General features: G+C 38.6%; 50 protein-coding genes, 1 other RNA gene, 6 pseudogenes and 1 other annotated feature (2 of these 58 only partly in view). Of the genes and pseudogenes, 16 read left to right on the top strand and 41 right to left on the bottom strand.

What is annotated here, in order from left to right:
* The 3 genes from hisC to rsmC form a co-directional block, all read right to left on the bottom strand.
* A protein-coding gene (gene hisC, locus GM698_RS03280) for a histidinol-phosphate transaminase (protein ID WP_209289653.1) crosses the window boundary here: on the bottom strand, positions 1 to 338 show its beginning. It extends 718 nt beyond the left edge of the window; only the first 338 of its 1,056 coding nucleotides appear in the window; the start codon lies at positions 336 to 338; its stop codon lies off the left edge, out of view.
* Positions 339 to 355: 17 nt separating this feature from the next.
* On the bottom strand, positions 356 to 1,348 hold the full coding sequence (gene rhuM, locus GM698_RS03285; RefSeq protein WP_209289654.1) for a virulence protein RhuM/Fic/DOC family protein: 993 nt from the start codon (positions 1,346 to 1,348) through the stop codon (positions 356 to 358).
* Between the two features lie 22 nt (positions 1,349 to 1,370).
* Positions 1,371 to 1,488: a sequence feature (His leader region), on the bottom strand.
* 138 nt (positions 1,489 to 1,626) lie between these two features.
* Positions 1,627 to 2,616, bottom strand: a complete 990-nt coding sequence (rsmC, locus tag GM698_RS03290) for a 16S rRNA (guanine(1207)-N(2))-methyltransferase RsmC (RefSeq protein WP_159629068.1) — start codon at positions 2,614 to 2,616, stop codon at positions 1,627 to 1,629.
* A gap of 140 nt (positions 2,617 to 2,756) precedes the next feature.
* On the opposite strand from rsmC, the gene GM698_RS03295 reads away from it, so the two are divergent.
* Entirely contained in the window at positions 2,757 to 3,179 is a 423-nt protein-coding gene (locus tag GM698_RS03295; RefSeq protein ID WP_176812219.1) for a DNA polymerase III subunit psi, read from the top strand.
* The gene (rimI, locus tag GM698_RS03300) at positions 3,172 to 3,609 is read left to right on the top strand and encodes a ribosomal protein S18-alanine N-acetyltransferase (protein WP_159629066.1); all 438 of its coding nucleotides are present in this window, start codon (positions 3,172 to 3,174) and stop codon (positions 3,607 to 3,609) included. The genes GM698_RS03295 and rimI overlap by 8 nt, the downstream gene beginning before the upstream one ends.
* Positions 3,610 to 3,655: 46 nt before the next feature.
* Here the strand turns inward: rimI and typA are convergent, their stop codons facing one another.
* Together typA and GM698_RS03310 are read right to left on the bottom strand one after the other, a co-directional pair.
* Positions 3,656 to 5,503 carry a translational GTPase TypA gene (gene typA, locus GM698_RS03305; protein WP_209289655.1) on the bottom strand — a complete coding sequence of 616 codons (1,848 nt, stop codon included), beginning with the start codon at positions 5,501 to 5,503 and terminating at the stop codon, positions 3,656 to 3,658.
* A 185-nt stretch (positions 5,504 to 5,688) separates the two neighbouring features.
* Positions 5,689 to 6,366 (bottom strand): YggS family pyridoxal phosphate-dependent enzyme, encoded by a 678-nt coding sequence (locus GM698_RS03310; protein WP_209289656.1) that lies wholly within the window; start codon positions 6,364 to 6,366, stop codon positions 5,689 to 5,691.
* A 69-nt stretch (positions 6,367 to 6,435) separates the two neighbouring features.
* Between GM698_RS03310 and GM698_RS03315 the strand changes: the two genes are divergently transcribed.
* Positions 6,436 to 6,975, top strand: a complete 540-nt coding sequence (locus GM698_RS03315; protein ID WP_209289657.1) for an HAD family hydrolase — start codon at positions 6,436 to 6,438, stop codon at positions 6,973 to 6,975.
* A 20-nt stretch (positions 6,976 to 6,995) separates the two neighbouring features.
* On the opposite strand, the gene GM698_RS03320 is transcribed toward GM698_RS03315, so the two are convergent.
* The 3 genes from GM698_RS03320 to rpoH form a co-directional block, all read right to left on the bottom strand.
* Positions 6,996 to 7,304, bottom strand: coding sequence for a DUF3144 domain-containing protein (locus GM698_RS03320; protein ID WP_176807526.1), 309 nt, complete (start codon positions 7,302 to 7,304; stop codon positions 6,996 to 6,998).
* Between the two features lie 84 nt (positions 7,305 to 7,388).
* The gene (locus GM698_RS03325; RefSeq protein ID WP_176809594.1) at positions 7,389 to 7,742 is read right to left on the bottom strand and encodes a CrcB family protein; all 354 of its coding nucleotides are present in this window, start codon (positions 7,740 to 7,742) and stop codon (positions 7,389 to 7,391) included.
* Positions 7,743 to 7,770: 28 nt separating this feature from the next.
* Positions 7,771 to 8,727: an RNA polymerase sigma factor RpoH gene (gene rpoH / locus GM698_RS03330; RefSeq protein ID WP_176809593.1), complete on the bottom strand. Its 957-nt coding sequence runs from the start codon at positions 8,725 to 8,727 to the stop codon at positions 7,771 to 7,773.
* 236 nt (positions 8,728 to 8,963) lie between these two features.
* Between rpoH and ssrA the strand changes: the two genes are divergently transcribed.
* From ssrA to GM698_RS03385, 11 genes and pseudogenes are all read left to right on the top strand, one after another.
* Positions 8,964 to 9,330: a transfer-messenger RNA gene (gene ssrA, locus GM698_RS03335) on the top strand.
* A 256-nt stretch (positions 9,331 to 9,586) separates the two neighbouring features.
* Positions 9,587 to 10,813, top strand: a pseudogene (locus tag GM698_RS03340) (integrase arm-type DNA-binding domain-containing protein).
* A 307-nt stretch (positions 10,814 to 11,120) separates the two neighbouring features.
* A complete protein-coding gene (locus GM698_RS03345; protein ID WP_176812214.1) occupies positions 11,121 to 11,444 on the top strand; it encodes an addiction module antidote protein in 324 nt (107 codons plus the stop codon).
* Positions 11,445 to 11,452: 8 nt separating this feature from the next.
* Positions 11,453 to 11,758, top strand: coding sequence for a DNA-binding transcriptional regulator (locus tag GM698_RS03350; protein ID WP_176812213.1), 306 nt, complete (start codon positions 11,453 to 11,455; stop codon positions 11,756 to 11,758).
* Positions 11,759 to 11,920: 162 nt separating this feature from the next.
* Positions 11,921 to 12,508 (top strand): Panacea domain-containing protein, encoded by a 588-nt coding sequence (locus tag GM698_RS03355; RefSeq protein ID WP_176812212.1) that lies wholly within the window; start codon positions 11,921 to 11,923, stop codon positions 12,506 to 12,508.
* Positions 12,501 to 12,956, top strand: a complete 456-nt coding sequence (locus GM698_RS03360) for a terminase (RefSeq protein WP_176812211.1) — start codon at positions 12,501 to 12,503, stop codon at positions 12,954 to 12,956. Before GM698_RS03355 ends, GM698_RS03360 begins: the two co-directional genes overlap by 8 nt.
* 314 nt (positions 12,957 to 13,270) lie before the next feature.
* Positions 13,271 to 13,957 carry a hypothetical protein gene (locus GM698_RS03365; RefSeq protein WP_176812210.1) on the top strand — a complete coding sequence of 229 codons (687 nt, stop codon included), beginning with the start codon at positions 13,271 to 13,273 and terminating at the stop codon, positions 13,955 to 13,957.
* 150 nt (positions 13,958 to 14,107) lie between these two features.
* Positions 14,108 to 15,379 carry a site-specific integrase gene (locus tag GM698_RS03370; protein ID WP_176812209.1) on the top strand — a complete coding sequence of 424 codons (1,272 nt, stop codon included), beginning with the start codon at positions 14,108 to 14,110 and terminating at the stop codon, positions 15,377 to 15,379.
* The gene (locus GM698_RS03375; RefSeq protein ID WP_209289658.1) at positions 15,372 to 16,892 is read left to right on the top strand and encodes a site-specific integrase; all 1,521 of its coding nucleotides are present in this window, start codon (positions 15,372 to 15,374) and stop codon (positions 16,890 to 16,892) included. The genes GM698_RS03370 and GM698_RS03375 overlap by 8 nt, the downstream gene beginning before the upstream one ends.
* 1 nt (position 16,893) lies before the next feature.
* Entirely contained in the window at positions 16,894 to 18,933 is a 2,040-nt protein-coding gene (locus tag GM698_RS03380; RefSeq protein WP_176812207.1) for an integrase, read from the top strand.
* Position 18,934: 1 nt separating this feature from the next.
* Complete coding sequence (locus GM698_RS03385) at positions 18,935 to 19,339, top strand: hypothetical protein (RefSeq protein WP_040080879.1); 405 nt, start codon at positions 18,935 to 18,937, stop codon at positions 19,337 to 19,339.
* A gap of 59 nt (positions 19,340 to 19,398) precedes the next feature.
* Here GM698_RS03385 and GM698_RS03390 read toward each other — a convergent pair whose 3' ends face one another.
* The 3 genes from GM698_RS03390 to GM698_RS03400 all read right to left on the bottom strand — a co-directional run bounded on the left by GM698_RS03390 (position 19,399) and on the right by GM698_RS03400 (position 21,236).
* Entirely contained in the window at positions 19,399 to 19,842 is a 444-nt protein-coding gene (locus GM698_RS03390; RefSeq protein WP_176669973.1) for a hypothetical protein, read from the bottom strand.
* A gap of 32 nt (positions 19,843 to 19,874) precedes the next feature.
* Positions 19,875 to 20,504 (bottom strand): hypothetical protein, encoded by a 630-nt coding sequence (locus GM698_RS03395; RefSeq protein WP_176812206.1) that lies wholly within the window; start codon positions 20,502 to 20,504, stop codon positions 19,875 to 19,877.
* An 87-nt stretch (positions 20,505 to 20,591) separates the two neighbouring features.
* Positions 20,592 to 21,236, bottom strand: a complete 645-nt coding sequence (locus tag GM698_RS03400) for a hypothetical protein (RefSeq protein WP_176812205.1) — start codon at positions 21,234 to 21,236, stop codon at positions 20,592 to 20,594.
* 154 nt (positions 21,237 to 21,390) lie between these two features.
* On the opposite strand from GM698_RS03400, the gene GM698_RS03405 reads away from it, so the two are divergent.
* On the top strand, positions 21,391 to 21,807 hold the full coding sequence (locus GM698_RS03405) for a helix-turn-helix domain-containing protein (RefSeq protein WP_111313030.1): 417 nt from the start codon (positions 21,391 to 21,393) through the stop codon (positions 21,805 to 21,807).
* A gap of 43 nt (positions 21,808 to 21,850) precedes the next feature.
* Positions 21,851 to 22,933: pseudogene (locus tag GM698_RS03410) on the top strand (IS481 family transposase).
* Positions 22,934 to 22,992: 59 nt separating this feature from the next.
* On the opposite strand, the gene qatD reads toward GM698_RS03410, so the two are convergent.
* The 30 genes and pseudogenes from qatD to GM698_RS03555 form a co-directional block, all read right to left on the bottom strand.
* Entirely contained in the window at positions 22,993 to 23,724 is a 732-nt protein-coding gene (qatD, locus tag GM698_RS03415; protein WP_176812204.1) for a Qat anti-phage system TatD family nuclease QatD, read from the bottom strand.
* Positions 23,721 to 25,037: a Qat anti-phage system QueC-like protein QatC gene (gene qatC / locus GM698_RS03420; protein ID WP_176808832.1), complete on the bottom strand. Its 1,317-nt coding sequence runs from the start codon at positions 25,035 to 25,037 to the stop codon at positions 23,721 to 23,723. The genes qatD and qatC overlap by 4 nt, the downstream gene beginning before the upstream one ends.
* The gene (locus GM698_RS03425) at positions 25,037 to 25,777 is read right to left on the bottom strand and encodes a hypothetical protein (RefSeq protein ID WP_040080882.1); all 741 of its coding nucleotides are present in this window, start codon (positions 25,775 to 25,777) and stop codon (positions 25,037 to 25,039) included. Before GM698_RS03425 ends, qatC begins: the two co-directional genes overlap by 1 nt.
* Positions 25,778 to 25,780: 3 nt before the next feature.
* Positions 25,781 to 27,547 carry a P-loop NTPase fold protein gene (locus GM698_RS03430; RefSeq protein ID WP_176812203.1) on the bottom strand — a complete coding sequence of 589 codons (1,767 nt, stop codon included), beginning with the start codon at positions 27,545 to 27,547 and terminating at the stop codon, positions 25,781 to 25,783.
* Positions 27,548 to 27,755: 208 nt separating this feature from the next.
* Positions 27,756 to 27,962 (bottom strand): hypothetical protein, encoded by a 207-nt coding sequence (locus tag GM698_RS03435; RefSeq protein WP_176808834.1) that lies wholly within the window; start codon positions 27,960 to 27,962, stop codon positions 27,756 to 27,758.
* Positions 27,963 to 28,290: 328 nt separating this feature from the next.
* Complete coding sequence (locus tag GM698_RS03440; RefSeq protein ID WP_176808835.1) at positions 28,291 to 28,530, bottom strand: hypothetical protein; 240 nt, start codon at positions 28,528 to 28,530, stop codon at positions 28,291 to 28,293.
* A 203-nt stretch (positions 28,531 to 28,733) separates the two neighbouring features.
* Positions 28,734 to 29,321, bottom strand: a complete 588-nt coding sequence (locus GM698_RS03445; protein ID WP_176808836.1) for a hypothetical protein — start codon at positions 29,319 to 29,321, stop codon at positions 28,734 to 28,736.
* A gap of 160 nt (positions 29,322 to 29,481) precedes the next feature.
* Positions 29,482 to 29,736: a hypothetical protein gene (locus tag GM698_RS03450; protein WP_209289659.1), complete on the bottom strand. Its 255-nt coding sequence runs from the start codon at positions 29,734 to 29,736 to the stop codon at positions 29,482 to 29,484.
* Entirely contained in the window at positions 29,729 to 33,361 is a 3,633-nt protein-coding gene (locus GM698_RS03455; protein WP_245189284.1) for a hemagglutinin repeat-containing protein, read from the bottom strand. Before GM698_RS03455 ends, GM698_RS03450 begins: the two co-directional genes overlap by 8 nt.
* A 269-nt stretch (positions 33,362 to 33,630) precedes the next feature.
* A complete protein-coding gene (locus GM698_RS03460; RefSeq protein ID WP_176808838.1) occupies positions 33,631 to 34,062 on the bottom strand; it encodes an Imm42 family immunity protein in 432 nt (143 codons plus the stop codon).
* Positions 34,063 to 34,070: 8 nt separating this feature from the next.
* The gene (locus tag GM698_RS03465; protein WP_209289660.1) at positions 34,071 to 37,226 is read right to left on the bottom strand and encodes a hemagglutinin repeat-containing protein; all 3,156 of its coding nucleotides are present in this window, start codon (positions 37,224 to 37,226) and stop codon (positions 34,071 to 34,073) included.
* A gap of 158 nt (positions 37,227 to 37,384) precedes the next feature.
* Positions 37,385 to 37,723, bottom strand: coding sequence for an ankyrin repeat domain-containing protein (locus tag GM698_RS03470; protein ID WP_371739919.1), 339 nt, complete (start codon positions 37,721 to 37,723; stop codon positions 37,385 to 37,387).
* 61 nt (positions 37,724 to 37,784) lie between these two features.
* Complete coding sequence (locus GM698_RS10660; protein WP_256437774.1) at positions 37,785 to 37,913, bottom strand: hypothetical protein; 129 nt, start codon at positions 37,911 to 37,913, stop codon at positions 37,785 to 37,787.
* 1 nt (position 37,914) lies between these two features.
* Positions 37,915 to 38,127, bottom strand: a pseudogene (locus GM698_RS10770) (GH-E family nuclease); the annotation flags it as partial.
* A 31-nt stretch (positions 38,128 to 38,158) separates the two neighbouring features.
* Positions 38,159 to 38,683, bottom strand: a complete 525-nt coding sequence (locus tag GM698_RS03480; protein ID WP_209289661.1) for an ankyrin repeat domain-containing protein — start codon at positions 38,681 to 38,683, stop codon at positions 38,159 to 38,161.
* Positions 38,684 to 38,875: pseudogene (locus GM698_RS10775) on the bottom strand (GH-E family nuclease); the annotation flags it as partial.
* 15 nt (positions 38,876 to 38,890) lie between these two features.
* On the bottom strand, positions 38,891 to 39,475 hold the full coding sequence (locus GM698_RS03490; protein WP_209289662.1) for an ankyrin repeat domain-containing protein: 585 nt from the start codon (positions 39,473 to 39,475) through the stop codon (positions 38,891 to 38,893).
* A gap of 1 nt (position 39,476) precedes the next feature.
* Positions 39,477 to 45,206, bottom strand: a pseudogene (locus GM698_RS03495) (hemagglutinin repeat-containing protein); the annotation flags it as partial.
* Between the two features lie 17 nt (positions 45,207 to 45,223).
* Entirely contained in the window at positions 45,224 to 45,562 is a 339-nt protein-coding gene (locus GM698_RS10780) for a DUF5376 family protein (protein ID WP_209289664.1), read from the bottom strand.
* A 40-nt stretch (positions 45,563 to 45,602) separates the two neighbouring features.
* Positions 45,603 to 45,929 (bottom strand): annotated as a pseudogene (locus tag GM698_RS03505) (EndoU domain-containing protein); the annotation flags it as partial.
* Between the two features lie 304 nt (positions 45,930 to 46,233).
* Complete coding sequence (locus tag GM698_RS03510; RefSeq protein WP_176812195.1) at positions 46,234 to 46,587, bottom strand: hypothetical protein; 354 nt, start codon at positions 46,585 to 46,587, stop codon at positions 46,234 to 46,236.
* A gap of 7 nt (positions 46,588 to 46,594) precedes the next feature.
* A complete protein-coding gene (locus tag GM698_RS03515; RefSeq protein ID WP_245189286.1) occupies positions 46,595 to 48,997 on the bottom strand; it encodes a hemagglutinin repeat-containing protein in 2,403 nt (800 codons plus the stop codon).
* Positions 48,909 to 49,292, bottom strand: a complete 384-nt coding sequence (locus tag GM698_RS03520) for a hypothetical protein (protein WP_209289779.1) — start codon at positions 49,290 to 49,292, stop codon at positions 48,909 to 48,911. The genes GM698_RS03515 and GM698_RS03520 overlap by 89 nt, the downstream gene beginning before the upstream one ends.
* 14 nt (positions 49,293 to 49,306) lie before the next feature.
* On the bottom strand, positions 49,307 to 49,501 hold the full coding sequence (locus tag GM698_RS03525; protein ID WP_155807057.1) for a hypothetical protein: 195 nt from the start codon (positions 49,499 to 49,501) through the stop codon (positions 49,307 to 49,309).
* Between the two features lie 72 nt (positions 49,502 to 49,573).
* Positions 49,574 to 49,930, bottom strand: coding sequence for a hypothetical protein (locus tag GM698_RS03530; RefSeq protein WP_209289667.1), 357 nt, complete (start codon positions 49,928 to 49,930; stop codon positions 49,574 to 49,576).
* A gap of 12 nt (positions 49,931 to 49,942) precedes the next feature.
* Positions 49,943 to 50,953, bottom strand: coding sequence for a hypothetical protein (locus GM698_RS10565; protein WP_245189287.1), 1,011 nt, complete (start codon positions 50,951 to 50,953; stop codon positions 49,943 to 49,945).
* A gap of 210 nt (positions 50,954 to 51,163) precedes the next feature.
* Positions 51,164 to 54,589, bottom strand: a complete 3,426-nt coding sequence (locus tag GM698_RS03540; protein ID WP_209289668.1) for a hemagglutinin repeat-containing protein — start codon at positions 54,587 to 54,589, stop codon at positions 51,164 to 51,166.
* An 84-nt stretch (positions 54,590 to 54,673) separates the two neighbouring features.
* On the bottom strand, positions 54,674 to 55,072 hold the full coding sequence (locus GM698_RS03545; protein WP_209289669.1) for a hypothetical protein: 399 nt from the start codon (positions 55,070 to 55,072) through the stop codon (positions 54,674 to 54,676).
* On the bottom strand, positions 55,072 to 55,749 hold the full coding sequence (locus GM698_RS03550) for a hypothetical protein (RefSeq protein WP_209289670.1): 678 nt from the start codon (positions 55,747 to 55,749) through the stop codon (positions 55,072 to 55,074). Before GM698_RS03550 ends, GM698_RS03545 begins: the two co-directional genes overlap by 1 nt.
* Positions 55,750 to 56,037: 288 nt before the next feature.
* On the bottom strand, positions 56,038 to 57,671 hold the 3' end of the coding sequence (locus GM698_RS03555) for a hemagglutinin repeat-containing protein (RefSeq protein WP_245189288.1). The gene runs 8,218 nt beyond the window's last position; the window shows 1,634 of its 9,852 coding nt (coding positions 8,219-9,852); its start codon lies beyond the right edge, outside the window — the gene reads right to left on this strand; its stop codon occupies positions 56,038 to 56,040.

Genomic DNA, 57,671 nt, shown 5'->3' on the forward strand with positions numbered 1-57,671 from the left:
GCACTCACGGCGTACATTCCGTAAGTTGGCGGGCAGTAAAGAATTTGATCACTTGGCTCACAAAAGGCACGAATCAGTAGCTCAATGCTCTCATCGCCGCCACGAGAAACCAGCACATTTTCAGGAGCAACGCCTGCATAACGGGCATAGCCCTCAATTACTGCCTGCGGCTGCGGCTCGGGGTAGCGGTTAAACGTGCGGTCGGTTAAATCAAAGTTTGGCGACACTGCATATTCATTGGCATTCAGCCACACATCGCCACTGCCACCCAATCGGCGGGCGGATTGGTACGGGGTCAGGGCTTGAATGTTTTTTCGGGAAAGTTGTGAGATTGTCATATTATGTTCCTGTCTTGTTATGCTTTTAATAAAATAAAATGCTCAATTAATTTAATCATCAACTCTTTTTGTTCGGGCAGACTTTCCGCCACCAGCAACGCCAATGCAACTAACGTATTGTCATTAATCAGTTGCTCTACAGGCTTGGCGAGCAAATGCTGATTGAGGCGTAAATACCATAAAAACAAGAACGAGCCTGTGCGTTTATTGCCATCCGTGAGTGGGTGGTTTTTAATCACAAAATAGAGCAAATTCGCCGCACGGCTGGCAACATTCGGGTAAAACAGTTCATCGCCAAAGCCTTGCTCAATCGTCGCTACCGCAGAAGCCAAGCCCTCATTTCTCGGGTTGCCAAAGAGTTCTGTCGCCTCCCCTTTTTCCATAAGTGTCTGTTTTAATTGAGCTATTGCCGACCACACTTGTTCCATTTCAAGGGAAATCATCTCTGATTGTTTATGCGGATTGGCTTGCAAGCTCTGTTCATCATAGGCTTGCAATAAACTCCAACTGCGAGCGTAATCTTGCACGACATTTAATACCGCTTGCCCTTCATCTGAAACTAAGGATTGATTCGCCAAAGTCTGGCTTAATAGCCCTATCACCTGCTCAAATTCCACGCCTTTTTCCTGCAAACGGCGTTCGTTAATCGCATAACCTTTGACGAGATAATCTTTTAATCGAGTAGTTGCCCAAATCCGGAATTGGGTTGCAGCCGTTGATTTCACTCGATATCCTACCGAAATAATAGCATCAAGATTGTAATGTGTAAGCCGACGACTTACCTGCCGCTTACCCTCTTGGCGAACTACCGAGAAATCCTCGGTAGTTGCTTCCTCGTCCAATTCACCTTCCGCAAAAATATTTTTTAAATGCAGGCTAATGTTATCAGAGGTTGTTTTAAAAATTGTTGCCATTTGTGCCTGCGAAAGCCAAACCGTATCTTGATTAAATTGAACTTCAATATTCGTTGTGCCATCTTGACTTTGATAAATTTCAATCGGATTTGTCATTATTACTACCTAAATTTAACCATAAAAAAATCTCCCGAAAGTTGCCTTCCGAGAGATCCTTTTTATTGCCACACTTGCTCGGAAGATCTATCTTCCGTATGCACCCAATGCCCGAAAGATATCAGGAAAGATGGTGATGGTGATGATGATGTGAAGTGCGGTTAAAATTCATTGTGTTTCTCCAAACATTGTTGGAACGAATTTACGCCAACAAAAAATAAATAGCAAGTATTTTTTAGCCAAATTTTGCTTTTTTTTTCTATCCGCCTAATATTCCATTAAGCTCTCGCTGAATACACCTTAAACTTTGTCGATTTTGCCAACACTTCGTGTTTGCCAAAGGTTTTATTTAGCAAATCAGGATAAGGCAAGAACGCATTTGCCACAATACGTAATTCACCGCCTTTAGTTAAATGGTTCTTAGCTTGAAAAATCAGTTCTTCTACTGCTCGATAGGCAGTATCCACACCATCGTGGAACGGTGGATTTGAAACAATCAAATCAAAACGATCATTAATATGGGAAAATACATCGCTTGCCAGCACTTCTCCCTCCAGCTGATTTTCCGCTAGAGTACGGTGGCTAGATTCGATCGCCATTGCGTGAATATCGCTCATTGTAAGTTTGATTTTTGGGAATTGCTGTTTCAGCGTTGCCCCAATTACGCCTGCTCCGCAGCCTAAATCAAGCACTTTGCCTTTAAGACGATCTTCTTTGCGAAAAGTTGAGAGTAATAATTTCGTGCCGTTATCCAATTCTGACGAACTAAAGACGGCAGGTAAGGTAAACACGTCTAGATCTTGCAAGCGGTAAGATTTCCAGAATTTTTTGCAATCAAATTCAGGTATAGTTTGTAGCTCAAAATGATATAAACCACAACGGCGAGCGGAATCAATTTTAGCGATATTGCCAAACGGCTCAAGCAATTTTTCCGCCGAACGCACGCCAGCACGGTTTTCACCAATAATCAGCATTTCCTGCCCCACTTTGCATTGCGAAAGCCATTGCAATAGTTGGAATCGGCACTCTTGTTTGTTTTTTGTCCAATAAAAAACCGCTAACTCCGCAGATAGCCCACATTCCAAACCAAATTCCACATTTTGATGATGGCGAGTATAGTTAAAATAGCTACTAAATACCGCCACATTTTTAGCACGAGATTGCAACTGTTGGGCAAAATCATCTCGTATATCACCAAACAATAACACTGATTTTTGTTCAAATAACGCTAAATGACGTCCAAGCACTTCGCTTTCTAAAGAGAGCATTTTCTTACCTTATCTAAAAAATTTAACGTGAATATACCGAATTTAGGCGGAGAAATCTTGCTAAACCTATCAATTTTTTGAAAAAAGTTTCTGATTAGTCGCAGTTTTGGTACTATTTGCAAAATTTGATGAGGTATTAGATGAATCGTCGTGATTTACTGTTAAATGAAATGGGCATTTCGCAATGGGTTTTAGCCAAACCCCAAGTGCTAAAAGGCGATGCACAAATTCGTTTAGATAAAAAAATTAAATTCGTTGTGGTGTGTGAGGAAGATCACCAAAGCAGTGGGTTGTTTGCTGATCTCTTAATTGCATTAAACTTACAAAAAAGCGAGTATCAATGGCTCGATGCGGAACAATCACAACGCTTAGTATTTGAACATTCTCCCCTCATTTGGCTGATTCAAGCGGAAGAACAAGCGGTTAAAATTGCAAAAAATATTGCAAATCAGACCGCTTGGAAAAATGCATCTTGGCAAGATCTCGCAAAATCATCACCAAAACGCCAACTTTGGCAACAAATAGAAACCTATTTCGCACAATTGGAAAAACAGGATGATTAAACCAGTAGAAACACCCGATTTTGAGCGATTGTTTGAAATTGAGCAAAAAGCCCATTTAGTGCCGTGGAGCAAAGGCACGCTGTTAAATAATCAAGGCGAGAAATATCTCAACTTAAAATTAATGGAAAAGAATCAAATTGTCGCCTTCGCTATTAGCCAAATTGTGTTAGACGAAGCCACGTTGTTCAACATTGCTGTCGCCCCCGAATTTCAAGGCAAAGGTTTTGGCAAGCGGTTACTTTCTGCCCTCATTTTGCAACTGCAACAGAGAAATGTCGCTACCCTTTGGCTGGAAGTAAGAGAATCTAACCTCACAGCCCAGAAATTATATAATTCTCTCGGGTTTAATGAGGTCACAATCCGTAAAAATTACTACCCTACGCTAAACGGCGGCAAAGAAAATGCAGTGGTGATGGCGTTGTATTTATAACCTAAAATGCAAGAAAAAAGAGCGACCTAGGTCGCTCTTTTTCGTATTAATGTGTGCTAGTGCTCGTTGTAGTACGGCTTGCACGTTTGCGGTCGTTTTCCGTTAATAAACGTTTACGGATACGCACCGATTGTGGCGTAACTTCAACTAATTCGTCATCATCAATGAACTCTAATGCTTGTTCCAATGAAAAACGAACTGGCGTGGTTAGCACAATCGCATCGTCTTTGCCTGATGCACGCATATTGGTTAATTTTTTACCTTGTAAACAGTTTACGGTTAAGTCGTTTGAACGGCTATGAATACCAATGATTTGACCTTCGTAAACATCCACACCGTGGTCGATCATTAATTTACCACGCTCTTGTAAACCAAATAATGCGTATGCTAACGCTTTACCCGTTGCGTTTGAAATTAACACGCCGTTTTTACGCTGACCGATTTCGCCCGGTTTTACGTCATCATAGTGGCTGAATGTAGAGTAAAGTAAACCAGTACCTGAGGTCATCGTCATAAATTCGTTACGGAAACCGATTAAGCCACGGCTTGGGATCACATACTCTAAACGGGTACGACCTTTGCCGTCCGGAATCATATCACGCACTTCACCTTTACGGATACCAAGTGCTTCCATCACTGAACCTTGGTGTTGCTCTTCAATATCAATCGTCACTTGCTCAAACGGCTCTTGTTTTTTGCCGTCTTCTTCACGGTAGATTACTTTCGGGCGAGACACTGCTAACTCGTAACCTTCACGACGCATATTTTCGATTAATACCGATAAGTGTAATTCGCCACGACCTGACACACGGAATTCGTCTGGGTTCGAGGTTTCTTCCACACGCAATGCCACGTTGTGGACTAATTCTTTGTTTAAACGCTCAAGAATTTGGCGTGAAGTCACAAATTTACCTTCTTGACCGCAGAATGGCGAGGTGTTTACGCAGAAGAACATCGTTACCGTTGGTTCATCAACGCTTAATGCCGGTAAAGCCTCTACTGCGTTAATATCACAAATAGTATCTGAAATATTTAATTCGCCTAAACCAGTAATCGCAACAATATCGCCAGCAAAGGCTTCTGTTGCTTCAAAACGTTGTAAACCTAAATGCCCCAACACCTGACCGATACGACCTTGGCGAGTTTTGCCTTCGCTATCTACAATCGTTACCGCTTGGTTAGGTTTCACCGAACCACGTTTGATACGTCCAATACCGATAACGCCCACATAGTTGTTGTAGTCTAATTGCGAAATCTGCATTTGGAATGGTGCATCTAATTCCACTTGTGGTGATTGAACGTGTTTGACAATCGCTTCATAAAGTGGGGTCATATCTGCCGCTAGGTCTTCGTGTTCTAAGCCTGCTACACCATTTAAGGCTGAAGCGTAGATAATTGGGAAATCTAACTGCTCATCACTTGCACCTAAATTTACAAACAAGTCGAACACTTGATCCACTACCCAATCAGGGCGAGCACCTGGGCGGTCAACTTTATTGATCACTACGATTGGCTTTAAACCGTGAGCGAACGCTTTTTGCGTGACGAAACGGGTTTGCGGCATCGGGCCATCAAAGGCATCAACCACTAACAGCACCGAATCTACCATTGAAAGTACACGCTCAACCTCACCACCGAAGTCAGCGTGCCCTGGGGTATCTACGATATTGATGTGATAACCATTCCAGTTAATTGCCGTATTTTTTGCAAGAATGGTAATGCCACGCTCTTTTTCAAGATCGTTGGAATCCATTACACGCTCATCAACGTCACCACGAGTTTCACCAAAGGTGCCTGATTGTTGTAAAAGTTTATCAACCAAGGTGGTTTTACCGTGGTCAACGTGGGCAATAATTGCAATGTTACGCAATTTTGAAATATCTACATTTTGCATTGGAATATCTTTTTAAGTGAATGAAAATAAAAACTCTCGCCCATCAAAACTGGCGAGAGTCTAGAAATTAGGAGGCGTGATTATACAGACTTTTTCCGCTGTTGGCTACAAAACAAGCGGTGGAATTTGCAAAGTTTTTGGCGAATTTGACCGCTTGTATCAGCTTTATGTAAAAACTCAGCTGGCTAACGTCTCGCCCCAAAAATCGCAGTCCCAATCCGCACCATTGTCGAACCACACTCAATCGCAGCCGCCATATCGTCCGACATTCCCATTGAAAGGGTGTCGATGCCGTCAAATTCTGCCTGCAAGCGGTTGAAAAGTTGCTGCATTTTGCAAAGCGCGATTTTTTGTTGTTCCGGTTCGCTTTCAGGCTTTGGAATCGCCATTAAGCCACGCAATTTCAAATTCGGTAATTGCGAAATCACTTGGGCGAGAGGTAGCATTTCGTCGGGTTCAATGCCCGATTTCGAGGCTTCATCGCTGATATTAATTTGAATCAGCACGTTGAGCGGGGCTTTATCCGCTGGGCGTTGTTCGTTTAAACGCTCGGCAATTTTTAATCTATCCACCGTTTGAATCCAATCAAAATAGGCAGCGACCAATTTGGTTTTATTTGATTGAAGTGGCCCGATAAAATGCCATTCCAATTCAGGGCGGTTTGCAAAAAATTCGATTTTTTCGACCGCTTCCTGCACATAATTTTCGCCAAATGCAAGCTGCCCTGCCTCAATCGCCGCTTGAATCGCCTCAACTGGTTTAGTTTTGGAGACGGCTAACAAACGCACGTTATCTCGTTGATATTGTTCGGAAATTTGCTGAATTTGTTGGTGAATGTGCGATAAATTCGCTGAAATCGACATTTCGCTTCCTTTGGTAAAAGAGGTAAAAACGTTATAATGGCGAAATCATACCATATTTGAGGCAGAAAAATGTTAGACCTAACCAAGATTAAATTAGTGATTACCGATGTGGACGGCGTATTAACCGATGGCGGAATGTATTACACCGAGCAAGGTGAAGTGATGAAACGTTTCCACGTTCACGATGGTTTAGGGGTAAAAATGTTGCAAAGTTGTGGCATTAAAGTGGCGGTACTTTCTGGCGGCGACAGCCCATTGCTTCGCAAACGCCTTGAGGTGTTGAAAATTGACTTAGCCCAACTCGGTAAACTGGAAAAACGTTCCGCCTGTTTTGAATTAATGCAACAAGCCGGCGTAACGCCCGAGCAAACTGCCTATATTGGCGATGACACGTTAGACCTGCCAGCCTTTGAGGTGTGCGGTTTAGCAATCGCCACTCGTAATGCTCACGATTACATCAAAACTCAAGCGGATTGGGTTTTACAAAAAGCGGGCGGCGAGGGGGCATTCCGTGAAGTGTCTGACAAAATCTTAGAGGCTCAAGGCTTCGGTGAAATTTTTAAAACCGCAGATGGATTTCTGAAAATTGCCGAAAAAATGGCTCAGTAGTGCTAAAAAAACCAAGGCGGTTAATCCGCCTTTTTCCCTTCAATATAACGCTCGAAATTTTGGATATATTCGTCCAAATTTGCCATCAACATCTCTTTGTATTGTTCCACAAAATATTGAATCACCTCTTGTTTGGAATCCACCAGTTGCTGTTTGTATTCCGCCTTGCTGGAGGCTACGTAGGCGTTAAATCTGGCACAGGCGAACAGCATTGCGTTACTCACTTGGTTTGGGGCAATATTCTGCAAATGGGCGTTGGCGATGTTAATAAAGCCGTCTGCCCGCTGGTAGAAAGTCGGGTCAATGTGTTTGTCGCTGATGTTGATCATAATGTTCAATCCTTATTATCTCTATTTAAACAAGCGGTCGTTTTCTTGCAAAGTTTTGCAATTTCACGCCATTATCAATGGAGATTATTTTTTCATTAAGTAAACAGCAAATAGGGTGCAAGCAAAACCACCTAGCGTATGTAATCCGAAAATAGCAAAAGCGGTAAGCCACTTGCTTTCAAGCAGATTTTTGCTCACTTCCGCTGAAAAGGCTGAAAATGTGGTAAAACAGCCCAGAAAACCAGTCACAAAGCAAAGTTTGGTCTGCTCAGATAATGAGATCCCCATCGTGAGCCCCATTAAAAAACAACCTAGCCAATTGATAAGCAATGTACCAAATGCTAAGGAGCCGAACAGTGGATTGAGCCAAAGCCCCATCACCCAACGAGTAAATCCGCCTACGATAGCACCAATAGAAATCAAGAGAAAAGTTGCCATTTTTACGCCCAAAATTACCGCTTGCAGCCTAAACCTCTAGCGTGATCGCCTCTTTAATTTTCTTTAATGCGGCATTTTCTAGTTGGCGAACACGTTCAGCAGAGATACTATATTTATCCGCCAAATCTTGCAAGGTGGCCTTGTTATCGTCTAACCAACGGGTTTTAATAATATCTTGGCTACGTTCATCAAGAGTAGCGAGAGCATAAGCAAGTTGAGCGGTAGCTTGCCCGTTGTGTTGTTCGTATTCCAAATCATCAGCAAAATTAGAGCTATCATCTTCAATGTACATTGAAGGGACATAAGTACCTTCATCGTCATCTCCTGCTGGCAAATCGAAGCCTAAATCTTGTCCTGTCATACGAGATTCCATCTCTCGGACTTCTGCAACTGAAACCCCTAAATCGTCCGCTACTTTTTTGATCTCTTCTTCATTAAACCACGCCAAGCGGTTTTTATTTTTACGCAGATTGAAAAATAGCTTACGCTGAGCTTTAGTCGTTGCCACTTTCACAATTCGCCAATTTTTCAGCACATATTCGTGAATTTCTGCCTTTACCCAATGTACCGCAAAAGAAACCAATCGCACACCCACATTCGGATCAAAACGTTTTACCGCTTTCATCAGGCCAATATTACCTTCTTGAATTAAATCTGCCAGCGGCAGGCCATAACCCAAATAGCCGCGAGCGATATGAATGACAAAACGCATATGAGAAAGAATGAGCTGCTTGGCTGCTTCAACATCTTCATCATAATAGTAACGCTCCGCCAACGCTTTTTCTTGCTCAGCAGTCAGAATCGGATACTGATTTGCCATACGGATATAGCTATCTAAGTTCCCTTGTGGTACAGGCATTGAGCCCGACACTAACGCAGGGTGGATAGCTTCTGATGTATATGCTTCCTCTATATCATCAACCTCCATAGGTTCAGCTTCTATAATTTCTGCATCTTCAATCTCATTTTCTTCAAATTTTTTCATTCTACTTCTCTTAACCCTAAGCCAATTTAAACATTATAGCAGTGTTATCCTAATCTTTTATTAGAGAGACATAAAAAAGTTGAGTTCACTAGAAACTCAACTTTTTCTTTTCAGTAACAACCAGATTAGCACATAAGCATTTACCCGAAAAAAGAGGCTGAATCTCATTTTAATCACCGCGATTTGCAAAATATTTTGCAAATTTAACCGCTTTCCTTTAGAATAGTGCCTCTTTTGGGGCTGATTTTGGATTCGACGGGATTAGCGAAGCCCAAGGTGCATGTCGAGGTGCGGTAGGCCTCGTAAACAAACCGCAAAATAATAGTCGCAAACGACGAACAATACGCTTTAGCAGCTTAATAACCTGCTTTAAAGCCTTATCTCCTCAGCTTCCGCTCGTAAGACGAGGATAAAGATAAGTCACCCAAAACGAGATCGTGTGGACGCCGCCGCTTTAGGATCGAAACACTAAATTGAATAAAGCTAGTTTATACATTGCGTGTCTGTCCGCTGTGTGTAAGCGAAATTAAAGACTAGACTAAACATGTAGTACTGAAGGTAGAGAAATTTCGGACGCGGGTTCAACTCCCGCCAGCTCCACCAAATTATAAACCTATAGCGTTCTATAGATACCTAAAAAGCCTTGAAAATCAATACTTCAAGGCTTTTTTATTGTCCGTTGCGTACCTCTATACGATACAATCAAATCCGAAGATTTTAGGAGTATATTTAGGAGTACGAGCAAACACTTATAAATTTTCGCACTCCTAAAATCACGTTAAAGCCTGACTAGATAAGGCTTTATCGCTTTTAGTTTTATACTCCTAAACGTTGGTTCTTATACTCCTAAAGGCTTACTATGGCGAGAAAAATCATACCTTTGAATGACACACAGATAAGAAAAGCGAAGCCCGAAGATAGCCCATTGAGAGATGGCAACGGCTTATTGCTGGTTATTACTCAAAATTCCAAATTTTGGCGGTTTAGATATGAGAGACCGTTCACAAAAAAACGAAATGATCTAAGCATTGGAGCTTACCCTGATATATCTTTAGCACAAGCGAGGGAAACTCGAGAGGAATATAGGGCCTTGCTTGCTCAGAATATCGATCCGCAACACCACCGCCAACAGCAAGAACAGGCGAAAGCAAATGAGCTTACCAATGTTTATGAGAAAGTGGCGTGGGCGTGGCTTGAACACCGCAAGACGAAGAAGAATTTTTCGGATAACTACCAAAAAGATGTGATCGCCCTTATCAAAAACAACCTATTGTCGCATTCCGGGCAAATGCCTATCACGCAGATAACCGCTCCGATGGCGATTAAGGCTTTTAAACAATATCAAGACGAGGGCAAGCTAGAGAAGTTAAAGCGTACTATTCAGAAGCATAATGAAATAATGACTTTTGCCGTACATCGTGAAATGATACCGGCTAACCCCACCGCCAACATTGCGAAAGAGTTCGATAGCCCAACGGTAGCGCATTTTAAGACAATCAAGCCTGAAGATTTAGGCGAGTTCTTATACACGCTACAGAACGCCCAAATTCATCTACAGACACGCTATTTAATTCTGTGGCAGTTACTCACAATGACACGCCCTAACGAAGCGGCTAAGGCGAAATGGGCGGATATAGACGAACGTGCGAAACTGTGGACGATACCGGCGGAAAATATGAAGCGAGGTATTGAGCATAAAATCACATTATCACGGCAAACAATCGCCCTCTTGCGAGAAATTAAGAAACTAAGTGGCGGCAAAGAATACATCTTCCCAAGTGTGAAGAACCCTCAAACGCACGTTAATACACAAACCGCCAACAGTGCGATCAAATGAATGGGCTACAAAGGCAAATTAGTAGCTCACGGCTTGCGGTCTATTGCCTCTACTTATCTCAATGAGAAAGGATATAACAGTGATTTAATCGAAGTGGCTCTATCTCATATAAACAGCAACAGAGTAAAGGCGGCTTATGACAGGGGCGAACGCCTAGAACAACGTTTTAAACTGCTCCAAGTATGGGCGGATTTTGTAGAAGAATGTTCACAAGGTAGCTTGCCTCAATATCATTTAAAAGTAGCTTAGTAAAACTTAGTAAATTTTCCGCCAAATATGACCGCTTGTAATGCCGTTAGGTTATCGCCTGACGGCTTTTTTATTGCCGTTCTTCTATATATATTTTTTTACAGCCAAACTTTTAAAAAAAATATCACCATTATCACCAAAATTAATATAAACCCTTATATATCAAGGCTCTAAGAGTGGTGATATTTTTTAAAAAAACATCACCAAAATATCACCAACTTCACCAAAACATCACCTAAATTGAGGGTAATGCTTGATAATGTGTATCTAATAGGATACTTTTATAGGCAAATTTAAGAGGGCAGTAATGGAAGCAGTACAAATTAACGAAGAAATGGCAGATAAACACGGCTTACGCCCTTTTGATGTAGCGGAATTTCTAACTGACGAGGAAACTATACAAGCCTATTTAGCCGAAGTGTTGAAAGAGGGAGACCAAGACGAATTTCTAGAAGCCTTAAACGATATAGCAAGGGCTAGAGGAATGGCGGAACTTGCGAAGCAAACAGGGCTAGGAAGAGAGAGCCTATATAAAACCCTAGCCAAAGGTAGCAAGCCACGATTTGACACCATTCAAAAGATTTTAGGGGCTTTCAATTTAGTGCTTATTCCACAGGTTAAAAACATTTAAGGGTAACAATGAGCTTTTACAATGACTTAATGGAGGGCTTAACAGCAATGAAAGAACACCTCGAGGGCAAACGAACATTACGCACTGAAACGCTATCACGCCCTGAGCCATTACAGATTTCAGCCGATGAGGTAAAAGCTATTAGAGCAAGATTAAACCTCTCTCAAGCGGTATTTGCTCAACGTTTACGAACAAGCGTAAAAACCTATCAAGGGTGGGAGCAAGGGAAAAGTACCCCAAACCCACAGGCAACTATCCTTTTGCGATTAGTGGAACAATCTCCACAGGTATTTGAACAAATTGCCCGACTTTAAAAATGAGCCGTTGATCTGATGATTGGCGGCTTTTTATTTTCTACCTTGTGTTTACTATGCACCTATAAAACACTACTAAAGACTATACGGCTTTATTCGATAGCCATTTATCTTTATAATACCCATAAATGAAAGCCTAATTTATGAGGCAAAGGGGCAATTATGTTTGATGAATTAAAAGTAGCACAGGCAACGGCTTATTTATTAAATAAGGCTGGCGGCACAATGGAGCATATTAAGGTAATGAAATTGCTTTATCTTGCTGACCGCCTCTCTTGGCAAAGATATAGCTACTCTATTTCTAACGATGAATATTACTCTTTGCCGTATGGACCGGTATTAAGCAACACGCTAAACCTAATGCGAGGCGAAGAAGCGAGCCTTTACCAAAAAGGCAGCATTTGGGGTGATTGGATAGCCGATAAAGAAGATCATAAAATCAGCCTAAAAAAAGCCGTAGATACTACAGATGAATACTTTTTTGATTGCCTATCAGAAAGTGACACCGAAATTTTAGATGAAGTCTTTGCGACTTTCGGAAGCTATAAGCCTTTCGCCCTAGTAGAATATACGCATAATCCGAAATATATCCCCGAATGGGAAGATCCGCAGGGAAGAAGCAAGCCTATTTATTTAAAAACACTACTTGCTAATTTAGGTAAAACAGAAAGCGAAATCGAAAGCATATTAGAACAGCAAGAAGAACAAATGGCAGTGGATAAACTCTTGAATGGTTCAAATAATGCCTAAAATACAAAGACAGGTTACTATTCTACGCCCCACAAATTACGGTAAGGAAGAAAACAACTACAAGCACCTTTATATCTTGCTGACTGACCCCTGTTTTGATGGTGAAACCGGCAAAGAAGATATGATTTTAAATGTAAGCTGCTCTAGTATTAAGGGCGACAAAGCACTAGATGAAACTTGTATTTTAAAAGCCGGCATACACGAATTTATCACTAGAGACAGCTTTATTTTCTACCGCCATTTAAGAATTGACACCTTAGCAGATATACGTTCAAACATAGAACAAGGTTATTTCATTCAGAAAGCCTTAATCAATGATGAAATCTATCACGCTATATTGAAAGGCGTTCTATCGTCTAAATCGGTAGCAGCTAGATATAAACGCTTTCTAAAGAATGCTATCCGCCAAAATGCTTGCCCTGATATTGTGACTCAAAATGAACCTTAAGCCGTTGATGAAAATTGACGGCTTTTTATTTGCTCCTAGATATTCCAAATCAGTTCCGTATCCGTACCAATTCGGTACCAATCACGCCCCGATTGCGGTTCGATAACGTAAGAAATTTTTTTACAGGGAAATGACCGCTTGAACAGCCTCTTTTACTGTAATAAAATACAGCCTATCAAGTTCAATCCGTAACTATACGGATTTATTCAAATTAGTGTGGATAGTGGCGGAGTAGCTACCAAAACGAAAGGAGAAAGCCCTTTATTTCTCTTTCCACGCTCTCACAGTAAAGGGCAGCGTTAAAGGGGCGTTTTATGGCTGATCATAGTCAATTTATTTCAATACTTGAAAATCTTTCTAATCCCGTAATTTCCCTAAAAGACTTGATTGAAAAATTAGTTAGTTACACGAATAGAACGCCGGCATCTATTGCCGACAAGCTAGAGGGGCTTATTTTTGGTTTTCGTAAAGGAGGCTCACATAATCAGTATGATAATGCTTTTGTTTATTGTACGGTCTTTGAAATTGATCAAAGAGGGGAAAGGCATAGCTACGAACCTATGAGCAATCATTTCAAAGACACTTTTGATCATATCAAAGGTTATTTGAATGAAGTGATAGCAGATAATGCCTTCAATACCTTAGAACTTACCCGATTTACGGTAAGAGGATCTGAAATAGCAAAACTGATTAAATCCAAAATGCCTGAATTATTAGATAAAGTTCCTCAAACAAAAATAGAAACAATGAGCCAAAATCAAAGCGATTATATTTCTGTTTATGAGCTTATCGAATGGGCTAGAGAAAAGAGTAAAAAAGATGTTGGTTTTTCAGCTAATCAATTATTGTTAGAGCTAACAGGGAAACACATTCAAACCTATAAACGCTCCATTCTTACAGAAAAAATCACTTATTCAGATAAACAGATTGGCAAATTACTACTTTTCGCTTTTCAAAATAACGGCTACAACGAAATAAATTTTGATGATATTCCTTTTTGAGATACGTATATATCTAAACTGTCAAAATAAATCATAGAGTATCTAGGTAGAGCCTTGTAAAACAAGGCTCTACTTTTTTTACATTTATTTTGACTAGTTATATCTTTGTTGTTAGTATTTATATATATTTGTTTGTAAAATTAAAGTCATATGCATAGATTAGAAACAATCCTTTTTACGAATGGGGAACGCTTTCCTTTATTGGTTAATAAAAAAACAGAACTACCTGATTTCTATTCCACTTTGTGGGTTACTCTAGAATTACGATATTCTGCCGTAAATACAATTAGAAACAAATTAGTGACCTTACAATGGTTAATGGAGTGGGAAAATAATAACCACTTAATAATCAGTGATTTAGTTAAAAACGAAAAACTGCTGACTGAAAGTGAATTAGAATCTCTTTTTAGGCACATGCAAATAAATGCTGCTAAACAGAAAAAGACTAACTATGTAAAGAAGCGTTTTGTTACAAAGGGACGCACTCAGTTTATTGATAGCTATCCATCTGTATCGCTTAGTCATAAATATAATAGGCTAACTACTCTTTCAGACTATATTTTATTTCTATCTAAAAGCATAAAAATCTCCGACGGATACAGGAAAAATTTAATGGAAATTATCTCATTAATTAAAGCTCATAGACCTAAAAATCATAAAGTACCCTTAATAAAATTAGAGAGTGAATTACCTGATGGACTTTTGGATGAGTTTATGTCTATTGCAAATTTTTCAAATCCGAATAATCCATTTCGAGATATTGGCATTAGAAAACGAAATCACTTAATGTTTATTTTACTAAAAGATCTTGGTATTAGAAGAGGTGAGTTACTATCAATCAAAATAGATTGTATTGATATAGCAACAGCTAGACCTTCAATTCTTATTAAAAGAACACATGATGACAAATATGATACAAGGAGGAATCAGGCTGTAGCTAAGACAAAAGAGCGTAGATTACCTATTTCAAATCATATAGCTCAGCTTATAGATGATTATATTATGAATTATCGCTCTAAAATCCCTTATGCCAATAAGCATCCTTATCTATTTGTAACTCATCGTAAAGGAAAAACATTAGGCCACCCTATTAGTACAAGTTCTTTTGACAATGTTATTGTACCGACAATGAAAAAAGTAAATCAAAAATTTTCTATTATTCATCCTCATATATTTCGCCATGAATGGAATCTAGAATTTTCAAGAAAAATAGATAAAAATAATGCTGAATTAAAACATAATATTTCTCATAAAGACTTTATTTCCCCTGAAAAAGAAATCAAAATGAGGCAACACCTGATGGGACATACATCAGAAAGATCGGCACATGTTTATAACCAACGTTATATTCGCGAAAAAGCTGATAAAATTTTATTAGAGATACAGAAAGATTTCCAAGAAAAGGTCAATAATTATGAGTAAAAATAAATTTCCAAGAAAATCAAGAGATGGATATGAATTTTATGAGCATGAAAATTCCTGGCATATCAGTAAAGACATTATAATTAACTTTTCTCAAATTGTATTAGATATAGATAAGAAAACACTAAATGGTTTTAAGAAAACATTGGCTATATATGCTGAAAAATACTCTAGTTATCATACCATTAATATGTATAAGAGATTTAAAGAGCTAGTAATAGATACTAATTTAAAAGTAATTGATGTCCCAGCGATATTAAATTGGAAAGCTATCTTAGGAAAAAAGAATGAATGGTATTTAGGCGCATTAAAAGGATTTTTACTCTCTTGGTATGAATATGGATATGATGGGATTGATAAATCTGTAGTCTCCTTACTTGAAAGTTTTACCTTAAGTGGAAATGATAAAGGAATATCAGTATTAACAAGGTGCCCTTACACTGGCGCATTTACTCAAAATGAAATTTTAGCTTTAATGTTTGAGCTGTCTAGGCTCTGGAAAGAAGATCTTATTTCATTTGAAACATATGCCTATATTCATTTATTACAAGCTACTGCAAGACGACCAATACAAATACGTCATTTGAAATTTGAAGATCTAAGAAAGGAAATATCAGAAGGTACTTGGAATTATTATCTATATATACCTAGTGCTAAAAAAAGAGGTGCTCTATTTAGAGAGAGTTTTAAAAAACTGGCTATAACAGAGGATTTATACCTAATTTTGTTGAATTTTATAGAGCAACAATATAATAAATTACTAAAAATTATAGATGAGAAATTTATTGTTAATCACAAAATGAAATTACCCATGTTCATAGATTGGAAATGTCTATTAGGAAATATAGAAAATAAGAAGTTTGATTTATCTTTATTAGATAAAGATATTTTCCATTATTCCTCTTCCGAATTAGAATTTCGTGTATTGCGTAAATTCTGTATCCTACAAAAAGCTATTTCAGAGCGAACTGGTGAAATTATTCATGTTAGTGCTAGAAGGTTTCGTTATACCCGAGGAACAAATTTGGGACGAAAAGGTGTCGGTGCTCATATCATTGCAGAACTTTTAGACCATTCTGATACACAAAATGTCAAAGTTTATACTGAAAATACAGCAGATACCGTTCAATACATCGATCGTACTATAGGGAAAGATATGGGAAAGTTAGCCCAAACGTTCGCAGGAAAAATTATAGAGAATTTATATGAGAGTGAAAGAGGACATGACCCTCAATCATTTATAACCAATAATGGTTCAGATACAATTGGAGCATGTGGTACAAATAAATTTTGTATAAGTAGCTATGAGAATTGCTATTTATGCCCGAAATTTAGACCATTACTTAATGGCCCACATCAAGAAATTTTAGATAAACTCTATAAGGAGAAGGAAGAGCGCTTTAAAAAAACTAAGAATATAGATTATGCTTCTTCTAAAGATCGTATTATTTTGGCTGTCGAATATGTAGTTCAAGCTTGTAATGAGATGAAAAGAGTTAGGGGGAAACATTAATATGAATAATCCAATTTTTACTCCAATACATAATAATCCTGAATTAAATTTAGCCCAATTTATTGATTTTTGTAAAAATAGACTTACTGCCTTTGGGAATGACTGCTGGGAAAATAATCAATGGAAGGCAAAGTTTGGTATATATTCGGTTCAAGTTCGTTTTTCTACAGATAGAATTAAGTCGACAGCCTATAAATATGAGCCATTATCAGAGCCATTTATTGATTTCGCAAAGGCATATATTCTTTATACATATTCTCTACAACCAATTAGACAATTAGCAAGACACATTGAAGCATTACGTTTAGTTGAAATGGCTCTTTACAATGTAAAATCTAGTGCAGACATATTACTCTTAGATTATTTAGTCATTAGAGAAGTTGAGTCTTTAGCTATGAAAAAATATGAAAAAGGCTCAGACTCAATTAATAAATTGGGATATCAACTTGAAAAATTATTCGATTTTTGTCGAATAAATTATATTACTCCTAATTTACCCATATGGAACAATCCTTATAAGCGCCCGAGAGACTTAACTATACTGCTTGATGAAAAGGGAAAAGAATATCGCTCTCAAAAAATGCCAACAGATGAGGAGATGATGTTGGTAGCAAAATTGTTTCATGATGCCCCTAATTTGGACAAGGAAACAGAATACTATACAGCTATTATGGCATTACTTATGGTTGCACCATCTCGTTGTTCAGAGTTAATATCTCTTTCTATTAATTGTTTAGAATGGGAAGAAGATAGCCTAGGAAATAAACAATTGGGTATTCGCTGGATACCGGCTAAAAATGGCAAGGAGGGGTTAAAATGGGTTCCTAGTAGTATGCAAGGTGTCATTGTAGAAGCTGTTAAACGTTTAACGGATATTAGTTACCTTGCTAGGAAAGCTGCAAGGTTTGCTGAGGAGAATCCTAATAAGTTGATGTTTTTGGATACCAACATCCAGTCAGACTCTTCTTTATTAATGAAATCTTTAACTGAGATTGAAATAGGTAATATCTTAGGAATTGATGGAAGAAATGGAATTAATACTAAATGGTTTAAAAAGCTAATGAATGAAAATAATGGAATTATAACTTATGATACCCTAGGGAGGTTTTTATATAGAAAATATACTTCAAAATTTAATTTTTGGCCATACGCAGATAAAAATAAAAAGGTTAAAGTCTCCGAAACATTATTACTATTTAGGGAAAACGAGTTTCATGATGATTTTTCACCTAAAAATTTTTCCTTTATTTTACCGACTGTTAATCAAATTAATGATAGATTCTGCTATTCAGAGACCAGACCTAAAACATCATTATGGGAAAAACATTGCATAGGAACATCAAAAGGTGAATTCATCAAATTACCATCACATAATGCAAGACATTGGCTAAGTACAAAAGCGGAAAGAGGAGGTATGGATGAACTAACTTTAGCTAATTGGGCAGGAAGAGCAAGAGTTGCTGATAATAAATTTTATGACCATAGAACAGAAAAGGAAAAAAGTGAAGAGGCTAGAGATTTACTAATTTCGGAAGATATTTCAATTTTAGATAAAATTCATTTAAAACTTCCTATTACCTATGAAGATTTAGGAAAAGATAGAGTTGGAGTTGCGATCATAACAGAAATAGGTGTTTGCGAGCATGATTATGCAATGTCTCCATGCTCACGTCATGGTGAATGTGAAACATGTAAAGAACTTGTTTGTATAAAAGGTCTAGAATCATCTTTAGAAATCTTAAAAGAGAGAGAACAACTACTTATGGAACAATTCACTAGAGCTAAAAAACATCATAAAATGGGGGATTTTGGAGCTGATAGATGGATAAGTAATTTAGGGTGGCGACTAACACATATAAGAACAAAAATTAAGTTTTTAGAAAATAATGATATCCCGAATGGGGCATTATTGAGAATGCCTGACGAGTATGATCCATCACCAGTGAAATTATCTTTGCTAGAAAAAGGAATGGATGTGGATATTCAAAAAGAAGAAACAGCCAAATTAGATGATGATTTATATAGATTGATGGAGTTTTAATATGCCGAAGATTCTTATTACAGAAGAAAATTTAGAAGAAATTTTATTACTCATTAATACGTGGGATAGTAAATTAACATGGGACTTACTTTGCCATAAAGTTGCAGAATTATTAAATGTTAGAAGTATTGAGAGACAATCTTTGGCAAATTATCCAGACATTCAAAAAGCATTTAGTAAACGAAAACAAAAAATAAAAGAACAGGAAGCTGCTATTCCTGAAAAAAATGTAACTATAGATTATCTAAAAAAGCAGGTAAATAATTTAAAGGCTCAAGTTCAACGCTTAGAGGAGATTAATGATAGATATAAAAAAACATTTATTATATGGCAATATAATGCTTATATGAAAGGTATGACAGAGAATGATTTGAATAAGCCATTAGTAGCAGTAAATAGACAATAAATTATTATGATTAGCCACCATTTAAGGTGGCTAATGATTAGGAGTATCTTGCTAAATATTTAAGGACAACGATAGTACCGTTTACCATCAATAACAAGCGTATTTGGGTTTACTAATTTTGCATTGAGTGTTTCTTGAGTAATATTGTTCGTAGAATCAGGATCGACATCTTGTGAAGTCACTTCTACTTGTGCATTAAAAGTATTCTCTGTTAATGAATTAAATTTAATCACTTTATAGCTCGACCAAGTAAGTAGTTCTAAATGGTTTTGCTGTGGGGTAATAATCCATATCACTTGCTCAAAATTTCCCGAACTTGGGTTGCAATATTGATAAGATGATTTTTTCTTGTTTACCCATTTACCTGCAAAACCATCAGGGATAGTTGGTGCTACCTGCTGATTTTGTTGTGGTTTGAGTATAGTACCTAAATCTAAATTAGCACAAGCAGATAACATACTGCTAACAGCCAATACAGATATCAATTTAAAATGTTTTTTCATATAAAGTCCTTAATCTGATAATATAAGAGTTTTTATTTTCTCGAAAATTCTTTGCGATTAAATTCTGAGATGTGTCCACAACAGGTACATTTTAAAAGATATCTATAATAATTAGTTGTACCGACCTTATTACTATATTCTTCACGCAAACCATTACCATGTTTTATAGACCAATTTTCATAATGTGATTTTGAACCAGTATTTTTACTATCTAAAACGATAGCCTTTTCACAATAACAAACAGGGCAGAAATATCTGCGAGAGCATAAATGAATACCAATTATGCAAAATATAATAGAAAAACCGAGTACATAAAAAACATTGCCATCGAATAATTGGAAGAAAAAGTTATCATTACTAGCGAATAAGGCACTAAATCCAGCAACTGCTCCAATAAAGAAGAAAGCAATTCCGATACATACTCTAAAATGTCTATTTTTACTATTTTCCTGACGTAAAGATTTTAGTTTTTCATCTACTTTAGGAAGATATTGCTCTAATGTTCCTGTGGTGTTATGAGAGAACTTAAGAAATTTAGCTATAATAGGTATATGAGTTAAGTTAAATTTTGTAAAGATAAAAACTAATATCTTCAGTAGAATTATAATAGCTTTTGAAAGCCCTTCCCGTAATTGTTTTAGTTCTTTAATTAGTTGATTCATAAAAACCTCATTACTTAATAATATTCAATTATTATGTGTACTCTTTATCTACTTTTGTAAATCTGAGCCTACTTTCCTCATAGAGAATCAGTCATTAAATGAATCATTCCCATAGTCTTTAATCGTTTTCTCATACCCTAAACTTTTACAAGTTGGCAATTTATTAAAAAAGGTAACGTTTGTACTTGAATCAGCAGAACCACTCTCGGAATTTTCTATCATATACAGAGAAGAACTGTCCTTAGTTGTCAATTTATAGAATGGGAGAGTTCTTCTATAATCAGAACAATGTTGTTTTAACTGAGAGATTTTGATGTCATTAGGATTCAAGTTGAAGATTTTATAGAAATTTGAGTGAGAAAAATTAACGACGGATCTAAATGATAGGCTTACATCTTTCACCTTGTTATTCACTACTTCTACACTAGGGCGTACGACATTTGTAAAGTTCCAAGATAAGGCTGGATCGTAATAATTAAATGTAGTCTCATTTACAAGACTTGATGAAAACTTAAATACTTGGTGTGTACCATCTTCATCAACGAAGATAGTAAGATTCTGTCTCAAGAGAGGTAATACCGTAGCTGCATTATCTGTAATGGCATATTGCTCATAAAATGTGAGAGGTGGCATCTGATTATTAGATGTCGCAAGGTTTGTTGCAAGAGATTGAAGCTCTGCACAAGATGTTAGAGCAAGGGTAAATGGTAATAAAATAAGATGCTTTTTCATGTTTAAAACCCTAAAGTTTGTTGAATGTCAAGTTAAAATATGGGAGAATTCAATAATCAATTCTATTGAATTATGCTCATATAATGTAGCCACTTGTAGTAGTTATTCATTACCACTACAAGTGTGTATCACCAACAATCAATAACTAAAAAACATGGATATCAACGAGAAAATTCGTAAGCTACGAGAAAGTAACTCGTGGTCACAAGAGCAAATGGCTGAGAAGCTAAATATGTCTTTAAATGGCTATGCCAAGATTGAACGAGGTGAGAGTAAAATCTACCTAGAGAAACTTGAGCAAATAGCCCAAGTGTTTGATATTGATATTGTTGAACTTATGCAATCTGATGGTAAAAATATCTGTTTTCAAATTGAATCACCCTTAGGCTCTGTATATCAAGGTGGTGGAGAGACTCAGTTACTTATTGAGATTGAACGCTTAAAGCTAGCACTTTCTCATGCAAATGAAAAGGAATGTCTATTGAATAGGTTGCTTGAGCAGAAGGATAGTGAAATTAAGGCCTTGAAAGATTTAATCAAAACGGTTCTTCCTGTAGAAGATCAGACTTGATCTGACAATTCACTCTAAAAAGTGAGAGTTTCCCGTTTAGAATATGAGTGTCCAAATTCAATCTAAACAAAAAAGGAAACTCTCATGTTTTATTACTTACAATCCCCTTATTAAACACAAGACCGGTTTATTAAATTTAGCAGAAGAACTGGGCAATATCTCTCAAGCCTGTAAGATGATGGGGATGAGTCCAGATACATTCTATCGCTATCAACAAGCGGTTGAGCAAGGTGGGGTGGATGCCTTACTTAATCAAAATCGGCGTATTCCTAATCTAAAAAATCGTGTGGATGAGGCAACAGAGCAAGCTGTTGTGAAGTTTGCATTCGATAATCCGGCATTTGGGCAGGTACGAGTCAGTAACGAACTCCGTAAACAAGGTATTTTTATTTCAGCAGGTGGTGTGCGTTCTATTTAGCTACGCCATAATCTCGCTAACTTTAAACAGCGTTTAAAGGCGTTAGAAAAAGCAGTGGCTGAGAAAGGCATAATTCTGAGTGAAAACCAAGTTCAAGCCTTGGAGCGTAAAAAAGAAGACGATGTGGCTTGTGGCGAAATTGAAACGGCTCATCCGGGCTATCTAGGTTCACAAGATACCTTCTATGTGGGGAATCTTAAGGGGGTTGGACGCATTTATCAACAGACCTTTATTGATACTTATAGTAAAGTCGCATTTGCAAAACTGTATACGATGAAGACAGTAATTAGTGCAGCAGATATGCTCAATGATAAAGTCCTACCGTTCTTTGAGTCCTAAGGATTACCGATGTGGCGTATTCTTACCGACCGAGGCAGTGAGTACTGTGGCAAGGTGGAAAATCACGATTATGAGCTTTATTTAGCGATAAATGACATAGAGCATACGAAAACGAAAGTGAAGCATCCCCAGACGAATGGTATCTGCGAACGCTTCCATAAGACGATTTTACAAGAGTTTTACCAAGTCGTATTTAGGAAGACAATTTATATGGATTTAGCGACATTACAAGCGGATTTAGATGAATGGTTAATGTATTATAATCATCATCGAACTCATCAAGGAAAAATGTGCTGCGGCAGAACACCAATGGACACATTACTTGATGGAAAACGGATTTGGGCGGAAAAGCATTTAAGCTCAAATTAATCTGACAGACACTATAATTTTAAACGGGAACTGTCAGATTAGGTTTGATCTTCTACAGTTTATATATGTTTTGAAACTAAGCTAAAGAGATTTTGTCTCAATATATTTTCAGTTTCTAAAATATTCATCCTCCACATATCTGCCAATATTGCAATGGCAATATTAGCATTCCAAGGGAATAAAGCTTGTGTTTTAAAATTCCCAAAAGGTCCATCAGTTTCAATTAATATTTTTTCTATTGGCATAAGTTGAGCTAAACCATATCCCTTTTTACTACTCAACATTGCAGGTCCAACCGAGAAATAACAGCCTATTTCAACTGCTCGCTTTAACTGCTGTTTGGTACCCGAAAACCAATGAAGAATTGGTAAATTGTCATTTATTTGACTCAATTCATCTAGTACAGCACTAGCACTCATTCTAGAGTGTATGCTTAATATTTTACCACCAGCTTTTGCTGAGCTTCTTAAAATATGACGAAAAACCTTTAATTGGGTTTCCCAATATGGCTTAAACTCTCTTCCACCATCTAAGCCAATTTCACCCACATAGCGAGTTTGGTTTAACAAAGCATCAAACAATTCTAATTCTTGCCAACGTTCGTGAGCTAATTGGGGATGTAATCCCAAAGCGGTACGAATACGAGAACAATCTTTTGCTAATAAACTTGTGCCATACCACGCTTTTGGTGTAGTTGTAACAGATAAGACATACAGATTCTCATCTTGACATCGTTCCACTACATATTGTGGATTGGAATATAAATCCAAATGACAATGCATATCCATCATAATATTTGGTTCGCTATTAAAAGTTGTTCTACTTCGTTCAATCCATCCACAAAAACATTTGCAAACTGATTTAATTGTTGAATAGGTAATCGGCCACTTTGTAAAACCCATTGATTTATATTGCGATCATTTTTTTGATGAATAGCTCTTATTAAAGCAAACAAATCATCTTTTCTATCCTGATTTATTAAAATTTGCCGAATATCATTAAATTCATATTGAGCATCATTGGTAATCCCAGCATAATGCAATGAGGCTCTACGAATCAAACAGGGAACGCAAACCCCACATTGTTGGTTTTTGCGTTTCCAATGGCTACACGACACGGTATCAGGGATAATTTGTCGCAATAATGGTAAATTTTTACATTCTGCTATCATTTGACCTTTCGTTTTAAATTGATAAGGATTTTTTAAAGTAAAAGGAATGTTGACCGCAGTGAATAATTTTTGTATTTCTTGAATAAAATAAGGATGCGTGGTACGGGTACTCAAAGTACCAACTCTGAGTGAGGTTAAAGGGGCATTGATTGAAATAACCCCATTTTCAGGTACGAAAATATCAATCTCTTTTTGAATAACTTCCTGTAATGCATAAGCTGATACAACTGCAAATGCCAAGAAATTTAAACTTCTGGTTCGCATTGTAATTTCAGTTGCCCCGCCATTGTTTAAATGTGGCTGTGCAATTGCATTAAATTGGGAAAATTGATTGGCATAACGACTTTGGTTAAATTTTTCAACAATCATTTGCTGGCGTGATTTATCGCCTTTATAAGAATGACTAACCAATACAGGTGAATAACCCTGTTCTAATAAATCAATCGCCCCAATCGCTGAATCCAAACCACCAGAAAATAAGCAAACGCAGCCTTTATTTCTCAGATCCACCAATTTAGCTCTGCTATTTAATTTATGGGGCTGCGGTGGTAATTTCCCTCCTGCCTGAAAATTAAATTGCCAAATATCACCACTTAGAAAATGTAAAATTTGCTCTAAATGAGTTTTGTTTGCTTGCCAAATATCAGGCTGGCACAAAGGTAAAGTAATGGATAAAGAACGACACCAACCATTTGCAGTATCTTTTCGCAAAACAAAAGTATCTGCTGCCGTAACTGCCAAAGCAATCGTCAAAAAATCCATTACGACATCACTGGGCTCAATACTCAATCTTTTTACTTCATCCAAAACCTTATTACCAATGTTAGCAATTTGTAGTTTTTTGTTGCCTACTCCATACAAATGAACAGGTATTACACCGTTTGGTAGATTTTTTAATTGTTCAATGTCGTGATGAAAAACCAATTGGGTCATCAGTAATCCTCCCATTCTTCCCAAATTTCCAAAATAGCTTGATTTTGAATTTCTTGCATTTGTTCAGTTGTTAGCTGGCAAATATCATCAGTAAACTTAGGGGCAAGCGTAATATCCACCACTTCACGAATGAGTTGTCGTAAAGCATTTTCCACTTCGGCAATTTGCACAGGATTATCGCCTTTCTTCCACGCTTTACCAGCATCGTGTGCAATTTGTAGGAAAATACTTTCAGTTAAATAACAAATCATCATTTTACCGATGACTTCAATGGTAACGCTATTTTCATCAAATGTTGTCATTCCTTCCAATGCTTCTGATAAAGCAATATTCATTGCATAACGAATTTTGTCTGAATCTCCGTGATGACCCGCCAAAAGTTCGGTAATTTGGTTGATGACTGCATCGCAAGGCTGACCATTTAAACTGTGTAAATTAACCAAATATTGTTGCTGCTGGCTACCTGAAAAAATACCAAATAAGCCAGCACCGGCTTGGGTGATTTTTCCTGATTTTTGTACAGCAATATGCTTACCGCCACTGGCTTTTCGGGCATAATGACCGAGTGCTTTACGCACTTCCTCACGCCCACCACCTCTCACAGCCCTACCGATTGCTTGACGCAATCCTTTTGTTCTTTGTGGGTCTGGTGTCTGTGGTTGTGTTTGACTACCATCAACCCAAGCAGGTAATAGAGGGGAGCGACCATTTGGTCCTACGCTAGATTGTGAAGTGCCCATTGATTACTCCTTATACCAAGTTTCGCTTGTTAATCTTGTTTTAAGCCACGGATAATTAATACCTTTCTTTTTTAATTCAACAATAAAACGATTTAAAATTTTTGCACCGTCTTCTGAATTTTCCGCTAGCAAACAAGCTCCCATAAAACCATTTGGGCTTTTATCCCAATTATCCACTTTTCTTAATTGTTCAATTAAAGTTTCCATAACAGAGATTTGTTCATCCATTGTTAATCCCTGAATAACATTTTGGGTGTTTTGTGAACCTGTTCTTGCTGTGGTTGTAAGTAAAATACTTAAAGCATCTTGTGCTTTTTGAGAAAGTTGGGCGGTATAAGTATTTAATGGTATGGTTTCTCTGGATAAATAAATCGCCGCTCGCAAATCAACATCGGATAATTTTGGCTCTAATTTTACCCATTCTTTGATAAATTCTTGAATAGATTTATTTTCAGAGAGTGTTGATAAATTTTGCTCATGGTTATTTTCCAGCTCTTTTAATAATTCAAGTTTACCCTCTTTTTCATTGATAAGCTGATAAAATTTTATTACTACATCAGAATCCACACATCGCTCAAAAATCACCAACTTGGTAATAACTGGTTCGTTTAGTGGAATTTGACGCTTGTCTGCGATTTTGGTGCGCATTTTAATGGTATTTAAAATGCGTTTTACAATTCGGGGATTACCGTGAATATTAGGGGAATTTGCCAATAAAGGGGATATTCTATTTGCTCGTTCAAAATCTGCCAATAGAGCTTGGTTATTTTGCTCTCCAATCATGTGGGTTACCTCTTCTGGCTTTAAAGATTGATTTTTCCAAGATTGTTGCAAATGAGCTTCTAAAAATCGGCGTAAGTTTTCTAATTTTTCGGTAGATAATTTTTGATGAATGGCGTATAGCATATACAAATATGCGCGAATTTCAAGAACACCAGCTTTAGGTACACGAATAGGAATTTGAATGAGTTTATCCAAATAATCAATTTGATGACGATATGACAAATCTTTATAATGTTCGGCAACAGAATGGCGAATCATTTCCTCATCAGCGGCTATGATAAAAGCAGTACGATTTAAGAATAAAAATAAACGAATCGCCTCCAATGTTTGAATAGCATTAGCAGGCAGGCAACGGTCAAGATTATCAATCACAATAACTAGCTTTTTGCCTAAATCCTGTAATATTTCGCCATATTCTTTTCTAAATGCATCAATTTGCTGTGGTGGTGTTTGTTTTTCTTTGGATTTAATCAGATTTCTGCCTGAATCAACAATTTCTTTTCCTACCTCCACAACTTGTTTGCTTTCTGCTTCATCCTGAATACCATCCAATGAATTTTGGGCTGTTTCAAATGTTCTGGAAATTAAACCAAAAGTTGGTATTCCTGCTACTAAAGCAGCCCCGTCAGCCATTAAACCAAACAAACGCAATCCATCAATTCTTGCAAATAAATTTTTAGATTTTTTCCAAATGGTTTCGTCATCTTTGGCAGCCTGAATCAAATGACTAGCAATCACTTCTAAAAGTGCTGCCCTGGCATCGTCGAATCCTTGATAAAGCCAAGCATCAAATTTAATCACAATCCACTCATCGGGCTTGATTTGTTGCTCAATTAAATTTAACAAAGAGGACTTACCTGCTCCCCAGTTACCAAAAATACCTATTGAAACTGGTAACATAGCCTCAGTTTCCAATATTTCAGTAACAATTTGGGATACCTCACCAAAATTAAGATAGTCTTCTTTAGACTCAGTATCTGACCACATTAAATCACCCTGATTTATAAAAATATAGACCTTTATAATACTAACACATTTTTGAAGCTCCCGATAACCTGAGTATCTCCCCGATGGCGCGAGTGTCCCACTCGTGCCAAAACAAGCGGTTGATTTACCGCTAAAATTTGCAAAATATTCAATATAATTAATCGCTTGTAAGTAGCACCAGTTAGTGCGAATACAATTAAACTATAAATTATTCATCTTCCTGATCTGTAGTATCAGGAAATCTATCAAACACTTTCAAAATAACACCGCCAAGAAAACCATAACCAATCCCTTCTAAAGCAAAATCTAAGATAGAGTCAATATTTATAGATAAATTCATAGCTAATTCTATTGCTAAATTAGCTGAAAAAACTGATATATAAACGAGAAAACATAAATAAATAAATCTTTTCATTTTACTTCCTTGTTTCTTTTGAACGTTCAATTACTTCGTCTTCTGAAAATTTAGATGATATCGTAGACAAAATTTGTTTATTTATAGAATTTAGCTTGTTATTAGATAACATATCAGTAATTAGCCCGACTACTTCATTTTATTTACTCTCCATAGTCTTGTTCATAGAACCCTCTACTTCATTCAGTACTTTTGGTATTTTCTCACTAAAAATAGCATTTGTTGTAGGTTTAATAAAATTATGAATATAAGGGTTGCTAGCGTGAACGCTATTGCCATCTAAGTTACAGAACATATTTTTAATACCTATTCTGACTTCTATATAATATCAATCTACAGCCTTTTCTTTGAGAACAAGAACATATAATAATGAAGTAAGGAAAATCAATGCCATAATTTTTACTGAAAAAACAAAAGTCTCCTGGTAGTTAATTGTCAACTTAAAATCTATATTTTTTATCTTTAAAAAAGATAAAAACAATATAAAATCAAAAAATACACTCAATGCAAATGTCATAAAAAAACCTAATACAGATGGGATTAAAATAGTAAAAAAGCTTTTCATCATTTTTCCTCCTCGCTACTTTTATTAAGGCTATCAAAAGTATTTGATATTTTTTGATTTGACCATTCTCCCCAAGCAGCATTAATGGTAGGTCTAATAAGATTATTCCCATAGCTACCTAATTTAGATTAAGTAGCACTAGCTATAGATGCTAGTGCTATCGAAGACTAAAATTTAGCTAAGAATAAAATAAATTGCATATATTATTAATTTTCAATATGAACTATAAAATTTTTATTTTTTGAACAAAATTCTAGAAACTCAATACATAAACTCCTATCCTCAGATAAAGAGATTACTCCAAATCCAAGATCTTCATGTGGATATATCGCAATATTTAATTTAGGTGAAATGAAAAAACAGATATTCCCTAGCACTGCATTGCAACCCATAACTAGCTTTGCCAAACAAGGAAAAAGTTTTTTATCCAAAGATATAGTCAAACAATCTGCTGGTAACGGAATATCCCCATATAAATAATCCTCAAACACCTCTGTGGATTCTTGTATAAGATTATATTTTTTAGCTCTCCTCAATAGATTGAAATAATACTCCCCCTCATTTTTAAAATCATATTCTTTAGAATATTTTAATGAACTTACAGCAATAAATTCATTTAAACCATCTTTAAAAAAATCATAGGCAAGATTTAAGGCTTCTTTTATTAAAGTTAAATTATGAGCATTTTGGGACTCAAAATACCCAACCCATAGACTACTCGAACTAAAACCTGAAAAATTAAATCTATCTAATGAAACACTCTTATTTATCATCTTTTTTAATGATTTTTCCATCTGAATCTCCTATAGTAATTTTCTTAGAGGCTGTTGGTTCTTTTCCGTTTAAACCAACTTTCCACTCACCAGCTTTATCTGAATGTCTCGTGTTACTTTTCGACCAAATTTCTCCAGTGTGTTTATTTACATAAACAGCATTACCTTTGCTATCTCTTTTTCATTCAAAATCTTCAGCATGGGTTGTAGGAGTGCGAACAATATCTCCTATTGAAGAAGAATTTACTTTTTGTTTTGGTTTAGATAAATATTCAATAGGTTTTGCCAATGTTGTTTTCTTTGCAAAAGAAGCAATTTGGGGTGAAATCTTTATCCCTTTATTTTCTCTATCTTCAACAAAGTTATTTACTAAAAAAACAATCGCTTTTTCTAATGGGGTTCTTGCTCCATTAATAAAATCTATTTCTTTATGCATTTTCTGAAATAACAAATTCGATAAATCTCTCTTGGGTAGCGTTTGATAATGTCGATAACTGAGAATTAAAGAAACCAACTAATTCCAATGCCCTTTGATTAGCTTCCTCATTATTTTTCTCCACTCCATATCGACACCATGCAGATTGGCAATTTTCTTGAATATCTTGTAGTTGCTTATCACTTAGTTCTTTATACTTACGGAAAACTTCTTCAAGAGAACTCCCTTCTTTTTCAGCTTTCTCTAAATCTTTGAAAAGATCTGACACTTGAGAATCTAAAAAAGCATTATTCTCCACCGCATTCCTCCCAACCTCTTGCCCAGTTTTCACTGCCTGAGTTGTAGATAACGAGCTGCCTGAACCTGAAGCTAAACCACCAGCTAGCCCAGCCGCTACTTGACTTAGCTCCGACACCGTCCGTTTTTCCTCTTCAGTCAGGTTCTCAGGCTCTTTGCCGAAGAGGTTTTTAGCGATGATGTTTGCACCCACTTCGCCCGTTACCGCTGCTGCCGCACCAGCTCCAGCTTTGCCGCCTTGCGTGTAAGCCTCCACCGCTCCCCAAATGGCGTGAGCTATCAGGTTCGCTTCTGTATTCCCCTCTGTTGCTTGTTTGATTCCTGTATTGATATAAGGCGAAACTGCCCCTGCGATTACCCCTGCCGTTGGGCTTCCACCTAAAGCTAACCCTACCGCATTAGTTACAGCATCAACTCCTTGTCGGTAAGCTCCACCTGTTTCCCATTTCTCCGCTTCTTGTTCTAGCTCTCTCGCTTTGGTTGTATTGCCTGCGGCTTTCGCCTGTTCAGCCTCTGCTCGTTTGCTTTCAGCGTGAGTGGCAACTTTTTCATTGATGGTTGCCATGGTAATGGCTTGAAAATCAGTTATTGCTTTCACCTGATAATCCAGCTCTTTTTGTAACTTATCTTTGTCAAACCGATTTTCTAATTTACCTGAACGGCTTTCTGCTGTTTCAGTCGTGATGTCGGTTTTGATGTCTTCTTTGATTTGCTCAATATTTTTACCTGTTTTCTCTAATTGTCCTTGTTCATCTCGAATAATCAGGTTTTGGGTGTTAATGCCTGAATACGTTGTGCCTGCTTGGCTGTCTTGGTCTTTGCCATAACCAATCGCATTACTTAGGCTGTGGGTTGGGTTGCCCTCTTTATCCACTTTCTGACCGTTCCAACCGCCTTTATAATCGCCTGCTGCACTTACGCCTACCGCACTGCCTTTATAGTCTGCGTGGTTTTCGATATGGCTATAACTCAATGTGCCTGTACTAAATTGGTTTCTTCCTTCATTTTCAGCTTGTGCCGTTGAGGTTACCAGCCCACCTTTCAAGTCTGAGTGGTTGGCGATATGAATGTCATACCCCTCATCCCCTGCAAATATTCCTGCTTGCTGATTGACTGTTGCCATATCTGCATTCATTTTCGATTTGCTGTAACTCGCACTGCCCGAAGCACCATAGCCCACCGTGACTTGTCCGCTAGCACTTTCCTGCTTGCCTTCATACTTCATTGTGTCTTGCAGGCTTTGGATATTCAGCTTTTCCGCATTCACTTTGACCGATTTGCCTTTCACCTGTGAACCGATAATGTTGGCATCGCCTCCGCTTTCAATCGTGGTACGGCTATCTAGGCTGCCCACTTGGCTACCCACCCACGCTTGGCTTTCACCATTGCCGTAGCCTTTTGCCACATTGCCACCTGCCGTGACACCAAACGCAAAACCGCTTGAGCCGTAGCTGATTGCTACCCCGGCATTAAAACCGCTGGATTTGTTTTTACTTCGTTCAAGGTGATTTTCATCCACAGCTAAAATATTCACATCGCCTTCAGCTTTCAGATGTGTACCGCCTTTGCCTGAGACATCGCTACCTGCAATCGTTAAGGTTGAGTTTTTGCCGCCGCCTTCGGTTTTGATATTGACCTTACCGCCGGCGTTAATTTGGCTTTTCTCTGCCTTGTTCCCTTTGCTATGTTGGGTTTCGACACTTTTTTGCTCGCCATAGGTTATCGATACGCTCACATCTTGGCTGAGGGCTTGGGTAGGTGCTTCGCTTAATGCTTTAGCAAGATTGCCAACTTGTTCTGCCGCTCGCCACGCCTCAAAACCGGCATTCACCGCCCCTAATGCATTGATTCGGTCGTTTTTACTGCTACCCACCGATTTTGCAGAATTTACGGTTTTTTCGACCGCTTGTATCGCTTGCACCACAGGAATATTAACGGCAACCGTCACCCCTTTCTGCTCATAAGTCCGTTTGTAGTTACTTTCATAATCCGAACGTGCCGCCGTAATGTTGGCTGATTTGGCGGTAATATCTACATCACCGTCTCGGGAGGTCACGACGCTGCCGGTTTGTTGGTAATGCCCGTCTGTGCGGATTATTGTATCACCCGATAAGCTCCCCACTTGGCTACGCGCCGCACTTTGTTGGGTGTGGTCTTGTTCAATTTGTTCTTTCTTCTTGCCCACACTAACACCAATTCCACCTGTCCCCATTAAACCGCTTTTCGTTTTAATCCGTTCATCTTCCGCATAATGCGTCTTGGTGGCAGAGGTAATATTTACCCCTTCTTTACTATCAATCACTAGCTGCTTATCGGCAACCACCACAGAGCCGTGAATATCAACTTTGCCAGCTTCCGAGTAGAGTGTGACATGATTGCCGTCTATCTTACTGCCGATATTTTCCGTGGTATCGTGGTAGTGACGGCGGGTTTCCGTGGTTTTACTAAACCAACCTTTGGTACTGCCTTTCGAACTGCTGGCTAATTGTTCGGATTGCTCGCCTGATTCAATACGCACATCACCTTTTGAGCCAACAAAGGTTTCACCGCTTTCGCTGCTCACCGTGGCTTGGCGAAGCGTAGCATTTTCCATTCCGACTAGGCGAACACCGTCTTTACCTCTCAGGGTTGAGCCAATTTCACCTTGTTGGTCTAAACGATAGTAGTTATCCGCATTGCCGTTGTAGTGTTCTTTGTTGCTCACATTCAGCGTAGTAATACTCAACGCCTTGTCTGCTATCGCTTTTAAGCTGCCTTGGCTTTCAATATTAGCGGCTTTTATCGTAAGGTTATCGTCACTGTGTAAAGTTAAACGTCCACCTTCACCGGTGACTTTGACCGAAGCGAGTTGGTCTAACACCGTGCGGGCAAAGTTGCCGTCAGTACTTTGACTTGATGAGAGGGTAGAGCTGATTTCGAGATTTTTGCCTGCATAAAGGGATAAATCTTTCACCGCTTCAATCTTACCGCCTAAGTTGATGAGGTTTTGCTTAGCCGATAAATCCACCGTATCACCCAAAATCGTGCCTCGATTTTCCAGTTGATTGCTGTGTAAGCGAGTTAAATCTAAGCCGGTAATCACGCCACTGTTTTGTAGATTATCAACATTACCGATAATTTGATTGGCTGAAATCACTGCACCTCGGGAAGTAATGTCACTATTGCGGGCAACCAGATACACTTGTGGCACAAGGGCTGTTACTTTTCGCCCATCAGCCAGCGTGATTTCTTTATTCACTAACCACACCATATCTGTTGTCAATTCGGACATCTGTTTTGCGGTTAAACCAACCCCAACAGCAAGGTTAAATTGTTTAGCGTATTTCACTCCGTTATTCATTAAGGCTTTATATTGCTCTAAATCGTTGTTATAGCCTTGAATAAAACGGCGACCAGTCAGTTGGTTAATTTGTTCGTTAATTACCCCCCCGATGGCGCGAGTGTTTCACTCGTGCCAAAACAAGCGGTTGATTTACCGCCAGAATTTGCAAAATACTCAACATAATTAACCGCTTGTAATAGATAAGTATTGACACTCGTCAGAGATGAGCGCCATCGGGGGATAAGTCTCACTCTTACTCATCGAAAAAACTAATATTAAAAATATTTGCTTTCTCTCTTCCAATCTAATAAAGAACGTAATATTTTCATTATGTAATCTTTTTCATAATTAAAAATCGATACCTCACTATCTTTATCCAATAAGATATAATCATTACCATTGCTAAACAAAAAATAAACAAATATAGAATTATCCTCCATTTCAGGGCTAGAAATAGACAATAACTTTCTCTGTTCAGACGAAATGTTATCGATAACATTAATATTATCGGTTTGCACCATGGAACCTAAAATATCATCAGTAATATTTGCCAATGTAAATCTAAGTTCTGATGTATATAACTCATTAATAACTGGGGTACTTTCTATATATATATTGAAAACACCATTAATCCAAAAGTAATCATCATTCCATTCTGATACAATATCGCACTGTATTGCAAATTTATAAGGATCTCCAAAAAACATACTTACCTCTATTTAAACCTCAAATCTTTAGGTATTGGTAATGGGTTATCAGGATCTCCAGAGCTGCCCGACCAATGATATTCTCCATTTGTGCCAAAAAACCTATGAACATTCCCTTGTGAATCTTTTGCATACCTAATAATCTTATTAGCTTCCACTTTATATTCTATTGAGTTTTTAAATAACTCTAGTGACTCTCTTGGTTCTATACCTGCATTTTTTCTATTTCCTGGCATGCCTTTTGTATGCTTAGAATTAGATTTATATTTTACAGATACCCCATCTCCCAAATCTACATCAACAGGGTTGGGAACTGGTATAGGGGAAGATGTTCTAGAAGTATTTTTCTTCGCAAAATTACTGTGGATATTAGAGTTACTAAGATTATTCTCTTTGGTAAACAATCGAGAAGCATCCATTGCCAACTCAATACTTTTTTCTACCCCCGTCTGCTTCTCTTTTATCGCTTGAATCGTCTTTTGGTTTTCACTTTCAACCAACTGGTAGAATTTACTCTGTTCCTCAAAAGGTAATCCTTGAACCCAACTATTCAATGCGCCTGATAAATCATCGGCAAGACTTACTGCTTCTAATAAGGTTTGTGGCACAGTAACCCGACAAACCATCTCGCAATCAGCTAATAACTCCGCACGTTGTTTTTCACTTAACGCTTTGAAATACTTATGTACTTCTTCAACACTTTCACCCTTTTCAATTGCTTTTTTAAGAGCTTGCTGATAAGCATAAACATCACGATGAGATAAATAGTTATTCTCCACCGCCCGTTTTGCCGTCCCTGCCCCAAACACTGTATCCGCCGTTGTGCCGCCTGTGGCTTGTCCAGCCACCGCCCCCGCAAGTTGTCCTGCGACTTTGAGTAGGTTTTTCTCTTCCGCAGTAAGTTCGTTCGGTTGTTTGTTGAATACGGCTTCAGCCAGTAGCATTGCCGTGCCTTCGCCTGCCGCACCAGCTATCGCTCCTGCTGTGGCACTTGTTCCACTTGCTTTGGCTTCCAGTGCTGATAAAGCAGCGTGTGCCAGTAGGTTGGCAGTTTTGCTGTCTTTTGTCAGCTCGTGAATTTGGGCGTTGAGCTCCGGAGAAAGCGCTGCAACCGCAGCTTGTCCAGCACTGCCTCCGCCTAAAATCGTACCAAGCGTAGCAACCGCTGCATCCACTTTGCGTTTGTTTGAACCACCCTCACTCCAGCTTTCTTGTTGCGCTTTGGCTTCAAGGTAAGCGGTGCGTTTTTCATCAATTTTTGCAAGATTTTTCTCTTTTTCTGCCGCTTGTAACTCAGTTTCCGCCCGTTTTACCACTTCTGCCGCTTCTTGCGCTTTTTGGCTGGCGTAAACATTTGCTGCCCCCGCCATTTGCCCCACCGATTGGCTTACCGTTTGTTGCTCTTTCAATACCTGATTGATATCTTTCGGTTGTTCAACTGCTCGGTGGGCTTGGCTTAACGCCGTGTTAATCCCCAACGCTTTCGCTGTGGTTTGCGTTGGCGTGCTGTCTTTGTTCAGCGTGATTTTCCCTTCCGTCAGCGTCGCTTTGGTTGTGCTATTGTCATTACCTTGGCTGTTCATCGGCATTCCCGGGCTGCCGCTCACTCCATTTGATTGTGAATATCCGCCCGATAATGAACCACTTGTCGCTTGGTGTTGGCTGTAGTTCTGTATATCACTAAAGGTAATAACGTTAGTCGTCAGCTCGCTGTTATCAGGATTGGTTGAAGCGATTGCTCCTGCGTTTAATTCGACTTCATCGGCAGTAATGTGATAGCCGCCGTCTTTGGCAAACAAGCCGCTTTGCTCATTCACACCATTCGCATTCGATTTACCACCGGAAAGGTTGGCATTCCCGCTAAATTCCCAACTGCTACCAAAACCAAACTCCACTTTGGTGTTTAGCCCACCTTGAGTGCTTTTCGATTGATGGCTGTCTTGTAAGCTCTCAATATGCAGCTTACCGTCAATATCGGCGTGAATGCTATTCGCGTGGGCGGTTGCCCCTTTCATTGTCACATCACCACCACTATTTAGCCTGAAGGTCTCGCTGTCTATATGGCTGTTGTGGTATGTCATGCTTTCTGAGGTTTGCTTACCTTTTTGGAAACCCTCTTTGGCATAGAACGACCAGCCAGTTTTCGCCCCCACACTCAATGCCGTGCCGACTTCCGTACCGTAGCTTTGGTTCTTATGACGTTGATAGCCCGTACTTTCTCCAGCAAGTAGCTCAACACCTTCCTTGCCTGATAGCGCCACACTGCTGTTTGCCAGCCGTTTGCCTTGCTCGTCTTTTGAGGTGAAGTCCGTTTGGATGGCGCTTAATTTACCACTGCGGGCTTCAATATGGATATGCTGTGCATTCACTTGGTTGCCTAAGCTTTCAGACACTCGGTTTTCACCACTTTGGCGAGAGTGTGCTAAGCCTGTCCCCGTTTCTACTCGGAATAATACCGAGTTATCTTTGTGATTTAAGGCGTTATTTATGGCGTTGTTTAAAATATAACCCTGTGCCGCTAAACCCAGCACTTGTGCTGCCTTCACTCGGTCTGAGGCCTCTTTGTCTTTCAATGTGCTTTCCACCGACTGTACTAAGTCAATAATCGGTGAAATCACCCGCGTAAACTGACCAAATTTTAAATCACTGCTGTGATGATGGTTATTCGCCGTATTGTGTGCCGTGTCGAATGTCACTTTCTCCGCACTTAACTCTATGCGATTTTTTGCTAAAATTTGACCGCTTGTAGCGTGGAAATCTTTGCCTGCATAAATTTCAACATCATCTTTTAAGCTGGCTATCATACTGCCTTGATGCGAAACCGCATGACCATTTTGACTATTCAACTGACGGTTATAACCGGAAAAACGCTCTGTTTCTGAAATCACCGCTTCGCCAAAACCATGGCTTTTGCCTGCTTCATCTTGCCCTTGTGTGGTTTTAGCTGTCGTAATGTTCACATTATTCCCTGCGGATAATTTTACCTTACCATCGCTAACCAACTGCGTGCCGGCTAAAGTGATATCCCCTTTTTCCGCAACCACTGTCGTTGTACCACCAAAGGAAAGCACCCCCGCTTGCTCTTGAACTAGCTCTCCATCACCTTTTTCTTTGCCGGAGTAAACTCCCCCGATGGCGCGAGTGTCCCACTCGTGCCAAAACAAGCGGTTGATTTACCGCTAAAATTTGCAAAATCCTCAATATAATTAACCGCTTGTAATAGATAAGTATTGACACTCATCAGAGACGAGCGCCATCGGGGGGCGTCATTGGGGTTCCCAGTTGTATATGTATTGGAATTGCAAAAATCTATATATACAGACTAAGAATACTTCTCTAATAATTCAATAACTGCTTTAAATTCAGGTTTATTTCCATTATATTTTTTCATACCTTCTATCAATTCAAACTGACCATTGAAATAATGAACATTTCCTCCCTTTTTCAACATCAACTCGATTAGTTCCAATTCTTTTGGAACCACTCCAATCATAGATAATGGTATAACTTGATCGTTATTTTCAATATTGGGATCTGCCCCTGCATTTAATAATGCTATTGCTGCCTCAACATTCCTTGACCTCATTGCATAATGTAATGGAGTCATTCCATATTTATCCTGAGAATTAATATCCAATCCATTATCTATATAGAACCTCACAAGTTCCAAACTTGGGTTAAAATAGCACAAAATTCTATGTAAATAGTTCCACTTATCAAACTCAGTTATTTTCTTTATATCGGCAATTTTTTTCTATGAATACCTCATTTAAAAAACTAATATTATCATTAGAGTTAGCATCTACAATAAGCTCTTCAAGTTCTATTTCATTTAGTAACGATAATTCCATTCTATTTACCTCTATTCATAAAGTTCTGCATATCTTTCTTGATATCAAGAATATCGCCTTTACCCGGCATCTCATTCTTATGACTTCTATTTTCAGACATATTTTCCAGCCTAAAATTATCCGGTCTCGCATTGACATAATCATTAAATTGCTTTTGACTCCAATTTAATTCTTTTGCTGCTAAGGATAATCTTCTATACTTCCAACCATATATACATTAAAATCAAAAAATAGTTCTCTATTCATTAAGAATATTTCATCATTAATTCATATATTGGAATCAAATGAGGTTCTGATGATGTTGGTTTATAACTTTCTAATATGCTTTCATTTTTATTTACTAAAAAATGTACATTAGCCCCTTTCTTTAGCATTAGTTCTAAAATATCTAATCTATCAGGTAAATATCCTATCATCGACAAAGGTATGAGATTATCCTGATTTGGAATATTCGGATCTGCCCCCGCATTTAATAATGCTATTGCTGCCTCAACATTCCTTGACCTCATTGCATAATGTAATGGGGTCATTCCGTAGCAATCTTGGGCATTGACATCAAGCCCCTTACTAATTAAATGCTCAATCATTTTTCTAGAAGGTTCTTCAGATTCAAATCCTAATAACGATTTATGCAACCAACTCCATCCTTCTTTAGGTGAAATTTCCAAATAATTTCTTTCTCCTGTTCGGAATAGCTCTTCTAATAACTCAAAATCATCTGTAGCAATTGCTTCCAGAATATTAACTCCCAATGTAGTGTATTTATCCATTTACTTATTCCTTCTCTCAAATTTTTTCATATCACGAATAATAGGTTCAATATTATCCCTTCCGGGCATCTCATTCTTATGCCCTCTATTTTCAGACATATTTTCCAGCCTAAAATTCTCCGGTCTCGCATTGACATAATCATTAAATTGCTTTTGACTCCAATTTAATTCTTTTGCCGCTAGTGATAACCTTCTATGCTCCCTGAATTATTCTTTAGTCCCAGAATATTCTTCCATTTTTTCAAAAAATGCCTTATACATAGGATCATTACCCTTAAAAGCTTTTAGCCCATCTAATAAATAATCTTGCCCATTAAAATAATGAACATCACCACCATTTTTCAGCATTAATTCTAATAGGTCTAATCTATCCGGATAACGAATACACATCCTTAATGGGATTAGATTATCTTGATTTGGAATATTGGGATCTGCCCCTGCATTTAATAATGCAATTGCCGCTTCCACATTTTTTGACCTCATTGCATAATGTAATGGAGTCATTCCATAGCAATCTTGGGCATTTATTTCCACCCCATTTTTTATATAAAATTTAACCACAGAAAGCGGGGCTGGTGAATAATTATTTAGATTACACATATGTAACCAGTTCCATTTTTCTTTTGGTGTACTATCCGTAATAGTTAATTCACCTTGTACGAAAAATGTTTCTCGCAAAAGATTAAGATCACCTTCTGAATTCGCTGCAATAACTCTTAATTCAGGATCTTTATCATATAATTCTTGGTAGCGTTCTAGTGTCTGCTGATATTCTGCATTTTTGTCTCTCATCTTATTCTCCTATTTGTTTTTGTTGGAATTTTTTCATGTCATCTATTATTAATTTAATATCATGTTTTCCTGGCATCTCATTCTTATGACTTCTATTTTCAGACATATTTTCCAGCCTGAACATCTCTGGTCTAGCATTGACATAATCATTAAATTGCTTTTGACTCCAGTTTAATTCTTTTGCCGCTAGTGATAACCTTCTATGCTCCCAACCATAAGCATGACCTATATCTATAGGACCTTTGATTATATTTCCATCTAAATCTCGATAATTACCATTTGGCAATTTTTCATAATTAGCATAAATTTTCTGTAACGTTTCCGAGCGTAAATAAGCTCGGTTATACAAACCATCTACCGGGTTATCTGTCGATAAATAGCGCCCCGTTTCGGCATCAATTTGCTGAGACAAACGGTTAAAATGTGGATCTACCCCGGCTTGATGGTTCGGCGTTTCAAAGCGATTGAGATCTTTTTGGACCACTGTCAAGACTTTTCCATCTTTCGGATCGGTAAATTGATAAGCTTTATAGCCATCAATACTCGCTACTTGTTTCGCACCGTTTGGTAAAGCGTGCCAGCAATCATTATGCACCCATACCCCTTCATTATCGGCTTTTGCTCCTTTAATAAAGTAAGTGTGGTCTTTATCCACCGTCATATTATAGGCTTTGAGAGCTTCTGCTTTTTGCGTCACGTTCGACACAGTCTGCCACTCGTCGTTTGCTGATAACAAACGATAACCTTTTTGCAGATACTGAGCATCAACCCATTGGGCTTTTGCTATCTCTCCTTTGTAGTGATGTCCCTTTGAAGAGATTGGGGCGATACCTGATAACACTTGTGCAAAGAACGGGTGAATTTTATTTGACACAATAGTTTGGTATTGTCCTTTGCTGTTTGTGACTTCTACATACACCGTATAATCGTATGGATTATTGTAGTGAGCTTGAACTTTCTGATAGGTAGTTATACCGGTTATTTCATTTTTCGCCAGTACCTTATCGCCTACTTTAATGGATGAAATCGGTCGATAGCCTTTATCTGTTTTAACTTCCATATCGCCATGGAATGAACAAGTTGCAAATTTAGGTCTATCTATATTCAGTGCTTTTACATTTTTCGCAGCAGCCGTAATACCTTTATTGATAGCTGACGTACCCATTTTGGCAAGGCCTACACCACCGGCAGCGATACTGACAATATCAGATAATAAATGTCCTGTTTCTCGACCTGCATTAAATGAGCCTGAAGCCCCTGCTTTTTCATATTCAGATTGTAATTTTTCAATCCGTTCAACATAAGACTGTTTCGTAGCCTCCGTCAATTTATTAAAGGCATCGTCTTGTGTAATCATTACTTTGATAGCTTCAAGCGTTTCTATCGGACTGAGTGCCATCTTTATGCCATCTAATACGCCTTCCGCAATGGATTCCGGTACTCCTACAGCCAAACCACTGACAAAAGAAGTGTCTTGCCCTAAATTGACAGCCGTCCAATAGGCATTGATTTTAAACTCACAATAGCCGTTTCCATTGCACTCTTTCAGCTCTTTCGCTTGCTGTGCCTTTTGCCAATCTGAAAGGTAATTGCTTTCTACCGCATTTTCAGCCACCGTCATTCCAATACTCGCATTGGCTAAAGTCTCGGTACCATTACCTCCACTTACTGCGCCACTTGCAACACCCGCCAGTAATTTTGCTGAAGCCAATAGGTTAGCTTTTTCTTCTGTGGTTAAATCCGACGCAGCTTTGCCGTATACCGCCTGTGCTAATACTGTTGCACCAACTTCTCCAACACCGGCTGCTATTGCTCCTGCTTTGGCACTGCCGCCTGCAAGCTCAGCTTCTACCGCTCCCCATAAAATATGTAGCGGTATATTCAAGGCTTCTAGTGCTTTGTTATCCGTAATATGTTTAATCGCTTCGTTGATGTAAGGCGATGCTGCACCTGCCGCTATTGCTTCCGCCGGCTTGCCTGCCACCGCAAGGCTTAATGCTGCCGCAACTGCATTAGCTTGACGTTTTTTGTCCCCCCCTGTTTCCCAGCGAGCCGCTTCTCGTTCAAGCATTTGTGCCTCGTGATATTTCACTTGAGCTGTGACAATATCTCCTGCTTGCTCCGCTTCTTTAGCAGATTTCCGTGCTTTTTCTTCCGCTTGTTTTATCTCCTCACGCTGTTTATCTGCATAACTTATTACCGCACCGGAAACCTGTCCGGCAGATTGTGATAAGATTTGTTGCTCTTTCAACACCTGATTGATATCTTTCGGCTGTTCAACTGCTCGGTGGGCTTGGCTTAACGCCGTGTTAATCCCCAACGCTTTCGCTGTGGTTTGCGTTGGCGTGCTGTCTTTGTTCAGCGTGATTTTCCCTTCCGTCAGCGTCGCTTTGGTTGTGCTATTGTCATTACCTTGGCTGTTCATCGGCATTCCCGGGCTGCCGCTCACTCCATTTGATTGTGAATATCCGCCCGATAATGAACCACTTGTCGCTTGGTGTTGGCTGTAGTTCTGTATATCACTAAAGGTAATAACGTTAGTCGTCAGCTCGCTGTTATCAGGATTGGTTGAAGCGATTGCTCCTGCGTTTAATTCGACTTCATCGGCAGTAATGTGATAGCCGCCGTCTTTGGCAAACAAGCCGCTTTGCTCATTCACACCATTCGCATTCGATTTACCACCGGAAAGGTTGGCATTCCCGCTAAATTCCCAACTGCTACCAAAACCAAACTCCACTTTGGTGTTTAGCCCACCTTGAGTGCTTTTCGATTGATGGCTGTCTTGTAAGCTCTCAATATGCAGCTTACCGTCAATATCGGCGTGAATGCTATTCGCGTGGGCGGTTGCCCCTTTCATTGTCACATCACCACCACTATTTAGCCTGAAGGTCTCGCTGTCTATATGGCTGTTGTGGTATGTCATGCTTTCTGAGGTTTGCTTACCTTTTTGGAAACCCTCTTTGGCATAGAACGACCAGCCAGTTTTCGCCCCCACACTCAATGCCGTGCCGACTTCCGTACCGTAGCTTTGGTTCTTATGACGTTGATAGCCCGTACTTTCTCCAGCAAGTAGCTCAACACCTTCCTTGCCTGATAGCGCCACACTGCTGTTTGCCAGCCGTTTGCCTTGCTCGTCTTTTGAGGTGAAGTCCGTTTGGATGGCGCTTAATTTACCACTGCGGGCTTCAATATGGATATGCTGTGCATTCACTTGGTTGCCTAAGCTTTCAGACACTCGGTTTTCACCACTTTGGCGAGAGTGTGCTAAGCCTGTCCCCGTTTCTACTCGGAATAATACCGAGTTATCTTTGTGATTTAAGGCGTTATTTATGGCGTTGTTTAAAATATAACCCTGTGCCGCTAAACCCAGCACTTGTGCTGCCTTCACTCGGTCTGAGGCCTCTTTGTCTTTCAATGTGCTTTCCACCGACTGTACTAAGTCAATAATCGGTGAAATCACCCGCGTAAACTGACCAAATTTTAAATCACTGCTGTGATGATGGTTATTCGCCGTATTGTGTGCCGTGTCGAATGTCACTTTCTCCGCACTTAACTCTATGCGATTTTTTGCTAAAATTTGACCGCTTGTAGCGTGGAAATCTTTGCCTGCATAAATTTCAACATCATCTTTTAAGCTGGCTATCATACTGCCTTGATGCGAAACCGCATGACCATTTTGACTATTCAACTGACGGTTATAACCGGAAAAACGCTCTGTTTCTGAAATCACCGCTTCGCCAAAACCATGGCTTTTGCCTGCTTCATCTTGCCCTTGTGTGGTTTTAGCTGTCGTAATGTTCACATTATTCCCTGCGGATAATTTTATCTTACCATCGCTAACCAACTGCGTGCCGGCTAAAGTGATATCCCCTTTTTCCGCAATCACTGTCGTTGCACCACCAAAGGAAAGTCCACCCGCTTGCTCTTGAACTAGCTCTCCATCACCTTTTTCTTTGCCGGAGTAAACCCCAACAATGTCTGTCAGGCGGCGAGAAGAATCAATATCTACCCCTTTTTGTTTAAGTTTACCGCTTTGTGATTGTTCTGTGGTGGCTACATCAAAATGCACGTTCTCTTTTGCCCAAAATGTGCCATCGCCCTTCGCTGAAATATGCGCACCTTGACTTACGATACTGCCTTTATTCGCATGAATAGCAAGGTTACCGCCAGCATTCATTTCAACCACATTGGCTTTTTCTGTCTGGTTAAAACGCTCTTCTTGCTTTTTATTGGCGGTAAAATATGAGCCTACGCCATTGAGAAGTTGCTGTGAGGTTTTATCAATCGCCTCTCCAGCAGTCACAACCTTACCAACAATACCTTTGGCTGAGCCTTGGCTGGATTGCTCGCCATAGTAGTCTTTTAATTTTGCTACCGGATTGTAAACCACGCCTATTCCAAATCCGGCAGATTTAGAAGAGTGGCTTTCTTGGTTATCCTGTTTATCTATTTCTGCATTGAGATAAACATTCTGACCTTCAATAGCGATATCTTTTTTGGCATCAAATTGGGTTGCATTAGCAGTCACATCACCTTGTGTTGAAACCACAGTAATATTGCCATTCTCCGCATTTAATTGTGTACCAATATGGCTTATTTGGCGCTCTGTATTCGCATCTTTCTGTTTGTTTCTACCCACACCTATACGCGCAGTACCACTAGAGAGGCTTGCTGTTAAGCCTGCTTTTTTCAATTCTGTATAATTACGTTCACTATGCGTATTTTGTGCGGTATTTAATTCCACCCCATTTTTACCTTCAAGGTAAATATGATCACCCCCCTTAATTACTGAGCCTTCATCAGTTATCTTATTACCTGCATAAAGCGTCATATTTTGTCCCTGCAATGAATTAACAACCGCGGCATCAGTTTGGTGCTCATGCTCAGAAAGTCTACTGCTTTTAGAAAATAATCCTTTTGAGTTTGATTTAACCGATGTTGCTAATGACTCTTTTGCACGCCCTGATTCTAAAGTGATGTTACCTTTCTGAGAGATAACCGAAACATCTCCATCACCTCTTACATCAACTTGACGGAGCGTTACACCATCAACACCAAATAATTTCACTCCATCTTTGCCCGAAAGACGTGTACCGACCTCTGCTTCTTGAGCTAAACGGTAGTAGTTATCTGCGTTACCATTGTAATGCTCTCTGTTTTGAGTTTTTAAGGTAGTAATTTGTAAGCTCTTGTCTGCACTGGCGTTTAAGGCACCTTGGCTTTCAATATTAGCGGCTTTTATCGTAAGGTTATCGCCACTGTGTAAAGTTAAACGTCCACCTTCACCGGTGACTTTGACCGAAGCGAGTTGGTCTAACACCGTGCGGGCAAAATTGCCGTCTGCACTTTGACTTGATGAGAGGGTAGAGCTGATTTCAAGGTTTTTCCCTGCATAAAGGGATAAATCTTTCACCGCTTCAATCTTACCGCCTAAGTTGATGAGGTTTTGTTTAGCCGATAAATCCACCGTATCACCCAAAATCGTGCCTCGATTTTCCAGTTGATTACTGTGTAAGCGGGTTAAATCCCGTCCTACAATCACGCCACTATTTTGGAGATTATCAACATTACCGATAATTTGATTGGCTGAAATCACTGCGCCGCGAGAAGTAATGTCACTATTGCGGGCAACCAAATACACTTGTGGCACAAGGGCTGTTACTTTTCGCCCATCAGCCAGTGTGATTTCTTTATTGACCAACCACACCATATCTGTTGTCAATTCGGACATCTGTTTTGCGGTTAAGCCTATATATCTAAAAGCTCAGAATAAGATAAATCCGGTTGCTTAAGAAGAAAATTATGCCAATGTAAAATAGCATTTGTAAAATCAGAGCAAGGGATAGTTATAGAATACTCCTCATTATCAGGCTCAAAATTAGAATGCAAATATACTTCACTATCTACAATTTCTCCTCCCCAGCTTTCTGTGCTGATATCTATATCATTTTGTGGACAGTTATCTAATATTAGAACTAAATTTTTTAGAAAATTCGAAGAACAATCTAATAAATAATAAGATATAACCTTCTCATTTTTCTCTTGATTAACTGACTCACAAGTTGTGTGTGATAGTATTCCAAACACTATTATAAAAATAAAAAAATCTTAGTTTCACTTTTTCTCCTTATTGATTAGGTGATGGGTAAGCAGTAGTGTGTGGACTTATAAAGCCCTCAACCTTAACTCCAGAGGGAGTTATTCCATACCATTTGTTACCATTAACTACTTTGTTATTAAACGCCTGACTTACCTCAACTTTTATCCTATCGCTTGTCCACGTTTTAGGAAACATAGTAGATATTCCACCATTATTGGTTTTCTCAAAGTATTTACTACTAGAAGGATCTTTAACAGATACTTTAGCCTCATATACACCATTAGGATAAGTTTTAATTACTTCATCTACTTTCACATTACCAAGTGTACTATGACCACCAACAACTTTGGTTACTTTCTAATTCAACTCGTTTTGTAACTTGGTTTTATCAAAGTTGTTACACCCAAAAGCAAAAACTAGATTTACCGCTAAAATTTGCAAAATATTCAGCATAATTAACCGCTTGTAACTTATATTAAATAGCACTAGTGTGGACGATAGCACTATCAGGGTTAGTAAAACGTAACCCAACAAGTATTTATTCATTACGTTGGGTTTTCGCAGGCTCAACCCAACCTACGAGCTAGTTGTGAGCGTGCCGGCATAGTACTAGCATGGACGCTAGTGCTATCGGGAGAAATTTTTCTATTGTCATAGATTATGATTGATATATATTAAATCTTAATATATGTACCTCTACCATTTTTTTATCTAAAAAGCCATAATCATATAGCTCTTCTAGCTCAATAAAGAATAATGAATCAACTCCTCCTTTATCAATATCTAAAATTCCTGTTATTTTATATTGATAACCCGATATATGTTCTATTGTTCTATTTACACTACTTGATAAGTAAATTTCAAAATCACAAAAAGGAGTTATCTCAACAAAAATAATATCTCCTTCCTTAGCTTTTAATCCTTTACTGGAAAAACAAATGATCTCTACATTGTTCACTTCAATAATAACATCGTAATCATTATTTTCTTTAATAATCACTTCGTAATTCATAATAATCTCACTTTACAGGATTAATCAACTTAAGATTTTTATCATTATTTATCATTTTCCAAAAGTCTTTTCCACTTTCGATATGATATGTGGTAATTTCATTTTTATTGTTTGTCCCAACAAATGCGAACTTGGAGTCTCCTTTTTTAGTATTGCCTATATATAATACATAGCCATATCTATTTTCTCCTTTATATTCATAAGATACTTTATAACCATTTTTAATTACCGTCTTTGCTCCTTCTAAATACTCCTCAGGAGAAGAATATAACTTTCCAAATTCTGCATGATGTTTATTAAAATGATCATTTAATTTCTTGCTGTCAGCAAAATTATTAGGTAAATATCCTATATTTGATTTTTTTAACCTTATAAGCTTATTAGCGATCTCACCAGTTAAAATCACAGTTGGAGCTTGTATTGCTTTCCCTTGAGATTGTAAATATCCCATCAATTCACCAGCCTCTGCCGGATTAGTCTCTAATGCTGAATTGATACGGGCATTTAACTCTTCAAGAGAAATCACTACTTTCTGAACAGTTTCCTTTAGATTACTCAAGGCATCGGCAATCGTTACCATTGTTTCGTCAAAGTGTTGAATTGCCTCTATTGTGCCTTTCACTCCTTCAACTAAGGCTTTTGCTTCACCTCGTTTCGTCCCATCATAATAGGCTTCTGCTTTTTCTTCATCGCCCTTAAACATTGCCTTTGCTATAGATTCAATACTTTGTTTTCTATCATCTGAAGGATGAATATCACCAAAAGTATTATTCTCGACCGCATTTTTCCCAATCCCTTGCCCGGTTTTCACTGCTTGGGCTGTAGATAATGAACTTCCTCCACTTGACGATAATCCACCAGCCAATCCTGCTGCAACTTGGCTTAGTTCCGATACTGTCCGTTTTTCTGCTTCCGTTAGATTTTCAGGAGATTTACCAAACACCTGTTCTGAAATCAGTTTCGCCCCCACTTCGCCCGTCACCGCTGCCGCAGCACCTGTACCGGCTTTACCGCCTTGCGTGTAAGCTTCCACCGCTCCCCATATTGCGTGAGCTATCAAGTTCGCTTGTTCATTGCCCTCTGTTGCCTGTTTGATTTGTGTGTTGATGTACGGAGATGCTGCCCCTGCGATTACCCCTGCTGTTGGGCTGCCGCCTAAGGCTAAGCCGATTGCATTCGTTATCGCATCGACTCCTTGTCGGTAAGCTCCACCGGTTTCCCATTTCTCCGCTTCGTTTTCCAGTATTTTGGCTTTGGCAAGATTGCCTGCGGCTTTGGCTTTTTCTGCCTCTGCTCGTTTGCTTTCTGCGTGATTTGCCACTTTTTCATTAATAGTGGAAACCGTTGTGGTTTGAAAATCACTTAGGGCTTTTACTTGATAATCCAGCTCTTTTTGGAGTTTGGTTTTATCAAAGTTATTCTCGAGCTTGCCCGAGCGGCTTTCGGCTGTGTCAGTTGTGATGTCAGTTTTAACTTCTTGCTTGATTTGAGTAGTCGTTTTACCTGTTTTCTCTAGTTGAGCTTGCTCGTCTCGAATAATCAGGTTTTGGGTGTTAATGCCTGAATACGTTGTACCTGCTTGGCTGTCTTGGTCTTTGCCATAACCAATCGTATTACTTAGGCTGTGGGTTGGGTTGCCTTCTTTATCTACTTTCTGACCGTTCCAACCGCCTTTATAATCGCCTGCTGCACTTACGCCTACCGCACTGCCTTTATAGTCTGCGTGGTTTTCGATATGGCTATAGCTCAATGTGCCTGTGCTAAATTGGTTTCTTCCCTCATTTTCAGCCTGTGCCGTTGAGGTTACTAACCCAGCTTTTAAATCCGAGTGGTTGGCAATATCAATGTCATAACCCTCATCCCCCGCAAATATGCCTGCCTGTTGATTGACTGTTGCCGTATCTGCATTCATTTTCGATTTGCTGTAACTTGCACTGCCTGAAACACCGGTGCCGACTGTGATTTGACCTTGTATGCTCTCTTGTTTGCCCTTATAGCTCATTGTGTCTTGCTGGCTTTGAACATTCAGGTCTTTTGCTTTCACCTCAACCCGTTTGCCTTGCACCTGTGAGCCGATAATGTTCGCTGTATTGCCGCTCTCAATTTCGGTTTTGCTTGATTGACTGCCCACTTGGCTGCCTACCCACGCTTGGCTTTCGCCATTGCCATAGCCTTTTGAGGTGTTGCCACCTGCCGTTACCCCTAATATTGGACTACCCGCTCCACCAAACTGAACAGCAACACCTGCATTAAAGCCACTCGATTTGTTTTTACTTCGTTCAAGGTGATTTTCATCCACGGCTAAAATATTCACATCGCCTTCAGCTTTCAGATGTGTACCGCCTTTGCCCCCAAGGTTTGACGTTCGGCTTACTATACTTGGCTCGCCATTTAATACATTCTGGCTCATTCCATACATCTTTTTCCTCACACACCGGACCTTGTTCTAGATACCATCCTTTTTTTTCCATACACAAATTAACTTTAAGCTTATCGCTTTCGCCTAATACAGGATCCATACCACAAGATCTCATGTCATTCTCACGATGAGTTAATAATTCAAAAAAGCTACCTTCTTGTGAAGGCGGATATAATTTTATTGAGTCATGAAGACGCCATTTGTAATATGGCTGAGGTGGTTTAAATCCACCGAATGAGCATCCAATCAAAAAGAAAACACTAACAATAATACTAAATATTTTCATCACTATTTATCCTTTTATTTACCGTTTTGATTTCTATTTAAATCATAAATAGTTTGTTCTTTATTCATCATTAAATCTCCTTTTTGTCGGTATCCATCTTTGATACATTGTACCTGACCTAAACCATAGCAATTATGCATAGATGAGTTATCTCCGAACATATCAATCATTCGTTGTATTACTCCTCTATTTTCATGGTTATCATTCATTGTGGATGGATTTCCGCCCAATATAATAGGTAAGTTACCGACAGGGTCTTAATGGGCTACTATCTAGAATGATTACCCCCATGGTTTCGCATTCGGTTTACTATACTTGGCTCGCCATTTAATACATTCTGGCTCATTCCATACATCTTTTTCCTCACACACCGGACCTTGTTCTAGATACCATCCTTTTTTTTCCATACACAAATTAACTTTAAGCTTATCGCTTTCGCCTAATACAGGATCCATACCACAAGCTCGCATATCATGTTCTCTTTGATCCAAGAAATCAAATTTACCCAACCACTCTCCTGTCTTTGAATAAAATTGCTTTCCTGCTCCCCAACTATAATATGGTTTAGGTGGTTTAAAACCTCCAAATGAACAACCAATTAAAAGGAAAATACTAAAAATAACCGTGAGTGCTTTCATCGTATTTCTCCTTTATTTATTGTTTGAATTTCTATTCAAATCATAAATTGTTTGTTCTTTATTCATCATTAAATCTCCTTTTTGTCGGTATCCATCTTTGATACATTGTACCTGACCTAAACCATAGCAATTATGCATAGATGAGTTATCTCCGAACATATTAATCATTCGTTGTATTACTCCTCTATTTTCGTGATTATCATTCATTGTGGATGGATTCCCTCCCAAAACAATCGGTAAACTACCAACAGGATCTAACTTATGATTTTCAATACGAATAGAACTCGCTTTATTCGCCTCATTTCTTGAAGACCCTGTTTGTAATTGGCTTAGTGTATTATCCGAATTGGTTACATTCGCTGCCGGACCAACCATTTTAACTTTTGTATCAGATAGTATTTTAGCCTCACGATTTTCTTTGGTATTTAATGCACTTAATGCATTAGCAACGGTTAAAGTACCACGGCTATGTGAGCCAATAAACAGATTATCTTTACCATACTTCGTCATAATATACTTGGCTTGTAAACTGGAATTATCCATTCCTAACAAGTTACCAAAAGAACCTTCAAACATTTTTTCATAACCTGCGACCAATAATTCAGAAATCGGATTTTTAGCTTCTGGGTGATGAACAAAATAGACATCTTTATAAATACGACTATCTATTTTCCCTGTTTCACTTTCTTTAGCCACATAGTTTTGCCAAGCAAATTTAGCAGCCGCATTTTCATCATTAAAAATACCGTTGAATGCCACAACATACCTTGTTTCCGATTTACCTGTCAGCGGATCGGTATAAGTTACTTTTTGTAGGTTATTTCGCTCCTGATCAGAAATTTCGCGTAACTGATAAATATTACGACCTTTATCTAATTGCTCATATTTATAATTTTCCAATTCTTGGTTATATTCAGATTGTATAATTTCCCCCTTATTAAGTTTTTCCTGTACTGCTTGACGAGAACTTTGAGTTATTGTATTGATATTCTGAAAATTTAACAAGTTACCTCCTTTGTCCAAAATACATAATCATAATAGCTAGTGCAGTAATAATAGGCATGAATAATAAAAATCTAATATCCTCGTATATAAAGTTCCAAAAAGACACTCTCATTTTGTACCTAAAAAAATAAAAGTATAACTTTACAAACGAAAATATACCTAATATGGCAATATTAGAAAAAATATATGATATAAAAAATGCAAAAACATAAACTCTTAAAGGGTATTTCATTTTTCCACTCCATTTAAAAGTTTAAATTTTTCATATTCATTTTCGGAAAATTTATTACTAATACTATCTATAGCATTTCCTACTCCTACAGGAACTGAACTAGGCTCTACGAACTGAATAAGTGGGCTTCCAACTCTAACTTGTTTAGTATTTAAACCTCTACCATATGTATTAATATATTTATCCAGCGGTTTTTCTACTCCTTTACCAAAGCCATAACCTATACTACTTGTTACTGTTTTTACACCCGCTCTTTCCAGCGCATTTTCGACTGAGAAACCTTGTAATTTCCCATCTTGCCATTTAGCATTTTCTAAGCCTCCCTCTAAAAAACCTGTTCCAATATTCCAAGCCGTATATCCTTTAAAACTAAAGTCTTTCGTAATATAGGCTTCTCCCATATCTTTTAAGGTTTCTTTTACACTAATCTCTCCATTAGTCAGGTATTGAGCACCAGCACTCACCGCACCATTCGCTCCCACTATCACACGGGTTGATGTTGATGAGAGGTCAAATAGTGCTTTACCGACTTTGCCTGCTCCCAATACAGTAGAGAAATAAAATTCAGGAACAACAGGTTCAGCACCTAATTCTCGTCCAAATACTCTATAATTATTTGAAAGCCCAGATATATTTGGGTATTCCCATTTTGCACTAAATTCATAGGCATTCGTTTTTTCTGTTCTAACTGCACTAGCTGCTTGGTCAATGCCTTTTGTTAGCTCTTGTTTTGCAAGAGGATCATTTTCAACTTTATTTATAATCTCGGGATTAGATAATGCCCTCTCTATTTGAGTAATCGCTTCACTACCCAATAGCCCCTCTGTTGGTTTAGCTTTAGCCTCCGCTTTATTGGTATTCATTATTTTTGCCATCCAGCCTGAGCCGTCAAAGTAAACACTCTCTCTGGCATAATCAAATCCTTCTTTAGCAAAAGATGTATGTTTAGCACACTCCTCTGTATTTCCTCCTAATCTACAAGCCGCTTGTAATGTCTCACTATTTGCTTTATTAACATCAGTAAACTCTTCTTTTACCTGTTTAATACATTCTTGATTGTTGCCACAAGCTGTCATCTCCCTTTGATAGTCAATCCAGTCTTGCTTAGATAGGTAGTTATTCTCCACCGCATTCTTCCCTATCCCTTGCCCAGTTTTCACCGCTTGGGCTGTTGATAGGGAATTTCCTCCGCTTGCAGATAAACCACCAGCCAAACCAGCCGCTACTTGGCTCAGCTCCGATACCGTCCGTTTTTCCGCTTCAGTCAGGTTTTCAGGCTCTTTGCCGAAGAGGTTTTTAGCGATGATGTTTGCACCCACTTCGCCCGTTACCGCTGCTGCCGCACCTGCTCCAGCTTTGCCACCCTGTGTGTAAGCCTCTACTGATCCCCAAATAGCGTGAGCAATCAGGTTCGCCGCTTCGTTGCCTTCGGTTGCCTGTTTGATTTCTGTGTTGATATAAGGCGAAACTGCTCCTGCGATTACCCCTGCCATTGGGCTGCCACCTAAAGCTAACCCTACCGCATTGGTTATCGCATCCACCCCTTGTCGGTAAGCTCCACCTGTTTCCCATTTCTTCGCTTCATTTTCCAATTCACGAGCTTTAGCAAGATTGCCTTCTGCTTTTGCCTGTTCTGCTTCGGCTCGCTTATTTTCTGCGTGAGTGGCAACTTTTTCATTGATGGTTGCTATACTGATAGTTTGGAGCTCTTGCGTCGCTTTAACCTGATAATCCAGCTCTTTTTGTAACTTATCTTTGTCAAACCGATTTTCTAATTTACCCGAACGGCTTTCTGCTATTTCAGTAGTAATATCGGTTTTCACTGCGGCTTTAATTTGCTCTGCCGTTTTACCGGTTTTCTCAATTTGAGCTTGCTCATTTCTTACGGTCAGATTTTTTGTGTTAATCCCTGATTGGGTTTGGCTCGATTGGCTATTACTATCCGACCCGTAGCCCACATTCACCCCGGCTTGTAATGACTCTGCACCCGTGGCTAAAACCGGGTTGCCGCTTTCATCTTTGACTGTTTTTGAACTCTGTACTTGTCCTTTATCCCCTAACGGCGTATCAAAATTCGCTGCCGCACTCGCACTGACTCCCACGCTACTGCCCTTGTAGTTAGCATGGTTATCCAAGTTCGTGGCATTCAGCGTGCCTGTACTAAAACGATTTTTACCTTCCACTTCGGCTTTTTCGGTTGAGGTCACTAAACCTGCCGTCAGTTCAGTATGGTTTTGGATATCAATATCATACCCCTCATCACCTGCAAATATCCCAGCTTGCTGACCGACTGTTGCCGTATCTGCATTCATTTTCGATTTGCTGTAACTTGCACTGCCTGAAACACCGGTGCCGACTGTGATTTGACCTTGTATGCTCTCTTGTTTGCCCTTATAGCTCATTGTGTCTTGCTGGCTTTGAACATTCAGGTCTTTTGCTTTCACCTCAACCCGTTTGCCTTGCACCTGTGAGCCGATAATGTTCGCTGTATTGCCGCTCTCAATTTCGGTTTTGCTTGATTGACTGCCCACTTGGCTGCCTACCCACGCTTGGCTTTCGCCATTGCCATAGCCTTTTGAGGTGTTGCCACCTGCCGTTACCCCTAGCGTTGGGCTGCCTGCTCCTCCAAACTGAACAGCAACACCTGCATTAAAGCCACTCGATTTGTTTTTACTTCGTTCGAGATGGTTTTCATCCACGGCTAAAATATTCACATCGCCTTCAGCTTTCAGATGAGTACCACCTTTGCCTGAGACATCGCTACCTGCAATCGTTAAGGTTGAGTTTTTACCGTCTCCTTCGGTTTTGATATTGACCTTACCGCCGGCGTTGATTTGGCTTTTCTCTGCCTTGTTCCCTTCGCTATGTTGGGTTTCGACACTTTTTTGCTCGCCATAAGTTATCGATACACTCACATCTTGGCTGAGGGCTTGTGCTGGGTTTTGCCCCATCGCTTCGGCTAACTTGCCCACTTGCTCTGCGGTTCGCCACGCCTCAAAACCCGCATTCACTGCACCTAACGCATTGATTCGGTCGTTTTTACTGCTACCCACCGATTTTGCAGAATTTACGCTTTTTTCGACCGCTTGTATCGTTTGCACCACAGGAATATTAACGGCAATCGTCACCCCTTTCTGCTCATAAGTCCGTTTGTAGTTACTTTCATAATCTGAACGCGCCGCCGTAATGTTGGCTGATTTGGCGGTAATATCTACATCACCATCTCGGGAGGTCACGACGCTGCCGGTTTGTTGGTAATGTCCGTCTGTGCGAATTATTGTATCACCCGATAAACTCCCCTCTTGGCTACGAGCCGCACTTTGTTGGGTGTGGTCTAAAGTGGTTTCGTTTAAATCTATATCTTTATAACCAGCCCAGTTCATTGCATTTTTCGTACTTGAAGCTCTCGATGGTGGGAGCATCCTCGCTCATGCCAAAACAAGCGGTTGATTTACCGCTAAAATTTGCAAAACATTCAATATAATTAACCGCTTGTCATTCAACTACTAATTCCTATATTTCATATTTTCCATACAAGTCTTAGTATTATCTCCATCTTGTGCCATACACCAATATAATGGGGCTTTAAAACGGTATCCCAAGTCATAATAGCAACTACTATTAGAAGGGATAAACTTACGCAGTTCCCGATACTCTTTATATTCATTTGGATATTCTGTTTTCATATGTAAATAACCTGATTTTTCATAGAGGTTTTCTAGATGTTCGAACCTTTTTTTATTTTCACTGCTGAGTTTAGATTTATTTTTTTCAAAACAATATCTCATTTCAGAAGCAGAAATATGTCTACCGTCTTTAATCCAAAAAGTATATGAATTTGGTGAACCATTAGCCAAATAACATCCTGATATTAACAATGAGAATATAAGTGATAATTGTCTCATTACTTATCTCCTTTTTCTTTCTTTAAGATTATCTTATTATCAAAGTTAATTGGTTCTATTTTAGGTCCAATCCCTCCCCAAACTTTTTCCTGATAATTAATTATATTCTGTCTATTTTTCTCACTTTCTTCATCGAAACTAGGATTTAAAAAGTTAATTACATCCTCATCACGATAATACGCTTTTGTATGATCCCCTGCGATAATCCCCCATATTGGTATTCCTGTCCAATTACTGCCTGTTGTATCTGTATTACCTATACCTAAACTAAAGCTACCAATTTGATACGGCAATCCTATTCCTGTTGCGACTATATCTCTAGGGGCTGCTGCATATTCTACTTTTCCATCTCTAAACAGAGATGCCGCTTTTTCTGCATAGCCTTTATCATATAAATCAAATGATAATCTTCCTCCAATCGTTTTATTTGTTATTGGGTAGGAAGTTCCAGCCACATAGCCTTTTAAAGTGGTTTCGTTTAAATCTATATCTTTATAACCAGCCCAGTTCATTGCATTTTTCGTACTTGAAGCTCCTAAACTGTGTGCAACGTGATCTAACGAAACTCTCTCATTCGGATTTTTTGCATTGTATGAATTGAGCTTATCCCAAATCGAGGCTTGATCTCGGCTTGCATTTGAAGCCCCAAATATTCTTAGTGTATCAAAGCTATCCATTACTAATCACTTTGTATATAATGATTCAACTTGACATGAATTGCTAAATAAACAGAATCCCACAGCTGGTTTAAATCTATATCCCTTACTATATAAACATTCAAACATACCTTTATCTCCGTTATCAAATCTTTTACATTCTGAAAAAACAGAATATGTAGCTGGAGTAGCTCCATTTTTCCAAGAATTTATATATTCTCTACTGAACCCAACATACGTTTTTGCATTGTAAAATGCACATGAAGTTAGAAATAAACTTAATATTACAAAATAAAATGTTCTTCTCATCTATTTATTTCCCTCTAACTTATTAAATCTAGGTCCCATATACTCTCCTTTTATATCCCAAGTATGTTTTAATGAATTTAGCTTTTCTTCATATTTCTTAGATGGTAGGTTTTTAAAATAGAAATCAAAAACCACTTTATCTCTAATATAACTCCCATGATGAGGCAATAAGTCAATCAAAGGAATACCAATATCCGTATTCCCTGCTGTAGATGGTGTTCTACCAATCAATAAACAAGTACCAACACAATCTCTTGGAGCAATTGAATAATCCAATTTCGTTTTTCCAAACAGTCCTTTTGCTTTGTCAAAATAACCTGTTTGTAAATCACTATGTATTGGATAAGATGTTCCCAATGCCGTTAAATTTGCATTTAAGTTATCTAAACTTACTTTTTGATAATCTGCCCAATTCATTGCATTCTTCGTACTTGATACACCTAAGCTATGTGCAATATGCTTTAGATCTATTTCAGTATTTGGATTATTCTGATTATATTCATTTAATTTATTCCAAATAGTTACTTGATCTCGGCTTGCATTAGATGCACCAAATACACTTGGTAAATTAAATCCAGCTCGTAAACGCTCAAAGACAGTGAAGGTTATTTCTTCTGTTAAACCTGCATAAGGCTTTCTTACAATTAATGAAGAATTATTTAGTACATCCGAACCACCATATAAAATTCCTCCTTCAATTCGCTCATTATCATTCATATTAAAAATACCGTGAACATACATTCTTGAAACTAGCTCTGCTTCATCTTTAGTTAGCTTTCTATTTTTCAGTTTTTCCATATCAAGCTCAAAAGATTTTAAACAGCTTGGATCAGTACAATTTTCTGGTTTATATTTCACTAAAATATTCTTTTCATTTTTCTCCACGTCGTAATAAAGTTTATCGCCAATCGCAGAAAGGTTTTCCATAAACTCCTTAGCTACGCCTAAATCACGCTCAAAGTCAGATTTAACTCTTTCAATATCAACTTTCGCTAAGGATTGATGAATATTGCCCTTATTTAAATCCGCTATTTTGGCGTTATTTTCCTTCTCATTACCTTTCGTAATCACAATATTTTTTGTGTTAATGCTACTTGTTGTGACACCTGTTTCATTACTATCACGGCTAACAACGCCTAAGGTACTTGCTGCTAAGGCTTTTGCTACGCCCCAGTTACCTTGATTAAATACACCAGCTAAACCATCTAATTTCACACCCGTGTTACGCTCTTTTTCAGTATCTGACTTCTCCAACTCTGCTTGAGAAATAGCTGCTCCACCCATTCCTTCAATAGTTTGAATAACTTTCTCATCTTTTGCAGTTGTTGGAATTTGTGTTTCTTGAGTCGGATTTGAAACAGAACTTGCATTATTTCCGAATGGAATACGGAAATCTCCATCCATTGAAACACCAGCATTTAATGAGTAGCCCTCTGTATTGTAGTTAGAAATATTTTTCAAATCACGATACTCAAGCGTACCGGTTGAGAAGACGTTTTTATCATTATTTTCCGCTTTATCCGTTGATTGCATTACACCGCCTACTAAATTGGTATGGTTTGCAATATTGACTTGATAACCATCATCTCCCGCATAAATACCTGATTGTTCAACCACATTTTTATAGTGAGCAT

Origin of the sequence: Mannheimia sp. ZY171111 (genome assembly GCF_017750945.1) — a bacterium.
Classification (GTDB): Bacteria; Pseudomonadota; Gammaproteobacteria; order Enterobacterales; family Pasteurellaceae; genus Mannheimia; species Mannheimia pernigra.

Bases quoted from the DNA above. Each gene is read 5' to 3' on its own strand.
- GM698_RS03450 (WP_209289659.1), bottom strand. From the start codon at position 29,736: ATGCATAAAGAAATAGATTTTATTAATGGAGCAAGAACCCCATTAGAA.
- GM698_RS03425 (WP_040080882.1), bottom strand. From the start codon at position 25,777: ATGGGCACTTCACAATCTAGCGTAGGACCAAATGGTCGCTCCCCTCTA.
- GM698_RS03360 (WP_176812211.1), top strand. From the start codon at position 12,501: ATGCCTAAAATACAAAGACAGGTTACTATTCTACGCCCCACAAATTAC.
- GM698_RS03550 (WP_209289670.1), bottom strand. From the start codon at position 55,749: ATGGATAGCTTTGATACACTAAGAATATTTGGGGCTTCAAATGCAAGC.
- GM698_RS03375 (WP_209289658.1), top strand. From the start codon at position 15,372: ATGAGTAAAAATAAATTTCCAAGAAAATCAAGAGATGGATATGAATTT.
- GM698_RS03515 (WP_245189286.1), bottom strand. From the start codon at position 48,997: ATGAGCCAGAATGTATTAAATGGCGAGCCAAGTATAGTAAGCCGAACG.
- GM698_RS03440 (WP_176808835.1), bottom strand. From the start codon at position 28,530: ATGATGAAAAGCTTTTTTACTATTTTAATCCCATCTGTATTAGGTTTT.
- GM698_RS03430 (WP_176812203.1), bottom strand. From the start codon at position 27,547: ATGTGGTCAGATACTGAGTCTAAAGAAGACTATCTTAATTTTGGTGAG.
- GM698_RS03520 (WP_209289779.1), bottom strand. From the start codon at position 49,292: ATGAAAATATTTAGTATTATTGTTAGTGTTTTCTTTTTGATTGGATGC.
- GM698_RS10660 (WP_256437774.1), bottom strand. From the start codon at position 37,913: ATGGAATTATCGTTACTAAATGAAATAGAACTTGAAGAGCTTATTGTA.
- GM698_RS03365 (WP_176812210.1), top strand. From the start codon at position 13,271: ATGGCTGATCATAGTCAATTTATTTCAATACTTGAAAATCTTTCTAAT.
- GM698_RS03480 (WP_209289661.1), bottom strand. From the start codon at position 38,683: ATGGATAAATACACTACATTGGGAGTTAATATTCTGGAAGCAATTGCT.
- rsmC (WP_159629068.1), bottom strand. From the start codon at position 2,616: ATGCTCTCTTTAGAAAGCGAAGTGCTTGGACGTCATTTAGCGTTATTT.
- GM698_RS03395 (WP_176812206.1), bottom strand. From the start codon at position 20,504: ATGAATCAACTAATTAAAGAACTAAAACAATTACGGGAAGGGCTTTCA.
- GM698_RS03525 (WP_155807057.1), bottom strand. From the start codon at position 49,501: ATGAATGATAACCATGAAAATAGAGGAGTAATACAACGAATGATTGAT.
- GM698_RS03445 (WP_176808836.1), bottom strand. From the start codon at position 29,321: ATGGAAAAATCATTAAAAAAGATGATAAATAAGAGTGTTTCATTAGAT.
- GM698_RS03380 (WP_176812207.1), top strand. From the start codon at position 16,894: ATGAATAATCCAATTTTTACTCCAATACATAATAATCCTGAATTAAAT.
- GM698_RS03355 (WP_176812212.1), top strand. From the start codon at position 11,921: ATGTTTGATGAATTAAAAGTAGCACAGGCAACGGCTTATTTATTAAAT.
- typA (WP_209289655.1), bottom strand. From the start codon at position 5,503: ATGCAAAATGTAGATATTTCAAAATTGCGTAACATTGCAATTATTGCC.
- GM698_RS03345 (WP_176812214.1), top strand. From the start codon at position 11,121: ATGGAAGCAGTACAAATTAACGAAGAAATGGCAGATAAACACGGCTTA.
- GM698_RS03405 (WP_111313030.1), top strand. From the start codon at position 21,391: ATGGATATCAACGAGAAAATTCGTAAGCTACGAGAAAGTAACTCGTGG.
- GM698_RS03490 (WP_209289662.1), bottom strand. From the start codon at position 39,475: ATGAGAGACAAAAATGCAGAATATCAGCAGACACTAGAACGCTACCAA.
- GM698_RS03295 (WP_176812219.1), top strand. From the start codon at position 2,757: ATGAATCGTCGTGATTTACTGTTAAATGAAATGGGCATTTCGCAATGG.
- rhuM (WP_209289654.1), bottom strand. From the start codon at position 1,348: ATGACAAATCCGATTGAAATTTATCAAAGTCAAGATGGCACAACGAAT.
- GM698_RS03320 (WP_176807526.1), bottom strand. From the start codon at position 7,304: ATGATCAACATCAGCGACAAACACATTGACCCGACTTTCTACCAGCGG.
- GM698_RS03370 (WP_176812209.1), top strand. From the start codon at position 14,108: ATGCATAGATTAGAAACAATCCTTTTTACGAATGGGGAACGCTTTCCT.
- qatC (WP_176808832.1), bottom strand. From the start codon at position 25,037: ATGACCCAATTGGTTTTTCATCACGACATTGAACAATTAAAAAATCTA.
- GM698_RS03530 (WP_209289667.1), bottom strand. From the start codon at position 49,930: ATGAAAGCACTCACGGTTATTTTTAGTATTTTCCTTTTAATTGGTTGT.
- rimI (WP_159629066.1), top strand. From the start codon at position 3,172: ATGATTAAACCAGTAGAAACACCCGATTTTGAGCGATTGTTTGAAATT.
- GM698_RS03350 (WP_176812213.1), top strand. From the start codon at position 11,453: ATGAGCTTTTACAATGACTTAATGGAGGGCTTAACAGCAATGAAAGAA.
- rpoH (WP_176809593.1), bottom strand. From the start codon at position 8,727: ATGAAAAAATTTGAAGAAAATGAGATTGAAGATGCAGAAATTATAGAA.
- GM698_RS03390 (WP_176669973.1), bottom strand. From the start codon at position 19,842: ATGAAAAAACATTTTAAATTGATATCTGTATTGGCTGTTAGCAGTATG.
- GM698_RS03545 (WP_209289669.1), bottom strand. From the start codon at position 55,072: ATGAGACAATTATCACTTATATTCTCATTGTTAATATCAGGATGTTAT.
- GM698_RS03510 (WP_176812195.1), bottom strand. From the start codon at position 46,587: ATGAATTACGAAGTGATTATTAAAGAAAATAATGATTACGATGTTATT.
- GM698_RS03540 (WP_209289668.1), bottom strand. From the start codon at position 54,589: ATGCTCCCACCATCGAGAGCTTCAAGTACGAAAAATGCAATGAACTGG.
- GM698_RS03435 (WP_176808834.1), bottom strand. From the start codon at position 27,962: ATGAAAAGATTTATTTATTTATGTTTTCTCGTTTATATATCAGTTTTT.
- GM698_RS03325 (WP_176809594.1), bottom strand. From the start codon at position 7,742: ATGGCAACTTTTCTCTTGATTTCTATTGGTGCTATCGTAGGCGGATTT.
- GM698_RS03315 (WP_209289657.1), top strand. From the start codon at position 6,436: ATGTTAGACCTAACCAAGATTAAATTAGTGATTACCGATGTGGACGGC.
- qatD (WP_176812204.1), bottom strand. From the start codon at position 23,724: ATGATGGATATGCATTGTCATTTGGATTTATATTCCAATCCACAATAT.
- GM698_RS03460 (WP_176808838.1), bottom strand. From the start codon at position 34,062: ATGTTTTTTGGAGATCCTTATAAATTTGCAATACAGTGCGATATTGTA.
- GM698_RS03385 (WP_040080879.1), top strand. From the start codon at position 18,935: ATGCCGAAGATTCTTATTACAGAAGAAAATTTAGAAGAAATTTTATTA.
- GM698_RS03400 (WP_176812205.1), bottom strand. From the start codon at position 21,236: ATGAAAAAGCATCTTATTTTATTACCATTTACCCTTGCTCTAACATCT.
- GM698_RS03310 (WP_209289656.1), bottom strand. From the start codon at position 6,366: ATGTCGATTTCAGCGAATTTATCGCACATTCACCAACAAATTCAGCAA.